43 protein-coding genes and 14 pseudogenes (2 of these 57 only partly in view) are annotated in these 57671 nt (G+C 58.3%); 16 read left to right on the top strand and 41 right to left on the bottom strand.

Going from position 1 to position 57671, the window contains the following annotated elements; genetic code table 11:
* A pseudogene (locus AC3EML_RS08975) lies at window positions 1–126 on the bottom strand (transposase) (its annotated part extends 174 nt beyond the left edge of the window); the annotation flags it as partial.
* On the opposite strand from AC3EML_RS08975, the gene AC3EML_RS08970 reads away from it, so the two are divergent.
* Together AC3EML_RS08970 and AC3EML_RS08965 are read left to right on the top strand one after the other, a co-directional pair.
* The gene (locus AC3EML_RS08970; RefSeq protein WP_488505416.1) at window positions 122–409 is read left to right on the top strand and encodes a hypothetical protein; all 288 of its coding nucleotides are present in this window, start codon (window positions 122–124) and stop codon (window positions 407–409) included. The pseudogene AC3EML_RS08975 and the gene AC3EML_RS08970 sit on opposite strands and share 5 nt — an antisense overlap.
* Window positions 410–993: 584 nt before the next feature.
* Window positions 994–1338, top strand: a complete 345-nt coding sequence (locus AC3EML_RS08965; protein WP_352522318.1) for a RidA family protein — start codon at window positions 994–996, stop codon at window positions 1336–1338.
* Between the two features lie 64 nt (window positions 1339–1402).
* Here AC3EML_RS08965 and AC3EML_RS08960 read toward each other — a convergent pair.
* Window positions 1403–1737: pseudogene (locus AC3EML_RS08960) on the bottom strand (transposase); the annotation flags it as partial.
* 307 nt (window positions 1738–2044) lie between these two features.
* A pseudogene (locus AC3EML_RS08955) lies at window positions 2045–3057 on the bottom strand (IS110 family RNA-guided transposase).
* 195 nt (window positions 3058–3252) lie between these two features.
* Between AC3EML_RS08955 and AC3EML_RS08950 the strand changes: the two are divergent.
* The 7 genes from AC3EML_RS08950 (at window position 3253) to tnpC (ending at window position 11411) form a co-directional block, all read left to right on the top strand.
* Complete coding sequence (locus tag AC3EML_RS08950) at window positions 3253–3399, top strand: hypothetical protein (RefSeq protein WP_352593690.1); 147 nt, start codon at window positions 3253–3255, stop codon at window positions 3397–3399.
* Window positions 3400–3741: 342 nt separating this feature from the next.
* On the top strand, window positions 3742–4203 hold the full coding sequence (locus AC3EML_RS08945; RefSeq protein WP_352557373.1) for a transposase: 462 nt from the start codon (window positions 3742–3744) through the stop codon (window positions 4201–4203).
* Between the two features lie 948 nt (window positions 4204–5151).
* The gene (locus tag AC3EML_RS08940; RefSeq protein WP_352522336.1) at window positions 5152–6558 is read left to right on the top strand and encodes a CapA family protein; all 1407 of its coding nucleotides are present in this window, start codon (window positions 5152–5154) and stop codon (window positions 6556–6558) included.
* Between the two features lie 753 nt (window positions 6559–7311).
* The gene (locus AC3EML_RS08935) at window positions 7312–8547 is read left to right on the top strand and encodes an ATP-grasp domain-containing protein (RefSeq protein WP_488505394.1); all 1236 of its coding nucleotides are present in this window, start codon (window positions 7312–7314) and stop codon (window positions 8545–8547) included.
* A 401-nt stretch (window positions 8548–8948) separates the two neighbouring features.
* A complete protein-coding gene (tnpA, locus tag AC3EML_RS08930) occupies window positions 8949–9395 on the top strand; it encodes an IS66-like element accessory protein TnpA (protein ID WP_352593672.1) in 447 nt (148 codons plus the stop codon).
* Window positions 9396–9409: 14 nt separating this feature from the next.
* Window positions 9410–9748, top strand: coding sequence for an IS66 family insertion sequence element accessory protein TnpB (gene tnpB / locus AC3EML_RS08925; RefSeq protein ID WP_435053502.1), 339 nt, complete (start codon window positions 9410–9412; stop codon window positions 9746–9748).
* Window positions 9749–9806: 58 nt separating this feature from the next.
* Window positions 9807–11411 (top strand): IS66 family transposase, encoded by a 1605-nt coding sequence (gene tnpC / locus AC3EML_RS08920; protein ID WP_488376746.1) that lies wholly within the window; start codon window positions 9807–9809, stop codon window positions 11409–11411.
* Between the two features lie 37 nt (window positions 11412–11448).
* On the opposite strand, the gene AC3EML_RS08915 is transcribed toward tnpC, so the two are convergent.
* The 6 genes and pseudogenes from AC3EML_RS08915 to AC3EML_RS08890 form a co-directional block, all read right to left on the bottom strand.
* Window positions 11449–12192: a GntR family transcriptional regulator gene (locus AC3EML_RS08915; RefSeq protein WP_352522230.1), complete on the bottom strand. Its 744-nt coding sequence runs from the start codon at window positions 12190–12192 to the stop codon at window positions 11449–11451.
* Window positions 12193–12715: 523 nt separating this feature from the next.
* Window positions 12716–13505: pseudogene (locus AC3EML_RS08910) on the bottom strand (amino acid ABC transporter ATP-binding protein).
* Window positions 13468–14181 (bottom strand): amino acid ABC transporter permease, encoded by a 714-nt coding sequence (locus AC3EML_RS08905; RefSeq protein ID WP_352522231.1) that lies wholly within the window; start codon window positions 14179–14181, stop codon window positions 13468–13470. Before AC3EML_RS08905 ends, AC3EML_RS08910 begins: the two are co-directional and overlap by 38 nt.
* A complete protein-coding gene (locus AC3EML_RS08900; RefSeq protein WP_352522232.1) occupies window positions 14171–14830 on the bottom strand; it encodes an amino acid ABC transporter permease in 660 nt (219 codons plus the stop codon). Before AC3EML_RS08900 ends, AC3EML_RS08905 begins: the two co-directional genes overlap by 11 nt.
* 47 nt (window positions 14831–14877) lie before the next feature.
* A complete protein-coding gene (locus tag AC3EML_RS08895; RefSeq protein ID WP_352522233.1) occupies window positions 14878–15204 on the bottom strand; it encodes a M24 family metallopeptidase in 327 nt (108 codons plus the stop codon).
* Window positions 15205–15238: 34 nt separating this feature from the next.
* The gene (locus AC3EML_RS08890; RefSeq protein ID WP_352522234.1) at window positions 15239–15505 is read right to left on the bottom strand and encodes a hypothetical protein; all 267 of its coding nucleotides are present in this window, start codon (window positions 15503–15505) and stop codon (window positions 15239–15241) included.
* A 319-nt stretch (window positions 15506–15824) separates the two neighbouring features.
* On the opposite strand from AC3EML_RS08890, the gene AC3EML_RS08885 reads away from it, so the two are divergent.
* On the top strand, window positions 15825–16640 hold the full coding sequence (locus tag AC3EML_RS08885; RefSeq protein WP_352522235.1) for a maleate cis-trans isomerase family protein: 816 nt from the start codon (window positions 15825–15827) through the stop codon (window positions 16638–16640).
* 586 nt (window positions 16641–17226) lie between these two features.
* Here AC3EML_RS08885 and AC3EML_RS08880 read toward each other — a convergent pair.
* From AC3EML_RS08880 to AC3EML_RS08840, 9 genes and pseudogenes are all read right to left on the bottom strand, one after another.
* Window positions 17227–18045, bottom strand: coding sequence for a maleate cis-trans isomerase family protein (locus tag AC3EML_RS08880; RefSeq protein WP_352522236.1), 819 nt, complete (start codon window positions 18043–18045; stop codon window positions 17227–17229).
* A 393-nt stretch (window positions 18046–18438) separates the two neighbouring features.
* Window positions 18439–21156 carry a lyase family protein gene (locus AC3EML_RS08875; protein ID WP_352522237.1) on the bottom strand — a complete coding sequence of 906 codons (2718 nt, stop codon included), beginning with the start codon at window positions 21154–21156 and terminating at the stop codon, window positions 18439–18441.
* Complete coding sequence (locus tag AC3EML_RS08870; RefSeq protein ID WP_352522238.1) at window positions 21125–22192, bottom strand: cysteine synthase family protein; 1068 nt, start codon at window positions 22190–22192, stop codon at window positions 21125–21127. Before AC3EML_RS08870 ends, AC3EML_RS08875 begins: the two co-directional genes overlap by 32 nt.
* 13 nt (window positions 22193–22205) lie before the next feature.
* A complete protein-coding gene (locus AC3EML_RS08865; protein WP_352522239.1) occupies window positions 22206–23258 on the bottom strand; it encodes a GHMP family kinase ATP-binding protein in 1053 nt (350 codons plus the stop codon).
* A gap of 539 nt (window positions 23259–23797) precedes the next feature.
* Window positions 23798–23929, bottom strand: coding sequence for a hypothetical protein (locus AC3EML_RS08860; protein WP_352557354.1), 132 nt, complete (start codon window positions 23927–23929; stop codon window positions 23798–23800).
* A 186-nt stretch (window positions 23930–24115) separates the two neighbouring features.
* Window positions 24116–24989: pseudogene (istB, locus tag AC3EML_RS08855) on the bottom strand (IS21-like element helper ATPase IstB).
* Window positions 24986–26177 (bottom strand): annotated as a pseudogene (gene istA, locus AC3EML_RS08850) (IS21 family transposase). The pseudogenes istB and istA overlap by 4 nt, the downstream one beginning before the upstream one ends.
* A 104-nt stretch (window positions 26178–26281) precedes the next feature.
* On the bottom strand, window positions 26282–26797 hold the full coding sequence (locus AC3EML_RS08845; protein WP_352522241.1) for an IS3 family transposase: 516 nt from the start codon (window positions 26795–26797) through the stop codon (window positions 26282–26284).
* The gene (locus AC3EML_RS08840; protein ID WP_352522242.1) at window positions 26797–27147 is read right to left on the bottom strand and encodes a transposase; all 351 of its coding nucleotides are present in this window, start codon (window positions 27145–27147) and stop codon (window positions 26797–26799) included. Before AC3EML_RS08840 ends, AC3EML_RS08845 begins: the two co-directional genes overlap by 1 nt.
* Before the next feature lie 161 nt (window positions 27148–27308).
* Here AC3EML_RS08840 and AC3EML_RS08835 point away from each other — a divergent pair.
* A pseudogene (locus AC3EML_RS08835) lies at window positions 27309–28544 on the top strand (transposase family protein).
* Window positions 28545–29191: 647 nt separating this feature from the next.
* On the top strand, window positions 29192–29509 hold the full coding sequence (locus AC3EML_RS08830; RefSeq protein WP_435053491.1) for a hypothetical protein: 318 nt from the start codon (window positions 29192–29194) through the stop codon (window positions 29507–29509).
* A 108-nt stretch (window positions 29510–29617) separates the two neighbouring features.
* Here AC3EML_RS08830 and AC3EML_RS08825 read toward each other — a convergent pair whose 3' ends face one another.
* The 9 genes and pseudogenes from AC3EML_RS08825 to AC3EML_RS08785 all read right to left on the bottom strand — a co-directional run bounded on the left by AC3EML_RS08825 (window position 29618) and on the right by AC3EML_RS08785 (window position 40077).
* Window positions 29618–30910, bottom strand: a complete 1293-nt coding sequence (locus AC3EML_RS08825) for an NAD(P)/FAD-dependent oxidoreductase (RefSeq protein WP_352522245.1) — start codon at window positions 30908–30910, stop codon at window positions 29618–29620.
* A gap of 463 nt (window positions 30911–31373) precedes the next feature.
* A pseudogene (locus AC3EML_RS08820) lies at window positions 31374–31993 on the bottom strand (CapA family protein); the annotation flags it as partial.
* A 12-nt stretch (window positions 31994–32005) separates the two neighbouring features.
* Entirely contained in the window at window positions 32006–33088 is a 1083-nt protein-coding gene (locus tag AC3EML_RS08815) for an ABC transporter ATP-binding protein (RefSeq protein ID WP_352522246.1), read from the bottom strand.
* Window positions 33085–34113: an ABC transporter ATP-binding protein gene (locus tag AC3EML_RS08810; protein WP_352522247.1), complete on the bottom strand. Its 1029-nt coding sequence runs from the start codon at window positions 34111–34113 to the stop codon at window positions 33085–33087. Before AC3EML_RS08810 ends, AC3EML_RS08815 begins: the two co-directional genes overlap by 4 nt.
* A gap of 1 nt (window position 34114) precedes the next feature.
* Complete coding sequence (locus AC3EML_RS08805; RefSeq protein ID WP_352522248.1) at window positions 34115–34996, bottom strand: ABC transporter permease; 882 nt, start codon at window positions 34994–34996, stop codon at window positions 34115–34117.
* Window position 34997: 1 nt separating this feature from the next.
* A complete protein-coding gene (locus AC3EML_RS08800; protein ID WP_488376747.1) occupies window positions 34998–35939 on the bottom strand; it encodes an ABC transporter permease in 942 nt (313 codons plus the stop codon).
* Complete coding sequence (locus tag AC3EML_RS08795) at window positions 35939–37546, bottom strand: ABC transporter substrate-binding protein (protein WP_488376748.1); 1608 nt, start codon at window positions 37544–37546, stop codon at window positions 35939–35941. The genes AC3EML_RS08800 and AC3EML_RS08795 overlap by 1 nt, the downstream gene beginning before the upstream one ends.
* 861 nt (window positions 37547–38407) lie before the next feature.
* Window positions 38408–38716, bottom strand: a complete 309-nt coding sequence (locus AC3EML_RS08790) for a hypothetical protein (protein WP_488376756.1) — start codon at window positions 38714–38716, stop codon at window positions 38408–38410.
* A 98-nt stretch (window positions 38717–38814) separates the two neighbouring features.
* The gene (locus AC3EML_RS08785; RefSeq protein WP_488376749.1) at window positions 38815–40077 is read right to left on the bottom strand and encodes an ATP-grasp domain-containing protein; all 1263 of its coding nucleotides are present in this window, start codon (window positions 40075–40077) and stop codon (window positions 38815–38817) included.
* Window positions 40078–40531: 454 nt separating this feature from the next.
* Here AC3EML_RS08785 and AC3EML_RS08780 point away from each other — a divergent pair.
* Window positions 40532–41112, top strand: a pseudogene (locus tag AC3EML_RS08780) (malate synthase G); the annotation flags it as partial.
* A gap of 387 nt (window positions 41113–41499) precedes the next feature.
* The gene (locus AC3EML_RS08775; RefSeq protein ID WP_352756489.1) at window positions 41500–42669 is read left to right on the top strand and encodes a M20 aminoacylase family protein; all 1170 of its coding nucleotides are present in this window, start codon (window positions 41500–41502) and stop codon (window positions 42667–42669) included.
* Window positions 42670–42823: 154 nt separating this feature from the next.
* On the opposite strand, the pseudogene AC3EML_RS08770 reads toward AC3EML_RS08775, so the two are convergent.
* A pseudogene (locus AC3EML_RS08770) lies at window positions 42824–43345 on the bottom strand (transposase family protein); the annotation flags it as partial.
* A 99-nt stretch (window positions 43346–43444) separates the two neighbouring features.
* Between AC3EML_RS08770 and AC3EML_RS08765 the strand changes: the two are divergent.
* A pseudogene (locus AC3EML_RS08765) lies at window positions 43445–43632 on the top strand (integrase); the annotation flags it as partial.
* Here the strand turns inward: AC3EML_RS08765 and AC3EML_RS08760 are convergent.
* From AC3EML_RS08760 to AC3EML_RS08735, 6 genes and pseudogenes are all read right to left on the bottom strand, one after another.
* A pseudogene (locus AC3EML_RS08760) lies at window positions 43561–43711 on the bottom strand (ABC transporter permease); the annotation flags it as partial. The pseudogenes AC3EML_RS08765 and AC3EML_RS08760 sit on opposite strands and share 72 nt — an antisense overlap.
* A pseudogene (locus tag AC3EML_RS08755) lies at window positions 43688–44226 on the bottom strand (ABC transporter permease); the annotation flags it as partial. The pseudogenes AC3EML_RS08755 and AC3EML_RS08760, both read right to left, overlap by 24 nt.
* On the bottom strand, window positions 44226–45833 hold the full coding sequence (locus AC3EML_RS08750) for an ABC transporter substrate-binding protein (protein ID WP_488376750.1): 1608 nt from the start codon (window positions 45831–45833) through the stop codon (window positions 44226–44228). The pseudogene AC3EML_RS08755 and the gene AC3EML_RS08750, both read right to left, overlap by 1 nt.
* Before the next feature lie 651 nt (window positions 45834–46484).
* Window positions 46485–47672: a glycine C-acetyltransferase gene (locus AC3EML_RS08745; protein WP_352522330.1), complete on the bottom strand. Its 1188-nt coding sequence runs from the start codon at window positions 47670–47672 to the stop codon at window positions 46485–46487.
* A 281-nt stretch (window positions 47673–47953) separates the two neighbouring features.
* A complete protein-coding gene (locus AC3EML_RS08740) occupies window positions 47954–48820 on the bottom strand; it encodes an aminotransferase class IV (RefSeq protein WP_435053501.1) in 867 nt (288 codons plus the stop codon).
* 287 nt (window positions 48821–49107) lie between these two features.
* Window positions 49108–49560: an Lrp/AsnC family transcriptional regulator gene (locus AC3EML_RS08735; RefSeq protein ID WP_352522332.1), complete on the bottom strand. Its 453-nt coding sequence runs from the start codon at window positions 49558–49560 to the stop codon at window positions 49108–49110.
* A gap of 594 nt (window positions 49561–50154) precedes the next feature.
* Between AC3EML_RS08735 and AC3EML_RS08730 the strand changes: the two genes are divergently transcribed.
* Window positions 50155–50301 (top strand): hypothetical protein, encoded by a 147-nt coding sequence (locus tag AC3EML_RS08730; RefSeq protein WP_352593690.1) that lies wholly within the window; start codon window positions 50155–50157, stop codon window positions 50299–50301.
* 659 nt (window positions 50302–50960) lie between these two features.
* On the opposite strand, the gene AC3EML_RS08725 is transcribed toward AC3EML_RS08730, so the two are convergent.
* From AC3EML_RS08725 to AC3EML_RS08695, 7 genes and pseudogenes are all read right to left on the bottom strand, one after another.
* Window positions 50961–51998: an IS110 family RNA-guided transposase gene (locus tag AC3EML_RS08725; RefSeq protein WP_352522270.1), complete on the bottom strand. Its 1038-nt coding sequence runs from the start codon at window positions 51996–51998 to the stop codon at window positions 50961–50963.
* A 563-nt stretch (window positions 51999–52561) separates the two neighbouring features.
* Window positions 52562–52953 (bottom strand): annotated as a pseudogene (locus AC3EML_RS08720) (pyridoxal-phosphate dependent enzyme); the annotation flags it as partial.
* A 336-nt stretch (window positions 52954–53289) separates the two neighbouring features.
* Window positions 53290–53610, bottom strand: coding sequence for an exopolysaccharide production repressor protein (locus AC3EML_RS08715; protein ID WP_352522271.1), 321 nt, complete (start codon window positions 53608–53610; stop codon window positions 53290–53292).
* 29 nt (window positions 53611–53639) lie between these two features.
* Window positions 53640–53957 (bottom strand): ferredoxin III, nif-specific, encoded by a 318-nt coding sequence (gene fdxB / locus AC3EML_RS08710; protein WP_352522272.1) that lies wholly within the window; start codon window positions 53955–53957, stop codon window positions 53640–53642.
* Window positions 53954–55006, bottom strand: coding sequence for a CCE_0567 family metalloprotein (locus AC3EML_RS08705; RefSeq protein ID WP_352522273.1), 1053 nt, complete (start codon window positions 55004–55006; stop codon window positions 53954–53956). Before AC3EML_RS08705 ends, fdxB begins: the two co-directional genes overlap by 4 nt.
* A 1290-nt stretch (window positions 55007–56296) precedes the next feature.
* Window positions 56297–56941: a universal stress protein gene (locus tag AC3EML_RS08700; RefSeq protein WP_352522274.1), complete on the bottom strand. Its 645-nt coding sequence runs from the start codon at window positions 56939–56941 to the stop codon at window positions 56297–56299.
* Window positions 56942–57331: 390 nt separating this feature from the next.
* Window positions 57332–57671 carry the final stretch of a response regulator transcription factor gene (locus AC3EML_RS08695; protein WP_352522275.1) on the bottom strand. The gene runs 467 nt beyond the window's last position, so only the last 340 of its 807 coding nucleotides appear in the window; its start codon lies off the right edge, out of view; the stop codon is at window positions 57332–57334.

Raw genomic sequence — 57671 nt, 5'->3', positions numbered from 1 at the left:
GCGGCAGGACCTAGAGCCCTTGGCCGCGTCGGAGCGCTTGATGATTTCGATGATCCATGTGCCCACGTCGGCGAGAGCCTGCGACGGTATTTCTCCGGCATAGCGGCCGTCGGCGAATAGATTGCGTGTTTCAGATGATATGGGCGAGCGGCTAGGTGTGACATCGCGCTTAAAGATCACCCGTCAGAAGGAGCGCCCCCATGTCACATCTTTGACGCAAGCCAGTCTCTTACCGCTCGAACAGGACAAAACGATCATGGCCGTCATCGAAATGAGCAAGGCGAAGTGGCTGCTCGCCGCCTTGGTTCCGGGCTTCAAGCGTCAGCCGCTCAAGAAGCTTGATGCCGATGCGCCAGCCCTGTTGAACTGCTGCAGCGCTGGCGCGATTCGGGCCGCGTCACCGAGTTGACGAGCGAGGGCTTCGGAAATGCGCATTCTGGTGACGGCAAGCAAGCCGAAGAAGGTGTCGTACATCAGCGGCCTGATCGAGGTTGATGGCTTGAGGCAGCCGCCGCACGCGTCCGACGGCTCGAAATGAGAACGGCGCCAAAGTATCGTGGGTCATGACGGGTGTGGCTCGCGAGATTTGGTGGAAGGGTTAGCCTCGCAACCGAATCCTACGCCAAATCAATCGCTTAAGCTACATCTGCCAGCCTCTCCAGCACGCTGTATCTTAAGGCGGGCTAGGCAGACCATCCTGGAGGACGAAGACGGATCACCTCATAGGCCGGCGGGTCAAATCGTCGATACGGTCAAGCTAAACAAGAATCGCAGCAAGCATTTCAGCGTGAGTTGATTTATGCGGCCCGCATTTCAGTAGCAGCCGCATTTTGGTGCGGGACTTCATCCCCGACGTACTAACTTCTCACATTAAAGAGCTAGGTGATCGGAGCGTGCTCCGCCGCAGATAGGTCGTGGTCGAGCTAAACCGAACAACGATTCACAAACAAAGTTATTGACGTGATTCTCTAATATCATCAAGCAGGAGTATATATGATACATCGTCATATCAAAACGGAAATCATGCACCGGGTAGTAGAATACAACGGGGTCCTTTACTTTGGAGGCCTCGTCGCCGGGGACTGCTCGCAGGACATGAAGGGGCAGACCGAGCAAATCTGTAAAAACATCGACAACATTCTCGCGCATTTCGGGTCTTCCAAGGATAAACTTATCACTGCCATGATCTACATCTCCGACTTTTCGCAGAAAAGTGCCATGAACGATGGCTGGCTCAGATGGCTGCACGCAGAGCATCTGCCCACCCGGGCGACTATTGGGGTCGCGAATCTAGGTGAGAATGTATTGGTTGAAGTCGTCATTTCCGCCGCGAAATGACAACTTACGCTGGCGCACCCGCCTAGTCCCTTCACCGTCTGGCCCGTCGGTGTGCTTCTCGTAAATCGCGCACGAGGCGTCGCCAGCGGGTCATACATACAAAGTTGCGCTCGGCCCCCCGCGGGCAGGACCTGGAAGCCTTTCTGGTCCTCGCTGCGGCGGAGGACATCGGTTACGAAGTCAAGGTATGCGGCGTAGAGCTTCGTAGCTCATAGTCGCCGTCGGCGAATCGGTGCGTTACCCAGGCCGAGCGCTTACGAATCGCGTCCAGGATCGCCTGCGCGCCTGCTCTCGGAGTGTGCGCCGGCGTGAGGTTGACCCTTGAGCAGCTGCCCGTCGGTATCGAGGGCGTTATGGCGCTTGCGGCCGACGGGCCTTCTTGCCGGCGTCGTGCCCCTTAATTCAACGCGCTTCTCTATTCGGCGCTTTGAAGTCAAGCGCCTTCTAGCTCTTTTCGCTTCGCCGACATTGGACGTCTTTCGCGGGGCCTTGCTTCTCTCCGGGATCGGCGCTCTGGTCCTGCGCTCTATGGGATTCAGAAGAATGGGGGGGGAACAATCTGTCGAGCGTCTTGATTGCCGATGATGGGCAATCCAGCCAAGCCAATCTACGAACTCACCTCATCCTCGTCCCGCGAAGAACAGCTTTTCCACCCGTAGGTGGAACTGGTCGTCCCCGTCTGTCGGAGAGCGATGTTATCAATTTTTCAGCCGGCGACCGGCATGATTTCCGTCCTGGTCCAACGGAACTGTGTGCCGCCGCTCCAGATGAGATGCATGATCACCGCCAGCCGGCGGGCGAGCGCAAGGATAGGTTTCCGCTAGCCGCGCCGCCTGGCGACGTCCATCGCCCTGGCATTTCAGCCAGGACCATTTCGTCAGCAGGGTCTGCGCGGCCTCGTAGAGTAACATTCGGATCATGCCGTCGCTGCATAACGAGATCCCGCCCATCCGGCGGCTTTCGCCCGATTCATGGAGCTCCGGCGTCAGGCCCAAAATCGGACCGACCGCCTTGGAGTTGCGGAAGCGGGCTGGGATAGCGATCGCGCGGTCTAGGCCAACGACGCGACGGCGCCTATACCGGGGGTCGACATAAGCCGGCGGCAAACCTCATCATCCCGGACGATCGCCAGAAGCTTGCGGTGTACGGCGGCAAAATTCTGGCGCTGCTTGCGGCGCGCGTCGTGCAGCTGTTCGACGATCTCGGCCTGATCGGGCATTGACTTCGGTGAGCTCGCGAATCCGCTCCTCAAACTTGACCGCACCGACCTTGCCCACCTTGAGCCCGAAGTCGCGCAACAGCCCGCGGATGTCGTTCTCGACGGCAATCGCCTTTCCTTTAAGAGCTGGCGCCCGGCGCTTCTGGCTCGTCAGGGTCTTGACATGCACCCGGCGGAACAGTTGACCCGCATCATCTGCGCGATCCGCGCGCATCATTGCGATCGGTCTTGTTCGGCTGGCCTTCAGGAAGGCGTTGACGTGGCGCGTCTCAATGCAAACCACTGGCAAGCCGGCTTTGGCAAGCCCCTCGAACGGCCATTGCGACAAAGGTCGGGCTTCAAGCCCGACGTATTCCAACCGCCGGGCGGGATCCTTGAGCACCGGCGCAAGATCCTCGGGATGGGTCGGCACCTTCACGTCGCGGCACATCGTGCCTATCGTCGAGGATGCAAATTGTGGTCTCTTTCACCGAGACGTCCAATCCTACATAATGTTTTATGCTGCGCCTCTCTGTCCTGATGACTTGTGGCTGTTCCAGGGAACCGACCACGTTTTATCATCAGCTCGAAGCGCAGCAACTTGATGGCATCTCCGCCAAAAGATGAGGCTCAAGCCCATTACATGGCGTGATCGCGGAGCATCCAGCACTCAGCTAAACTGCTGACGTTTGATCTCGCCATGTGGAGAAATTGGAATGATGAAGCACTTTGTTGGTCTGGATGTTTCCCTCGACCTGACATCGGTGTGCGTCTTTGACGAAGAGGGCGCCGTGGTGTGGCGTGGCAAGGTTGCCTCAACACCTGAAGCCTTGACTGAACTCATTCGCAAGCATGCACCATGAGTTGTGAAGATTGGCCTGGAAACAGGGACCGTTGTGCACGTGGCATTGGCACGCCCTCCGGGAGAACGGCCTTCCTGTCGTCTGCCTTGATGCCAGGCATGCGAAGGCGGCATTGTCGGTTCAACTGAACAAGACTGATGACAATGCGCCTATGGCTTAGCTCAGATTATTCGGAGCGGCTGGTATAAAGAAGTGGCGGTCAAGAGCCTCGACAGCCATCGCGTGCGGACCTTGCTTTCCTCCCGTGCCCAGATGGTCAACATAGCCGCGATCTCGGTACAAAGATACGTGGGCTTTTGAAGACATTCGGCAGGATTGTAGGGAAAGTCAGTGGAAGGAAATATGAGGAGTTCTGCGCGGGTGCCTGGACTTGAAGAGGCTGTTTCAGCGTTGCTGGCTGTCCGCGCACGCATTGAGCAAGAAATCAGAACGTTGGAGGAGCACCTTCTCGGGTTCGCCAAACATAGCGATCCTTGCCGCAGGTTGATGACGGTGCCTGGCATTGGTGTCTTGACGGCCGTCAGCTTCGTCACGGCGGTGGATGATCCTGCGCGCTTTGTCCGCTCATTTGGTGTTGGTGCCGACTTCGATTTGACGCCGAGATGGTATCAATCGGGAGAAGTCGATCTTGACGGGTCTGTGTCAAATGCGGTGATGCCCTCCCACCCAGCTACCTCTTCGAGGCTGGAGGCACTCCCTTGGCTCGGTCGGCAGATGGTCTGCGCTCAAACGTGGGGTGCGCGCCTGGCGCGGCGGATAGGCAGCAAGAAGCCCGTGTGGCCGTCGCCCGCAAACTGGCAGTGATAATGCATCGGATCTGGATCGACGGCAGTGAATTCCACTGGTCGAAGGAGGGGCGACCGCGTGATCACCAGCTAAGCCCATAGCAACATCCGCCCTTTTTGGCGGTGTTATGTCCCTGCCGGGACGATGGCGTTGGTGACCTCGCAGCCCTGATAAGGTACTGCGTCGATTACATCGAGGCACCCACGTCCCGAACGCTGACATGCGGCGACCCAGTGTTAACCGGGAAGAGAACCACAGAGCCGGCAGGGAACATGGATACGCCGAGAAGGAGCTTGCAATCAGCTCCACAGAGAACCCCATCTGTTGATCACCACCGCAGAGGGGCCGCGCCCAAGGGTCCAGCATCAGCGGCACGTAGTGGAATACATAAACCGCCGCGCCATCTCCGGTCCAGCCGTAGACCATATGGCTATTCGTGCGGCTCAACTGCGGTTGGCGGGTGCTGCCAGCCACTCAGGCGCCTGGCACACCGCATTAACCTGTGCGGTGGCGGAGTTGGCGATGCATTTCAAACCAACCCACTTTTTGCTGCTCGCATTTCAGCACTTCGGCATTTTGAGGCAGGCTCTCCTCTGACCGGTGCTAGCCTTCCTGGACTGCCTACCAGCCTTATGAGAAACAGTAGGCGAATCTTTGGGATAGACAAGGCCGAACGCGCGCGGGTAACTGTGCCAGGGCTCACAAAAAGGGAAGTTGACGACTACTCGACGCAATCTACTCAATGCGTGCATCGCCGCCGGAACGATAGCGAATCTGGTGGGGTATGTGCCCGAGGTTCTGGTGGGCAACAATTTCTGCCGCCGGCAGCCGCAAGGCGCTCACAGGTCTCATGGGGGGTGCCGTCTGCGGCGGGCGGCGTGGCAGAGCAACATGGTTCGGTCCTCAGGCATCGGAAAACGCAAGCACGATGAAGTTGAATTTGGCGCCATGCAACTGAGGGATCATATGGAAAGAGATCTACGTGAAAATAGCACTCATATGGCTATTCAGGACGATGGTTTTGATGAAGTTGGATCCATCGCTACGAATATCGCTGATGGATTCACAGTGGCGGCAGTTGGCGATCTTCTTTACGGACGGCCTGTAACAAAAGGCTATTACCCAGGTCTGGAAGAAGTCCTCAAGATTTTACATGGCAACGACGTGGTTTTCGGAAACCTTGAGACCAATATCTTGGCCGTTCACTCTAAAGGTTGCCCTCAGGCAGAGTATGGCGGAGCATATCTGATCAGTGTAGCGGAAGTGGGGCCTGATCTGAGCGCGATGGGCTTCAACATCGTCAGCCGCGCGAATAATCACACACTGGACTGGGGAGTTGAAGGTTTGCGCGAGACAAGTCGCGCGTTAGATGAAAGCAGGATCGTCCATGCGGGCGCTGGTGAAAACCTGGCTCAAGCCGGCGCCGCCCGATACTTGGAAACTCCACGTGGTAGAGCGGCGTTGGTCTCCTTTGCGGCCACGTTCGAGCCTATGGCTCGCGCGTGTAATCCTGCCGGCGAGGCACCAGGCAGACCAGGTCTTAATGCCCTTCGTTTGGCGAAAAGTGTCGTGGTCTCGAAAGATATGCTGGAGAACCTAAGGCAGGTGCGAGAAGCGCTCCCCTGGTATGCACCTCCCCCGAAAGACGCGTCGCGTGTGGCCATTGAAGGGGTAATATTCAAAGCTGGCGAAAAGCCGGGATATAGCTTTGAACCAAATCCACGAGACGTCGACAATATTCTGCGCAACGTGCGTCAGGGAAAGCAGTTCGGGGATTTTTGCATAGCAACAAACCACGGACACGAGCCTGGGGGGTTTAGCCGTGAACCGGCTGACTACGAACAAGCATTTGCACGCAAACTGATCGATGCTGGAGCAGACGTATACATAAACCACGGACCGCATCATGTCAGGGGCATCGAAATCTACAAAGCCCGACCAATCTTTTACGCTTTGGGGAATTTCTTCAATCAGGACCTAAGGTCCCCGGTCGGTGCTGACATGTTCGACGCACACGGTAAGGACCCTCGGACTGATACCGATGCCGAAGTAAGCGTGCATGAGATGGCAGTAGGATATCCAACGGCAGAGGGGTTTATACCGCTGCGCGACGCAGAGTTTTATGAAAGCGTCGTCAGCGTGAGCTGTTTCGAGGATAACCAGTTGGCCGAAATAAGGCTCTATCCGATTGAGCTCGGTCGTTTGAATAGGTTTGCCAACCGCGGGGTGCCACGCTTAGCTCCTGCGGCGCAAGGGCACGCCATTTTGAACAGAATTCAGGAACTCTCCGAGACGTTTGGCACTAAAATCGAGATCGATAACGGCGTCGGGGTAATCCGACTGCGTTCCCAGCGGCTCGGAGCAGACGACTAAGCGGACTTTAAACAGATTGTCTTCAATTAGCCTGTCAATCGGTGACTGTGGCGACGGCTCACGGTGCAAGGGTTCCGCGGCAGCGTTCGGGTCGTCACCGAGTGAACCACGCGCCGTCGGAAGGCGGCAAACAGCGAGGAGAAATGCCAACTGGCGACTTCAGGCACCGGACTGTGGTACCGCCCCGGCAGCAAAATCGTGCCGTTGAGACGGGTTCTCGTCCGTGATCCGAGTGGCCAGCGTCCGGTGCAGGCCTTCTTCAGCAGGGGTTGCGATCTCTTGCTGTAGGACATCCTTGCCTTCTTTGTCCGACGCTAGCAGGTCGAGGTCACCTTTGCCGAAGTGCGCGCCATCGCGGGGTGAAGACCAGCCTCAATGGTCCGACTTGGCATCGAGCCACCCCTGCATCGCTCAGCCTCAATTCCCTCGTCACGACTTGGGCCGACAACCTGCTCAGCTATGACGCTGTACCCAATGCCGCGGCATAGGGTACACCAAACCGCTTCACATTCAGCGACGCCATCGCAGCCGTCCGCCTGCAATTGTGGACCGCAGACATTTATCCGGGCAATGTCTGACGATGTCGGACATGCGACATAGTGGTATGAGCGCCATCAGGTTGTTTCAACACGTCTTCTCCTTTGGCACGGCGCATGCAAGCAACGCCGTATCACGGACCGAGAATCTAGTCGGAGGTCAGTGATGCCTATTTACCTCGGCCCGCCGCACAGCACGCAACGGAGGTCAACGCCAATGACAAAAAGGGCGCTCATCCTGGTTGAAGGCCACAGTGGTATTGGTTTGCTATACGTGAAAGCGGCCCGGCGTCTTGGTCTGCATCCAATTACTCTGTCGGCTAATCCAACTCAGTACGACTATCTTATGGCGGAAGGAATTGAGGCAATCCGTGTCGATACAGACAATCTCGATGCGCTAATCCACGAATGTGCCCGGGTACGTGCGACCTTTGATATTTCGGGCATTACCGGCTTTTCGGGCGCCGACGAGTTGGCCTGTGTGATGGCTTCCGAACTCTGCCGGCGTTTCGATCTACCGGGACCGAACCCCGCATCGATTGAACGATGCTGCAACAAATTCACTCAACGTCAGCTTCTCGCCAAGGCCGGGGTTCCAGTACCTGCTTATCGCTTGGCGAGGAATGCGACGGATGTAGAACGCGCCGCCGAGGAGATCGGCTTGCCAGTAGTTCTTAAGCCAGTCGTGGGCAGCGGCAGCAGCGGTGTCCAATTGTGCCGCAACGCCGACGAGTTGGCTGAACATACGGCCTATCTCTTGGGCGGCGATCACATATGGCGGTCTTCGCCGAGCTTACTGGTCGAGGAATTCGCACAAGGCCCGCATTATGGCGCTCAGATGATGGGAAATGCGGTTATCGGAATTTCCGCCACAGGCTTTGGCCCCCCACCGCAGTTCGTCTATCGTGAGTCGATCTTCCCGGTCGCGCTTACTGATGAAGAGTATGAACGTCTCGCCGATGTTTCGCTGAGCTGTTTGCGAGCTCTGGACCTTGGCTGGGGACCCTCGAATGTTGAAATCCGGTGGACGAAGCTGGGCCCAATCGTCATTGAAGTCAATCCGCGTGTTGGCGGCGCGCCCACTCCTCGGTTGGTTCAGGTGGCTTACGGTGTCGATCTCGTCACCGAGCACATCAAGGCCGTGATAGGCGACGAATGGGATTTGCGCAGAAGGCATTCGTACACTGCGGCCGCGCGGCTTCTAATTGCTGATCGCGATGGCACCCTCGAGTGGATAAGTGGCGACAGTCAGGCGGCTGCTGTAGAAGGCATAATCGAGGCCAAATTCTATGTTGAACCCAAGATGCCGATCGTCAGAAAAGGCGACTACCGAGACTGGATCGGACATCTCATCGCCGTTTCACCCAGCTTTGCTCAGACCACGACGATACTTCAGGATGCCGTAGACTTAATCGATTGGTCCATCGCACCATTTCCGACTCCGTCCGAATAAGAACAATCCGGCCCCTACCTGGCAGGCCATTGAAGAGAAAGTGGTTCACGCAAGAGCAGATCATCGCAGCATTGCGCGGGCATAAGGCGGGATCAGGCGTCCGCATGGGTGACATAGCGACGACGAAATGAAGAAGTGGTCAGGTTTGCCTCAGATATCCGCGTTCCGAGCGGCGGTTGCATCCAGGGAGTTACCATTTCAGCTTTCAGCTTTCTTCAGACCGAGCCCCTTGGTGCGCCCGTATGAGGCGGATCAGACCGCACGGCGTTCAGAAGCGAACGCCCCCGAGTGCAGATCACGATCAGCTGCCATCGGCAGAAGAATGGTGAGCGCTGTCCCGGCGCCACCTTTCGCGCGTGGTCGTGAGCCACGATGCTCGGAGCCTTTGAGGGCTTCGACACATGACGATTTCAGAGCTTACGCTTAATTCCAGGGACGAGGAGCCGGTTCGACGGCTTGAGATATTCACGGGTTCTGGACGGCGGCGCGAATGGTTGCCGGAGGAGAAGGCGCGGATCGTGGCGGAAAGCTACGATGCTGGCGAGACCGTGAGCGCGGTGGCTCGGCGACATGCATTGTCCCGGCAGCAGCTGTTCGCCTGGCGCCGGTCCGCGCGGGTGCCGTTGGCGAATGCGCCGGCACCGGAGCCGTTGTTTGTTCCAGCAGTGGTCGCGGCACAGGAACCCGAACCGGCGGGGAAGCGCGCGAGATCGACACGGAAGCGGAAGGCCGCGCGAGAAGCCGGCGTGATCGAGCTGGAGATTGACGGCGTCGCCATGCGGGTCGGTCGTGGCGCCGACGCCAGGACGGTGGCGGCGGTGATCCGTGCGCTGAAGACGCCGTCGTGATCGGGCCGACGGGTATGGTCAAGGTGATGGTCGCGACGAAGCCGGTGGACTTCCGCAAGGGGGCCGAGGGCCTGGCGGCGCTGGTGCGTGAGACGATGGGCGCCGATCCGTTCTCCGGCGCGGTCTACGTCTTCAGGGCCAAGCGCGCCGACCGGGTCAAGCTGGTGTACTTCGACGGCACCGGCGTGTGCCTGCTGGCGAAGCGTCTGAAGGACGGGAAGTTCTGCTGGCCTGCCATCACCGATGGCGTGGTGAGGTTGTCGGCGGCGCAATTGCAGGCGCTCCTGGAAGGGTTGGATTGGCGGCGCGTGCATGACACCCGCGAGACGCGCGCGCCGGTCGCGGCAAGTTGATTCCATGGTAGGCCAGAGACGCTGGCAAAGCATTGGAATGCATGATTGAATCGGCCTTGTGAGCAATCCGGCCGAGCCTCAGACCAACGATCCGATCGCGCTTCAGGCGATGCTCGCGGCGGAGCGCGCCGAGAACGAGCGGCTGCGCCAGATCATCAAGGAACTGCAGCGCCACCGCTTCGGCCGCAGGGCAGAGAGCCTGCCAGTCGACCAGCTGCTGCTGGGCCTGGAAGAGGCCGAGCAGGTCGAGGCGGAGGGCTTCGCCGCAGAGGACACCGCCGACCCTGCCAAGCGCGAGGCTCGCGCCAGCAAGCGCCGCACCAACCGCGGTGCACTGCCCGCGCACCTGCTGCGTATCGAGCAGGTCATCGACATTCCCGACAAGATCTGCCCGTGCTGCAAGGGAATGCTGCACGTCATGGGCGAGGATCGCTCCGAGCGCCTCGACATCGTGCCGGCCCAATTCCGTGTCATCGTCACGCGCCGACCGAAGTATGCCTGCCGGAGCTGCGAGGAGGTCGTGGTGCAGGCGCCCGCAGCGGAGCGCCTCGTCGAGGGGGGCATCCCGACCGAAGCGACCGTCGCCCACGTGCTGGTGTCGAAGTATGCCGACCATCTTCCCCTGTATCGCCAGGCGCAGATCTATGCCCGGCAGGGCGTGAACCTGGATCGGTCCACGCTCGCCGACTGGGTCGGCAAGGCAGCCTTCCTGCTACGGCCGATCCACGAGCGGCTGTTCGAGCGGCTGAAGGCGTCCGGCAAGCTCTTCGCCGACGAGACCACGGCGCCGGTGCTCGATCCCGGGCGCGGCCGCACCAAGACGGGCCAGCTGTTCGCCTATGCGCGCGACGATCGCCCCTGGGGCGGGATCGATCCGCCCGGTGTCGCCTATCTCTATGCGCCCGACCGCAAGGCCGAACAGCCACTCCGGCACCTTCAGGGCTTCGTCGGAATCCTGCAAGTCGGCGGCTACGCCGGATACCGGGCGTTGGCCGAGCGCAATGCCGTGAGCCTAGCGTTCTGCTGGGCGCATGTCCGTCGCCGGTTCTACGAACTGGCCCAGTCCGGACCCGCGCCGAGGCGCTCCAGCGCATCGCCGAGCTCTACAGGATTGAGAGCGAGATACGGGGACGCTCGCCCGAAGAGCGGCGAACCGCCCGCCAGGAGAGAGCCGCCCCGTCATCGATACCCTCCAGCCATGGCTGCGCGAGAAGCTCACCTTGGTCAGCCAGAAGAGCAAGCTCGCAGAAGCAATCCGCTACCCGCTCTCGCGCTGGGCCGGACTTGGTCGCTTCCTCGACGACGGCCGCGTCGAGATCGACTCCAACGTCGTCGAACGCTCGATCAGGCCAATCGCCCTCAATCGGAAGAATGCGCTCTTCGCCGGTTCCGACGGCGGTGGCGAGCACTGGGCGACCATCGCCTCGCTCGTAGAAACCGCGAAACTCAACGGCGTCGACCCGTACGCCTAGCTCGCCGACGTCATCGCCCGCATCGTCGCAGGCCATCCGCAAAGCCAGCTCGACGACCTGCTGCCCTGGGCCTATGCCCCCGCGCCGCTCAAGGCCGTGGCCTGAGAACAGCGGTTACGAAGAATGGACGTGACGCGATACTGCTCGGTGTCGGGTTCCTGACCGCAACAATCGCGACGGCGAAAGTCTGAACGTGGAGAATCTTGCGTAGCTAAGCCCTTCCGGCCCTCACTTCACAAACTCGGACAGTTGGGCCTTTCGCGGCACGGAAGGGAAATTGAACACGCAACCCAGCCTGTCGAACGGGGATTCCGTGATGCCATATAGGGTCATTTCTGGCTTATCCGTGGTGATGTGATAAAGCCGCCGAAGCATGGGGTATCCGCTGGGGATCCCAAAAACCTCGGCGGGTTCTCCCGAAGCCGGCGCCGCATCAATAATTATTCTGATATTTGTAATATTGATATTATGCCGATTAAGCACGCTTGTTACGAAACCGGCGCCGAACTCATCAACAATATGGCCATCGACATCTGACGACAGGTAAGCCGCATCGTACATGATGGGAGAATTATCCCCAGAGAAGACAATCTTGCGGACGCACAGCATCGCAGCTTCCGGCGGCTCGAATGTCTGCATCGCAGGTTCCGCAATCTTCTCTCGGGCGACCGACAAGAGGCGCAGTTTGGCATTCACAAGCCAGGACATCGAGGCATCTAGCTCAAGAAGAAAGCGCTTGTTGTGCTTTACGAACGTCCCCTTTCCGGTAATAGACGTCAGCATACCCAAGGACTGCAAATCACGCAGCGCCCGCTTTACGGTAATGGCGCTGACGCCGAATTCTTTGCTCAACATTGTCGTGGACGGGATGAGCGAACCAGCCCGATAGGCCCCACCCTTTATTCGCTCCAGAAGTTTTTCCCGGATCGCCTCGTGAAGTGACGTCGCGCTTCCCAACAGAGAAATGCTCACAGGCCCCACATACCGTTGTTCCGACTTCCCACCAAACCGAACATTGCCAAGATTCGTGCGGACCTCAAGATAGACGCTCCGAGCGGTATACCTAGTATAAACCAGAAGTCAACCGGGTGCGCGCAACTCGCGGCGGGTTGACCACCAAACCATGGCGCTCCTCGATGCCCTCGGCCAACTCGTCCGCTTCCTCCTTCCGCCTGCCAGCGTCATGACGGCATCGGGGTCGAGCCGCTCATCACGGGTCCCAATTTTGAGGCCCTCATCGGCAACAAAGCCTTCGACGACAAATGGCTGCGCGCCAATCTGAACGAGCACGGCGGCGTCGCAGTTGTCCCCTCCAAAGCCGACCGCGCCGGACGCATCCCTCACGAAGCCGAAATGTACAAGTGGCGCCATTTCGTCGAGAAGCTCAAGGCGTTCCGACGCATCGCAACGGGCCTACGAAAAGACGGACGCCTGCTTGCAGGTCGCATCAACCTCGTTTCAGCATTGCTATGGACGTTCTGATTGTAAACGGCCCTTAATGCAATATCTGCTCAAGGAACACCCGGATGCGTTCATTGGAGGGATTGCTGAAGAATTCCTCTGGCTCGCTTTGCTCGACGATTTTTGCCTGCATCCATGAAGACCACTCGATCCGCGATGTTGCGCGCAAAACCCAATTCATGGGTCACACAAACTATCGTCATCCCGTCATTCGCCAATAGCTTCAGGACATCGAGAACTTCCTTGATCATCTCAGGATCAAGTGCGGAGGTCGGTTCATCAAAAAGCAGCACCTTAGGCTTCATGCAAAGCGCGCGGGCAATCGCCACGCGCTGTTGCTGCCCGCCCGACAATTGGCTTGGATACTTGTGTGCCTGTTCCGCGATACGCACGCGCGCGAGATTTTCGAGTGCTGTGGCTTCTGCCTCTGCCTTGGTGATTTTTGGTACACGGCGCAAGGCAAGCGTACAGTTCTTGAGCACGGTCAGATGCGGAAACAGATTGAACTGTTGAAACACCATTCCGACATTGCTCCGCACCTCGGCTAGCCCTTTCACTCCGGGGCGGAGCTCTTCTCCATTCACGACTACACGGCCCTTCTGATGCACCTCCAACTGATTGATGCACCGGATGAGTGTCGATTTGCCGGAACCCGAGGGGCCGCAAATGACTATGCGTTCGCCATGTGCGACCTCGAGATAGATGTCAGTCAACACTGGGAAATCGCTGTACCATTTGGACAGGTTCTCGATCCGAATGGCCACATCCGCTTGGGCTGCTTGACCGCTACGAATCAGCATGTCTTGACGATTGATCGCGATCATGATGCACCTCGTTACCTGTGCTGTTGTAGGTCAACCCGAGTCGACGTTCCAACTGACTGACCAGCGCAACGGCGATCAGAGCCAGAGCGAGAAACAGTACCCCGGCGACAGCCATTGGCTCGGCGTAGCGATAAGTTGCTGAGGACACATCGAATGCACTTCCCAACATTTCAGGGACCGCAATGACCGCAAGGTACGGCGTCGCCTTTAGAACCGACACGGAGTACGCGCCTAGGGGCGCCGCCACATTTCGCAGCATCTGCGGTGCAATGACGAAAATTAACCCGTCGAACCAACTCAATCCGAGACTGAAAGCGGCTTCGCTCTGCCCCGCCGGAACGGCGTCGATCCCCGCCTTGAACACCTCGGACAGATATCCGGAGTAGTAGATGCTCAGCCCCAGAACCCCGGTAAAGAAAGCAGGCAGGGTGATCCCGTAATAGGGCAGAACGAAATAGATAAAATAGAGCTGGACCAGAACAGGTGTGGAGCGGATTGCATCAATTAGCAGCTGCGCCAAAGGACGGACTATCCAGTGAGACCGGCGAAGCGTCTCCAGGATGATTCCCCCAAACGACGCGCCGATGAAGCTCAGTATCGCCACAAGGATCGTGTTGCCGATTCCCTTCAGTACCAGCGGAATGATCTCGATCGCAAAATCTAGGTCAAAACTCATTGATACGCGTCCGACCTTTGCTGAGTTTTTTCTCTAGATAACGGCCGAGGATCGTCACCGGGTAGCAGACGATGAAATAAGCCAAAAGCAATCCAGAGTAGATGCGCACCGGATTGTAGCTGAGTTGCGAGATTTCCTTCGCGCGAAACGTCATGTCGGTGAGCGACAGCAGCGAAACTAGAGCAGTGCCCTTGATAAGCTGGATTGCCAAATTGATGAATGTCGGCATCATTGCGGCGATCGCCTGTGGCAGCTCGATGAGCCGCAACACATCGAACCGACTTAGCCCGAGAGCCAGTCCCGCCTCTTTCTGCCCCCGATCGAGCGCCTGTAGCGCCGCACGGACTGATTGGCTGCCATACCCGCCAATGTTGAGCCCCAAAACCAGTGCCCCCACGGCGATTCCCGACAGGTAGATCTCGAAAGCCGGCAACGAGTAATAGAAGGCATACAGCAGCACGATAACGGGCGAACTGCGCCAGAATTCGATAATAGCAGTAATTCCGAGGTATGCCCAACCACGCAGAAAATGCTGCAGAACTCCGGCAACCAAGGCAAAGGGGATCGCATAGCACAAACCCAGTCCGGTGATGACTGCGGTGATATTGAAGCCCTCGAATATCCCTCGCATGATGCTGATGAAACTCATTGGCTCTCGCTATTTTCGCGTCATGGCTTCGGGCGGATTGTTCTGCACTAGATCCCATTTTCCGGAAACTTTTCTTCGGAGAGCCCGCTGATCGGGTCGGCGCCATCCTTCGTCACGACGGCGACCTCCTCGATCTGAAACACCCCACCATCCAGTTCGTATTTCGGTTTGACGTGAATAATCATTGCTTTCTGAAGCACCTCCTTCGAGGTGGCCGCGATCGACGGCGGGTCCGTCAGGTTACGACCGGAGCCATGGCCGATTCGGGATGCAGTTACACTTGAACCCGAACTCCCACTCCGTCGCGAAAGCCCTCGAACACCCCATACACATCGACCCCGGCATACCGGGCTTGATTGCGGACAAGGTCGCAATCGTCATGTCTCGAACCTGGCGATGTCTTGCTCTTCATTGGTGACGCGGCCCGCCTTGGCGATCGGGTTGACTTGGGCAATCAAGGCCGAAAAACGGCACCAATATCAACGCCGATGAAATCGTCCTCTGCCAGCGCGGATCGGTCGGCGGTAGACTGTAAGTCATATCCTTGCGTCCGAACCGCACTGTAAGCCGGGGAACCGATTCAGCGCCGCGCTCAATGAGGTTCAGCGTAAGCGCCTTGGCGAACTGCCTCTCCGTCATTCCCAGGATCAGACAGCCAATGGTGAAATGCGTCATGCGCGATCTCAAGCGCAAGTCGTTCTGGGCGATCTCTGCCGGCGTTTTGATCATCGATAGGCCAAATGAAATCTGCACTCTGTAGGCTGCGCAGCAGGAAACCGGCTCTCAAGCTTGTCTATCAGGCTGAAGGAGCCGATGCCGAACACTCGAACCCGTACGCATTCCACGAACGTCGGTCGGCTCTAGAACGTCGACCACCTGCTCAATCGGCGACTGCATAGTAAGGCCGACCGGACATCTGGCGACTTGCCGCCGTTTGACGAAACGAGTATACCTATTATACGTTGCGGGCAAGCGAATTCCCCAGGTGACTTGTATGGCACAGCTCAAGACCTTCCCGACCAAACGCAGATGGACAGATCTAGATTTTGAGCTGGACGCGGGCTTTGGTTCGCGTGCTCATATCGGAATGGTGGTCATTTCAAATGATCAGACATTGTCCCGCGAGGCGCGCGCCATGCTCGATCTGCCCGGCGTCGCCCTCTATGAAAGCCGTGTGCTAGCGGCCCGGCAGAAAAATAAGGCGGTCACTATGGAGGTTCTTCGCAAACAAGCCGATGATATCGATCTAGCAGTGCGACAGATCAACAACCTGCGGCCTTCCGACGTGGTTGCCCTCGGATGCACCTCTGCCGCAATGATCATCGGCCCCGACGAGCTGCGCCGCCACATCCAGAACGTTCATCCAAACGCATTGGTGACTGACCCATTCACCGGCATTGTGGCCGCTCTTCGCGCACTTGGCTCGCAACGCATCGCATATGTCTCGCCCTACCCGCGTGATATCGCCGAGAGGATGATCACGGGCATTGAAGCAACCGGTGGTGAGGTCGTGGTGGCAGGAGCCTTTCACAACGCCAACGGCAATATCGGAGACGAAGCTCCTTTCATCTCACCCGCAAGTATCGAACTTGCGGCTACGCGCGTGATCAACGGAGCGGACGTCGACACCCTGGTAATCGCCTGTACGCAAATGCGCGCCGCCTCGGTGATCGACAGTATCGAGAAACAGACGGCCAAGCACCTCATCACGTCTAATCAGGCGCTGTGCTGGCACGCCCTGCGTCTTGCGGGATGCAGCGATGCCGTGCCCGGCTGGGGACAGCTGTTCCAAACCGGCCTCGCGCCATAGGTTGGCGAACAATGCGGGGTCTATCGGCAATATATTCAAGATGACCACTTTGCGAACCCAGCGTTTTGCCAAGCGTTCTTGCCGCCAGGGATCGGCGTGCGTCCTGCAGCTTCTGCCGGAAAGCTAATGCCAATCAGGCACGGCGGCAAGGATGCAAGAATATGGGCAAGGGACACTCAGCACTCAGCGAGGGTCTTGGTCCCAGGTCTTGAAAGTTTGCGACGAGGGAATGTCGACGCGGCAGGCGACGGCGCGGTCCGGGGGTCGGAGTATCGAGTGCGATTCGCTGCTTCGCGCGCGCAGATCGGCGAGCGAACGCCTCGACCGCAGGGTTGGCGGCTGGGTTTAAAACTGTTCGTGCGTCGGACTGGTCGCGCCCCTACTCTGGGTAGCGACCACACACGTTGGGCAGAAAAGTCTCATTCTCCCCCGGTCGAGCAGTCAAAGTACCGCAGCTAATGAAGAGCGTTCATTCACAGACAAATAGGAACTGCAACTCGTGCAAATCTGGTCCGGCTTCGAGCATTGATGACTGCCGGACGCCATTTTTCTCATGGAAGAACACAGCCTTCGGTTGTACTCACTCTCAATTCTCCAGCGGTGAACGGAATGCTCCATTGCCTGTCTGCGCGCATGATCTAAGGAACGAGCCCGCATCTAAGATGCTGGGTGTCAGCCCGGCGAGCACGAGTGCATGCCAAACGGTGACTTGATTGGCGGTGATGACCGGCCGTCCCGAAATCTTCTCAAAAGCTTCCACGCGTTTCAAGGAGCTGATTGCAGTACAGGGAATTAGAATTGGATCCGTGGAAAATGGCCTTGACGACACAAACTTCGCCAGTTCAGCTTCGCAGTCTATTTCAAAAAAACCTCCGCTCGTGGGAGCCTCCATGTGCCACACGCGTCCAACGCCGATATCGACCTCAGAGAGGAATGAGACCATCATTTTCGCAATTTCAGGTGAATAGGGCAACACGACATCAACCCTCTTTGCTCTGAGAGCGTCGAGCGCTGCCAAAAACGCCATTGACGTATTGGTAGCCGGCGCCGCGGCACTTTCTGAGAGCAGTTGTATCTGTCGGCGTGCATACTGCACTCCTCTAAAGAAACTAGCAGATGTGCAAGCCCACACGACTGAATCGCACCCCTTCTTCCTCGCCTCGAATGCAGCCGCCGACAGTACGTCTTCATTCGCCAGCCGCTCGCAATAGTCAAAGCCACCAGTTGCCGCTTCATGCTCGTCGGGCGTGTGAAATGAAATATAATCCACACCCGCCAACTTTTGCTCAGCCAGCCAATTAGAGATAAACCTGTCATCAATTATCTCAAACGGGATTTTTTTATTTCTGGCGATCGGCACAATCGTGCCGATCATTTTTGTTTTCTTGCGAGCGCGTGGCGCCATTATCTTACTTCCTATTTTTGCTTCAGCCGCTCACAAAGAGAGGGATTTTAGCGTCGTGAGCGAAACAGTAGCTTGGTTAGACTCATTTTCCCGCCCTTAGTCGAGGAGTCCCCATGAAACTTGATACATTGTCCTCAAACTGTTGTTGGTGCAGGCTGGCTGCATATTGTTGATCAAGTATCCCGATTTGCGACTATTGGAGGGAGCAAACCCGGGGAACCCGGCTCGATACGACTTGTTCCGCTCGACAATCAGATCCGGGTTAAAGCTCATCCGCGTCGCGGCGTGCGACGCGAACTTTCGCGTGATGCGTTGCGGCAACGAAGGAACCGATAGCCTTGAACGGGATGGCGTCGCCTTCGTTGGAATGGAGGTCATCATATATGTACTTCGTCAGGTGGCTTGATGCTTGTCAATGAGTTCTTTAATCCTCTGTTTGCGGTGCATCTCGGCGCGCGCCCAGTGTTCCCGTATGCCCGTGCATTTCAGCTGCGCGTCCCGAAAGAGCATCTTTGCCATAGAAAGCTGGGCATCGGTCGATGCTTTGCCGGGCCCGCCACCGAAGCGCAGAGCATCTCTGCACTCCTCAAGGCTTGCCGGCAATACATCACCCAGCTCGCTGGCCAGCTCGCTCCGGCGCTTGTCGGCGCAGCTCACCTGCGAGAGGCGCGTCGCGATCTCGCCAATTTGTGTGTGGGCGTTCCTGAAAGGAATGCCTCGCGACGCCATTCGTTCGGCGGCAACGGTCGTCATGGCCAAGCCGTCTTCCAGATGTTCCCGCATCGATGTCGCGTTGAACGACATGAACTTAACGATGATCGATGTAAGCGTTATGGCCCGAGTAAGTGCGTCTACCGCAAGCCGCAGGGGAGAGCAGCCGTAGTTGCTCGATTCGATCGAGTTGCTGAACGGCGATTTGCAGGTTGCCGTGGCCGCAGACACATATGCGCCTATCACGGTGCTTGCCGCGCCCTTGATGTGTTCTAGAAGATATGGGTTCTTCTTTTGTGGCAGCATGGAAGAGCCCCCCGCAAGATTGCGAGGAACTTCGATGAGCGCGAACTCGCGCGTCGTCCAAACCTGCAGATCCTGGGCCACACGACTGAGCAAAATCGAGACACCGGTAAAGAGTGAAAGCCCATGTAGATGGAAGTCTCGGCTTGCGACTGCGTCAAGGGAGTTTAACGACGGCTGTTCAAATCCCAGGAGGCTCGCAGTTTTCGAGGGGTCTATCGGCATGCTGGTCCCGCCGCCGGCACCGGCCCCCATGGGACAACTCCTGACGTCTTCCAGCAGGGAATGAAGCCGCTGGCGCTCGCGTCCGAGGGCGAAGAAAACGCCGAGCAGGTAGTGTCCCGGCGACCCTGGAAGCGCGATTTGGTACTGACTGTAAAGTGGGGCTAGAAGGCTCGATGCCTGTTCCGCTCGTTCAAGAAGGGCATCTTGCGCAATTCCTATCTCTAGCGAGGTCGAGCACACGGCTTCGCGGAGAGCCAGAAGAGAAATCGTCGCGTTCAAGTCGTTGCGGGACCTTGCCAGGTGGAGCCAACCGGCCCTTTCCGGACCTGCTCTTGCGGCAAGCTCGGCCTCATAAGCCAAATAAATGCCACGCGGAGCATCACGACCGTTCAAAGATCGGAAGCCTTCGCCCTGGAGGTCCGAAATGTGCGTGAGCAGGTCTGCAGCTGTAGCTTGGCTGACTAAGGCTTGGTCGGCGAGCATCACCAGATGTGCTTCGTCTATAGCAGCTTGGAATTGCAGGAGGCGACCGTCCCGCGGGATGTCGATGGGCGGAGCGAGCAGCTTCATCGCTTCGGGATGCAAGGACCACCCGTCTTCCCCCGGCTCGGCAACGCGCTTGCTTTCCGACCTACCAGGCGTCGCCTCGATTTCAATGGAAATCGAATCGATCGTCCGTTCAGCTGCTTCGACAGCGGCGTCGAGTTCATCAGCGACGCCAACTGCATAGGCCACGCGATCCCTGAAGTCGCCCATGATCTGTATTTGCTGGCCCTCAAATTTCAGAAGACCCGCTTCGGGCACGGCTGGCTCAGGATTCCGAGAAAAGGCCAGGCTTTTGAGCTTCCCGGACTTGTCAGCAAGTCGGAAACGGATCGCTCCCGCCCGCTTGCTCGAATGTGGAGGTGCGAATTCTTCACCCGCATAGAGCTTGATCACCATGTCGAGGATCGACGTGCCCAAGACGTGCGAGAGCATGACCGGGATCATCCCGCCGGCCATCCGGGGATTGACCTCAATGACGACTGGGCCGGATTCCGCCATGACGAATTCCACATGAGCCGGCCCGAACTCCAGACCCAAAGCCGATACTGCGCCTGCTGCGAAGGAAGCCAGTTCCTCTAGCGATGGCTCCGGAAGCGGGGCTGGGAAGTCGTGTCCAACCTCGACGAAGCAGGGACGCGGCCCCTTGTGCTTGGCGATAATTCCGAGGCAATGCGGCACACCGTTGGATGCAATGATCTCAGCAGAGTATTCCTTACCCCGAATGTATTCCTGGACCAGAATCTCGGGACTGCGCAAGTCGACTTGGTCGAGCAGCGCGTCCTTTGCATCCTCAAAAGCCTTGACGGCCGCTGCGGCGTCTTCGCAAAGCCGTACTCCGCTACTGCCACTCCCAGAGACCGGCTTCACGACCACCGGGAAAATAGATTGGGCAAGAACTCTCTTTAGCTCTTCGACGGAAGCGACCAGCCGAGTCTCAGGCACCGAGACCGATTGTCGCTGCAATTGGCCCACCTGCATCCATTTGTTCCGGCACGTCGCGATGGCTTCCGGACTGGCCGCTGGTAGCCCGATCCCCTTCGCGGCCCTTGACGCTGCTTCGACAAAATAATCCGACGACGAATATATTCCCGCCAGCCTTGGTAACTTGGCGGCGGTCACTATGAGTTCATCCGGATTACGCGTTTCAGCTTCGATCACTTGAGCGACGGACGCCCTAAGAAACGGATAGCGGGCAGGATTACGGGTAACGAGGTAAGGCTCAAAGCCTAGGACTCGGGCCCGCTTCAGCAGTACCTCGCCAGTACCTGTCGTGTTGCTTTCCACGAAAAGAAAACTACCGCGGTTCATCAAAGTCCTCCAACGCATTTAGGACTGCTTCCCGGCTTTTCCGCTTCCAACGATATCGGTTCCACGGCGGAAGAGCAGTCGAGGGATGCTCTTCGCTAACCGGAGCGTCCAGAAGGACACCTTCATGTAGACATCCGTTTTGCTTGAGCCAATCGTGGTCGTAAACAGCTTCGACGTAGCGGTGGCCTTCATCAGGACCTATGACGACTACGGTCTCTCTTGGATACTGACGAGCGCGCCAACGCCCAACGATGTAGCTCGCTCCGGAGGTTGGACCAGCGAAAATGGCGTGCCACTCGTGGAGGGCACGCGTTGCAGCAAACGCAAGCGGAGCCGATGTGAAATGCACTTCGTCATACAGTTCGTGCTTCACGTTCTTCGGGACAAGACTGTTCCCCAGTCCCCGCAGTTTCCGCTCGCCGTCCGGTTGACCAAAAATGACGCTATTGAAAGTGTCCACTCCAATCAGGCGGGCACTAGGGGACTTTTGGCGGAGGCGCTCTGTTGTTCCGCAGGTAGAGCCGCCTGATCCAACCGAGCCCACCAATGTGACGTCGGGACCAAGAATCTCCGAGATCTGGTCGGCGAAACACTTATAGGCTGCAGGGTTGTCGGGTGTTTCATATTGTCGGGGCCAGAAACAGGATTGGTCCAATTGTCTCATTCTAGCGTGCAACGCGTCCAGGCGGCTTCTTTGATAGCCGCCCTGCTTCGCGCTTTCAGTTACTACGAAAACTTTCGCACCTAGTGACCTCAACCTGTTTTCCAGTCCCTTATCCATCACTGGGTCTGTGAAAATTTCGAGAGGGAACCCAAATTCCCGGCAGACTACAGCCAATCCCAGCGCGAAGGTTCCGCTCGACGTCTCCAAAACTTTCATGTTACGCGTCAAAGTCCCTCGAGCCAAGGCTTTCTCGATGATGTACTTCGCCGGGAGAAGCTTCATGAATGCAAACTGTGCGAGAAAAAGATTTGTCCCGCATCTAATAATGCGCGGCAGCGCATACGCAGCGGAATAGCCGGAGAATGGCAGGTGTTCGTGAACGGTGTTCATATGACTATGAGTATCAGTTCATGGAAACATAGATTTTTGGTGAGTTGTCGAATGGCGATACATGGTCGACCACCGACCGAAGCTTCGGTAGGAAGTCAGGCGCCCTTCGATCAAGCAGAATTCCAGTCATCGTGCCGCTGTGCGCGATTATGATTCCGAGCGCGCCCGTCTCCTGGGATGCTTTCAACGTCGCGTTCAGATGTCCCTTCGGCGCCCGCTCCTGATGCAGGAGTGCACTGGCTGTGGTTATTTTGCCTATAGTGACCGTGTCGCCCTGCGGAATTGCTACTCGCGCGCGGTCGAGCAGTCTCTGATATTGTGCTCTGTCATTGGCCGAGATTTCACCTCGTTGCTGATCATAGTCAACGGTTTCGACCGTCCCTCCTTCATCGATACCGACAATAGCAAGGGGCGGCATTTGCCCGAGGAAAGAGAGCAGCCTACAGGATCGCTGTTGATATGCGACTACGCCGGGGTACATCACCCCGTCGGACGGCTCGATCCCCGCCATGAGATTCTCGATTAACGATGTCTGGACCCTACGATTGAAGCAGCACGCAATTGACCGTGCAGTCGCAACAAGATCCGCAGACGAACTAGCCAGCCCTTTGCCTTCGGGGAGTTCAGATTGCAAAAGGAGGGTTCCTCCTGAGACGCCGAGCGCATTAACGAGGTTCTCAGCCAGTCGTTTTGCTTTGACTTTATGTGGCGGATAAACGGTTACGTATCGGTCGCCTGCGGTCGGCATGAAGTGGGCCCGAGAAAAGAGCGCGATGGGCATCGTGATCAGGAAATGGGAGTCGCGAGAATGGGAATTGATTGGCAACTGGCCTTGTAGTAACTCGCCGAAGGTGCCGCAACAAAGAGCTTTACCGTCGCCAGAATGAATCCCAGGCTGCTGCCCACCCTCGGCGATAGCCTCAGCCTCAGCTTCGCCATCGAACGTCTGGTGCTGCATGTATGGCTTCCAGACTTCATCGGCGGCTGCTTTGACAATTTCTGCAGTCGTGATGCTCGACCTGCTTCCTACAGGGCCGATGGAATGGGTGCGATTCTGGATTGACATATCACTTCCCGTCAGGCTCTTTCACATGTGATTTGCTGTTGGGGAGGAGACCCATCCGCTCGCGATGGTGGTGGTGATAGAGTCCGCGCTCGCACCCTCCAGACGTGGGGAACCAAAGCCGCTGCTGGGTGAATGACAGCGGCAGCCGCGACGGATGCGTCAAAGCGTCAATTGGCGCGACGCACAGCGCGGCGTCTGTCGTATGGATGTGGATTGTTCGAGTAAGTTTCATGCAGACCTTCCTCGGCTGGGGACTGCGAGACCGCTATGGTCGTAACAGTTGCTTCGCCGTGTTCCATGCAAACGGCGTGCCACGAGAGGTTGTGCGAGCAAGAGGCGCGAAACCATGTGTTTCGCGCCGTTACGGCGGAATACTTGCGCTCAGTGTGTCGGGTTCCGAACATGGACGTCTTCAACGGAACAGTGTCAATCGGCGCCGAACTTTGATCCCACGTTGGAGTGCGCCCCTGAGGGTGGACAGATTCAGGCTGCTGATTTGCCAGTCTGCCGGATGTGTTGATCCTCGAACTGCTGCGGGCTCAGATATCCGAGCTTCGAATGGAGCCTGCGTTTATTGTAGACCTCCTCGATAAGCGGGGAAGGTGCTCGGCGATGTCGTCGAAGGTCTCGAAAGCCATCGGGTAGACTGCCTCGAGCTTCAGCGTTTTCATGAAGCTCTCCGCCTTTGCGTTGTCGTATGGGTTCCCTCTGCGGCCCATCGAGCCGATCAGGCAGCGCATCCCGTAGACCTGTGCTGCGTATTGAGAGCCTCGATCGGAAAGATGAACGCAGCCTGGTGTCAATGCCGCTCGAATTTTCCCCAAAAGTGCCGAAGTAAAATTCCCCAGTTTCGCCGCTCAGGCTGTTGCGGAAGGGTGTCCATTTTTCGGCGGCCGGCCGCGCGGTCGTGATGGTGCGTTGAGCGTCGGCGGCGTGATGGAGGCTTTTGATCGCAGGTGTCGGGCATGAGCTCGGCGTGTTGTCGGAGCCGATAGCTCGATCCTTCGATCTGGACGACGACCGCATATGATGAAGCAGGCGATCGAGAAGTGCGGTTGCGATGACAGGATCGCCGAAGACCTCGCCCCATTCGGCGAAGCCGCGGTTTGAGGTGAGAATCATGGCGCCCTTCTCATAGCGGGCGTTGACGAGTTGGAAGAACAGATTGCCGCCACCGTGGATGACGGGCAAGTAGCCGATCTCGTCGACAACGAGCAGAGCAGGCCGGCAGAAGAAGCGGATGCGTTCCTGCAGGCGGCCTTCGCGTTCGGCCCTTGCCAGTGCGGCGATGAGTTCGGCGAGCGTGCAGAAATAGACGCTCTTTCCAGCCTTCACAGCCTCGACGGCAAGTGCGATGGCCAGAAGGCTCTTGCCTGTGCCGGGTGGGCCGAGGAAGTGGACGACCTCGCAGCGGGCGACGAAGCCGAGTTGGGCGAGCGTGAAGATTCGATCTCGGTCGAGCGAGGGCTGGAAAGAGAAGTCGAAGCCGGCGAGCGTCTTGGTCGTGGCCAGACGCCCCATGCGCAGTGCCGTCTTGATCCGGCTGTTCTCGCGGAGGGTCAACTCTTCCGAAAGGAGGATGTCCATGGCTTCGAGGGCGGCGATCTCGCCTTGCTCGAGCCGGCGCACGATATCATCGAGCGCTTCGAGCGCTCGTGGCATCTTCAGGCCGACGAGATCGTGGCGGATCCGGTCGATTGTGGATGGCGTGGTATCGAGCGCATTCGTCATGGACGCTGCTCCTTCGCCATCACCCGGGCGACGGCATCGTAGAAGGCCAACGGGCGCTGAGCGACCCTGTCGCCTGAGCCATGAAGGATGACCTCGTCGTTCCTCAGTATTTGTCGGCGCTTGTGGACGTGGATGTTGCGATGCCCGGGCTCGACATGACGCTGGTGCCGACCTTCTAGAATGGGATGGATGGCAATCAGTGCGCCGTCCTCGAAGATGCGTACCTCTTCGGCCAGAGTGTGCACCTCGACGACACGGCGCCTGGTGGCGTCGGGCACGCTATAGAAATTGCCGCCAACGCTAACCATGCCCTCCCGGCTGATGCGTCGCTCGAGCTTCAGGACCGATCGGAACGGAGCCAACGGCAGCGGCCGGAGCGCTGCCCGCTCCTCGGCAAAAGCTTCGTTGACGACACGCCGTGTGGTTGCGTGAACTCTCGGGTTTGCGACCGTGTCCAGCCAGTGACGCAACTGCGCATTCAAGTCTTCGAGGTTGCGAAAGGACCGGGCCAGGAAGAAGTCCTCGCGAATGTAGCGGAACGGTCGCTCGACCTTGCCTTTTGTTTTGGCGCGGTAACTGGCGGGCAAGATCGACGAGGGCACGGTTGTAGACGATGCCGCCGGTATCGCCTTCGCCGATCACAGCCGTCTTCATACGGTCGTAAAGCACTTCGCGAGGAGCGCCGCTCAGCGCCTCGAAAGCCCCAGCATGGCAGCGCAAGACAGTCGGCAGATCCTGGTGGACGACGAAGCGTGCCCAGATAAGGCGACTGAAGCCAAGCACCATGGAGAATAGCCAGACGATTCTCGGCGTGGTCTGCGCCTGCTCGCCGGGCGGGGTCTCGAAGCGAACCTCGTATCCACGCTCCGCCGCGGCAGGACGGACGTCGCGCAGGAAGTCGGTAACGGCCGTGTAGCCGCCGCCATAGCCGAGGTTCTTCAGTTCGCGGAAAAGCCGGCTGCCGGTGAGCCCGGGATATCGCGTGACCCGTTCGCGAAGATAGGCCGTGAAGGGATCGATTACCGCCTGACGCGGCTTGCGTGGTCCGTAGGCCGGAGCCTCGAGCCCGCGCGCTATGTATTTGCGCACCGTCTTGCGGTCGATCCCGCTCTCCCTGGCGATCGCCGACACCGACAGGCCCTGCCGATGCAAATCCAGTATCATCATCATCTCCCCGATCTTGATCACCGAAATCCCTCTCCCGACCATCAGGAGAAGCATCAACGATTACGCGCCGCCGGTCTCCCGGAGCGCGCTCCGGAAGACCGGCGGCAGCGCTATACTGGGAAGATTCAAACGGCACTTCTGGGGAGTATTGAGCCGGCATCGAGACCTGGAGGCGGACTTCTCCGTTCGATAGCCGCTTTCAAGGCTGCTATCGTCAGGCGGGCATCGATGGACCGGCCGATGGCGTAGCCGACGATCAGGCGCGACCACGCGTCCAGAATGACCGCGATATAGATGAAGCGACTGGGCAGGGCGACATAGGTGATGTCGGAGACCCAGAGCTGGTTTGGGGCGATCGGATCGATACCCATGGCCAAGTTCGGGAAGATCGGACCCTCATGATTGCTGTCGGTCGTGGCAATGAAGCGCCGCCTGACCCTTGGCTGCAGATCGTGCTGCCGCATCAGGCGTCGGAGCTTTTTGTGGTTCACCACCATGCCCCGCTGTCGCAGGGCGGCGCCGACGCGGCGGTAGCCATAGGATGCGAACTCGTCGCAGATCGCGAACATGGCTTCGACGATCGCGGTGTTGACCGCTGCCATTTCCGGGCGGTTGTAATAGGTCGATCGAGCGATGCGCATCAGCCGGCATCCTTCAGCGACGGAGATGCCCGGGGGCCGGTGATGACGGACGTAGTCCCGCTTCTCGGCCGCGGTGCGTTTCTCAGAGCCCCATTTAGAAACTCCAGTTCCAGAGCCTGCTTGCCGACGAGGCGTTCCAGCGCTGCGATCCGGGCTTCGTATTCCTGAAGCAGGTCGGCGGCGTGCGCCTCGTCGTCGAATGCGCCTTCCTCGTATTTGCGGACCCAGATGCGGATCAGGTTGCGCGAGACGCCGTGACGTTTCGCCAGACCGTGCAAGGTCTCGCCGGAGACGAACTCCTGCGCGACCTGGCGTTTGAACTCGATGCTATGACTGCGATGCTTTGCCATGGGTTCTCTTTCCGAAAACCCGGAAGGCCGGTCAATTCGCCAATCCCGATCTGTCCACCCTCAGGGGCGCACTCCACATTGGGGGTAAAAATTGGGGTCTGACTCACATTTGATGATTTTGCATGGCGGCGTGGTGCTGTTTTCTGACGCGAATCAGCACCATGGTGAGAAATTTGCGTTTGTCGTCCTTGATCCCGGCGGGATTGTTGTCGAGGCCATCGCTGAGAACGAAGGAGTGATCGTCATTACCGCGCAATCAGGGACGCTGGCGCGGCCTTGCCTCTTTGCCGCAGAGTGTCGAGCCGCGTCCACAGCCGCTATGTTCGACGCGTGTCCGATCTTCCCTGTAGTGGGACGAAGGTAGAGCTCCGCCTCGTCGCGCGGCGCTTCGTCTGCGATGCAACATTGTGCCGTCGAAGAATCTTCGCCGAGCGCTTTGACGACAGTGTTGTCACCGAGCGATCGCGCCGGACCTCGCGATTGGAGTGTATCGTTCATCACCTTGGACTGGCGCTTGGCCGCAGGGCGGCGGCTAGTTTCGCAAAGCGGCTGATGGTTCCGGTCAGCAACGACACATTTGGCGGGTGGCGACGGGCCTGTTTACGAACAGACCCTATCAAGATTGTCGGCATCGACGACTGGGCCTATCGCCGTAACCATCGCTGTACGGCACGATCGTCTGCGATCTGGAGCGACGGCGGGTCGTGACGTTGTTGCTGAAGTTGCCGGGGTCGAGGCTTGGCTGGCCGATCACCCTGAGATCGAAACCGTCTTGCGCGACCGCGGGGGCGGTTACGGCGAAGCCACCGCCAGTCATCACCGAATGCGGTTCAGGTCGCCGACGCTCATGAAGAATGCGAGCGCGGCTTTCCTCGACGCCGTTCGCAAGTCGATGCGGATAATCCGAACTGCGATCGGCCCTACGACGATCAATCCCGACTTGCTCACCTACGTGGAGAAGCCATACGAAGGATACCTGCGGCGTGATGAGACAAACGCGGCGCTCCACAGGTGCCGTCAGCCAGAACGATCGCGCGGCTGATGACGACGGCCCGTGATTATCTGAGCAAAGCCGACACGGTCATGATCGCCGCCATCGAGGCGGGCGTGCCCCTGCTGGTGGAAGCACGCAACCTGATCGCCGGTTTCCATTCCATGATCAGCAAGAAGCTTGCCGATGATTTCGAGCCGTGGATCGCCGACGCCGGCAAAAGCCTCATCGCGTCTTTCGTCAATGGCACAATTCGCGACATGCCGCCGTCCGCGCCGCGATCACCGAACCATGATCCAACGGTCAAACAGAGGGACAGATCGCCAAGCTCAAGCTTGTGAAACGGCAGATGTATGGACGCGGAACGCTCGACCTCCTGGAAGCCAGGCTGATCGATGCCGTATGATCCCGAAGTTCATCGAGAGTGCGTCAGACCCAAAATTGCACGCCGAAACATACGGACAGGCTGACCTAGTAAGTGCGTCTGTTGCATCGACAGCACTGTGGTCATCGTTCTTTCCGGCAGGGTCTGTGGTTGCGGTTAGCTCATAGCGTATCCGGGCTGAAGTTCTACGGCATGAGCTGATCGATGCGGGAGATTGTCCAGCCCTTGGCGATACGCTGAGGGTTTCCTGGAGCCAGACGAGTGGAGTGACGCCTTTCATTTTTGCGTCTGCAGCGTGGTGCCTCAAGGCCGGGCCGTATGTGGGCAATGCGGCAAGCATTGCCGGGTTCGTTACGCTGCCCGGCGTGGGCGGCAGGAAGCACATCTATGATCGCGCCCATCCATACCTGTCGTGGGGACCCTTGTGCCAGTCGATCGCCGGGCCTCCTGTCGATGAAGCGATGGCGCAGCCACGATTATACGCGGCACGGCACCCTTTCGCTGTTTGCCGCACTCGATGCCGCTATCGGCACGATCATCGGCCGCTGCTTCAAACGCCACCGCGCGCAGGAACTTCTGAAGTTCCTGCGCGAGATCGAGGCCAATGTGCCGGCTGACCTCGATATCCACATCGTCATGGACAACTACGCCACCCACAGACCAGCACAGTGCCAGGCTTCTTTCTCAAGCGGCCTCGTTGGCACATCCACTTCACGCCGACGGCCGCGTCGTGGCTCAACCAGGTCGAACGCTTCTTCGCCAACCTCACCGAAAAGCAGATCGGGCGCGGCTTCCACAGGTCGACACAGGAGCTGGAGACGGCAATCACAGCCTATATCGAAACCGTCAATGCCGATCCCAGACCCTTCAGATGGACAAAGTCGGCCGACGATATCCTCAACGGCATCAAACGCTTCTGCCTCGCAACGATCCAGACCGCCGGAAATCAAACCAGAATGGCAGAAACTTCAGAATCAGGACACTAGACGTCGTGATCGCCACGAGCGAAGCCTGGGCCGTGCCGGTAAATCAAATGGTGGCCTGGTATTCTGCCGGCGATCGCCTAAGTCGTAAGGCTTTCGCAAAGTCAAGATTTAGCATTCAGTAAGAGGGTGCATAGCCGGAAACACTTGCGCGCGATTGAATCGGGAGAGCGAATAAGGCGATATATCGATTGAAGGCCTTTCGTCCATCATCAAGGCTGTTGCGAGACGCGCCATCATTGGTGCTTCCGTCAAACCATAGTGTCCATTGCCGAATGCGAAGATCACGTTGCGGTCACCAGTCGCACGATCCAGCACAGGTAAGCCATCCGGGAGTGAGGGCCGCATGCCTACCCATTGTTTTGCTCCAGAGCGCTCCAACCCCGGAAACGTCATCATCCCTAATTTGAGCATGCGGTCGGCGAAATGCCAGTTGGGTTTCGCCTCCAATCCGGAGAACTCGGCACCTCCGGTAATGCGTAACCCCATCTCCATCGACGTAGCAGATATACTCAAGTCACAGTTCGTCACAGGCAAGTTCAGGTGGACGCCCGACTGAGGCAGAGTAATATGATAGCCCCGTTCTGCCTCTAGAGGCACGCGAGCCCCAAACATACTAGCAAGCCGACGAGACCATACGCCGGCTGCAATTACCAGAGCATCATACCGCTGCCGCGCTCCGCCTTCCAGGATGGCAGTTCCACCACCTTCGGGACTGCGCTCGACAGCCACCAAGGCGGCACGCCGAACCGTCCCCCCACGCGCCACAAAAGCATGGGCAAGGACCTGAACCAGCCGGTACGGGTTGGCGCAAAAGCCATTGTCAGGAAAGAATATCCCGCTACCATAAGCTGCGGACAAAGCTGGCACAAGGTCTTGGACTTGCCCCCCCGAAAGGGCTTCAACGCGGACCCCGGCCTCAGCGCGCAAGACACGACTAAGTGTAGTGCCATCCGCGCCGTGGGAATGACGCGAAACATAAAGTTGACCTGCCTTCGTAATCAGATCTGTCTCTCCAAGCTCTTGCAACAGGGGAAGGTAAAGATTGAACGTCTCCTTATGTAACGCATGCATCGCCCTTGAAATATGCCTCACGTTTGCGGGATGGCTCGCCCTAAGCCACCGCAATAAAAACGGCGCGAGTCGTGGGAGGTGGCGCAAACTTATGGATAGAGGTCCGTAAGGCGAAAACACCCAAGAGGGAATCTTTAGGAGATTTCCTGGCATGGAAAAGGGCACCACCGCCCCTGCTACAACGTTGCCCGCGTTGCCGAAAGAGCAACCGTCGCCGGGTGATCGAGGGTCGATAAGTGTCACGCTGCAGCCACGACGCTGCAATTCGACGGCGCAGTTAATGCCAACGATACCGCCGCCTGCTACTAAGACCTCTTTGGGAAGGCTCATATGGCAACTACTCTTTGTTTGTGGGCCTGTTCTCTGCAGAGCGCCCGTACTTCATAGGCGCGGCAGAATGGCACATGACGATGCACAGTTTATTCCAAATCGAGTCACGCGGTGAAATAGAGAACTCATAAGATCGAGAGCTTTGGCTCGATAATAGTAATCGATGCCGACGCGAAGGGGCGCCCTTCCCTCGTTAGACGCGGGACTAATCGACTACCGTGAGAAACGTCAGATCGTTGCGCCCAATCAACGCTGCGCAGTCGTCACCTTGTCGTCGTTGCCAGCGCCTGGCCGGACGCCCGCTTGAGAAGCAGGAAGTTGGATATCCCGACTACCCACGACAGTCGAAACCATCCTCCTGCGCAGAACGTTTGATGACACATACGTGGGGCCCTCAGTCATTGCCGGTGGTAGCGATCACCCTGCGAGGTCAAGATCTCATAGGATATGGTGCCTGCGGCGTCATGTCGGGCGGGAGTATGATGCTCCTCGTCAAACGAAGGGGGTTCAGGCCCGGTCTGCCTGGGGCCTCGCCAGCTGGATCACATGCACGCGCCATGGACCCGAACGTCGAGGCAAACGACAACATCGCAACACGCCCGCGAGGCGTCTCCAGGAAGCGGGCGGCCCCCGCCTGTGCGAGGTTCTCGCCAGCGCCTGCATGGATGATCCTGTGGCTATCAAGCGCGCGGCTTGTCTCGCGCATCCCTTCGACGCCCCAGTCGAGCGTGTGGTTGTTCGCGCGACTGACCATATTGAAGCCCATCGCTTTCAAATCAACTCCCAGTTCCGGGTCGCTGATGCAATACGCTCCGCCGTACTCAGCCTGCGGGCATCCTTTGGCAGAACATCCAAGATATTGGTTTCCAAGTTGCCAAAAGTAACGTCGGCCCCATTAAAGATCTTGAGGACATCGTCCAAGCCGGGATAATGACTTTTTGTTACTGGCCGCGCATAGAGAAGGTCGCCAACTGCCGCCATTCTGAAACCTTTTTCAACATTTGTGGCAATGGAACCCACAGTGTCAAAGCCATCGTCATCATGGGCTGGATGACGACCACTTTCGTGTGAATCTCTTTCCATGATTCCTGCTTTTCACGAGTGCTGTTTTGAGTGCCTTGATGTTCCGGTGGACCAAACCGTGCGGCTATGCGACGGGAGCAAGTCGAGCGCTGCCCTCCCATCCGACTGTCCTGTAATGCCTTCAGCCGGAGCGCGCACATGACAGGCGACGACGCGCCCGTCAGCCATCGGTACTAAAGGCGGCACCTCGATTCGGCAGCGCTCGACCGCGAGCGGGCAGCGCGGATGGAACGCGCAGCCCTTGGGCGGATTGACAGGGCTCGGCACCTCCCCCTCGACGGGCGCCTCCAGCCGAACTCGCGTCGGATCGGGGATCGGGGCTGCCGCGATCAGCGCCTCGGTGTAAGGGTGGACGGGCTTGGCGAAGAGTGCCTCACATGGGGCGAGCTCCACGATCCGCCCCAGATACATGACCGCGACACGATGGCCGATATGCTCGATGACGCCAAGGTCATGGGAGATGAAGACGAAAGCGATGCCCATCTGCTGCTGGAGATCCAGAAGCAGGTTCAGGATCTGAGCCTGTACGGAAACGTCGAGGGCCGAAACTGCCTCATCGGCGATGATGAGCGAGGGCTGGAGAGCCAGAGCCCGTGCGATGCCGAGCCGCTGCCGCTGACCACCCGACAGTTCGGACGGGAGCCTGTCCATCATCTGAGCCGACATGCCAACTTTTCGCAGAAGCTCCGCGGCAAGCTCTTTGCGTTGCTTGCGGCTGAGGTGCTCAAAATTCTCGACGGGTTCAGTAATGATCTTTTCGGCGGTGATGCGCGGGTTTAGCGACGAATAGGGATCCTGGAAGACCATCTGCATCCGCCGCCGCCAGGCACGCAAAGCACCCTTTTTGAGACCGGCGATGTCGGTGCCCTCGATCAGCACGCGTCCGCTCGTCGGTTCCGCAAGCCGCATCAGCAGACGCGCGATAGTGGACTTGCCGCAGCCGGATTCGCCGACGATACAGAGCGTCTCGCCAGCCTCGACGGAGAAGGATACATCCTGGACCGCGCGCACCACCGGGATGGTCTTGTTCAGGAACCCCGCACCGAGCGGATAATGCTTGGTTAGGTTCTCGACTTTCAGCAGAGGTCCGCTCATGCGCTAACCACCTCTTCGGCGCGCCAGCAAGCAGCGGCGTGGCCCGGCCCGACGTTAATCACAACCGGCGTCTTTTCACGGCAAATGTCTATCGCGAACGGACAGCGAGGCGCGAAACTGCATCCGATAATTGGCTCGCGCAGGCTGGGTACGATACCAGGGATTTCTGGCAGACGATGCTGTCGGCCGCGCCGCCGATCAGGCACCGAGCGCATCAGTCCCTGAGTGTAGGGGTGCGCAGGGCGCGCGAACAGATCAATGACGCTCGCCTGCTCCACGATGCGGCCGGCATACATGACAATCACGCGTTGGCACGTCTCGGCGACGACGCCCAGATCGTGCGTGATGAACATCACCGCCGTTCCCATGCGCTCTTTCAATTCAACCACCAGCCGCAGGATTTGGGCCTGGATGGTGACGTCGAGCGCAGTTGTCGGTTCATCGGCAATCAGAAGTTCCGGTGAGCAGGCAAGCGCCATGGCGATCATGGCGCGCTGGCGCATGCCGCCCGACATTTCGTGGGGATAGTTGTCAACCCGACGGTCGGGATCCGCGATGCGGACCAGACGAAGCAGCTCTTGCGCCTTGGCCATCGCTTCTGGCCGGGAGGCCTTGGTGTGAATCTGCACCGCTTCGGCGATTTGGTGACCGATGGTATATACCGGGTTCAGGCTTGTCATCGGCTCCTGGAAAATCATGGCGATCTGGTTACCACGAATTCCTCGCATATCTCGTTCAGAGAGTTTTAGAAGGTCGCGCCCGCGAAATCGGATCTCGCCGCCAACGGTCCTGGCGCTCAGCTTCGGCAGCAGGCGGAGAATTGAAAGAGCGGTGACGCTCTTGCCGCATCCGGATTCGCCGACGATGCCGAGTGTTTCGCCACTCTTGACCTGGAAGCTGATGCCGCCCAGCGCGCGGGTGACGCTGTCTTCGCCGTAAAAGTGTGTCTCAAGGTCTCGGACATCGAGAAGCACGTCATCGCCTATCGTCGTATGCATTTGGCCTATTGTCGTATGCATTTGCATGTCAGCGCCTCCGCTTCGCACGGGGATCGAAAAAGTCGCGCAAGCCGTCCCCAAGAAGGTTAACGGCAAGGACCATGACCGCGAGGCAGATGCCGGGAGCAAAGACGGTCAACGGAGCGATAGCGAGATACAAGCGAGAGCTAGAGATCATGTTTCCCCAGCTGGGGATGTCGGGCGGGACTCCCACGCCGAGAAAGCTTAGCCCGGCCTCTGTCAGAATCGCATCTGCGCAGACAATGGCGCTTTGCACCATAAGCGCAGGAATGGTGCTCGGCAGGATATGCCGCCACAGCACCTTCGGCAGGCGCGCACCGCCGCAAATCGCGGCTTCGACATAGGGACGCTGCCGAACGCTCATAACCACCGAACGAACGATCCGGGTGACGCTTGGCAGCTGGACGATCGTGATGGCGAAGATGAGGATACCGACTCCGGGGCCGGTCAGGGAAATCAGCGCGATGGCTAGGAGAACCGTGGGGATCGACATCAGTCCGTCCATGACCCGCATCGCGATGCTGTCGAAGCCGCGGCTATAGCCGGCGAGGACACCGATGAGAAGGCCGCCGAGAGCTGCACCCGCCGCCGATATCAATCCCACCATGAGGGAGATCCGGGCGCCGAACATTGTTCGTGCAAACACGTCCCGCCCCAGATTGTCGCTTCCGAACCACATCTCAGCCGAAGCTGGCTGAAGACGTTTGAATGGATCCATGTTGAGAGGATCGCCGACGTAAAGCGGGGCAGCGAGTGCTAGAACGATCATTAGCGCCAGGAGGCCGCCGCCAAGCACGACCAGTGGCTGCCGCCTTGCGAGACGCGGCAGGTCAGATATTTGCAGGGGGCCCGTCGCGACGGCTTCAACTGGTGGGGAGAGGAGTGCCATATCAGTACCGGATGCGAGGATCGACCAGTGTGTAGGAAAGATCGACCGCCAGATTGATCAAGACGTAAAGGCCCGAAACAAGGATGAGCACGCCTTGAATGATCGGGTAATCGCGATTGTTGATCGCATCGACCACCAAGCGACCCACGCCAGGTACGTTGAAAACCGTTTCCGTGATGACGACACCCCCGATCAGACCAGCGAAACTCAAGCCGATTACTGTGAGGATCGGAGCACCTGCATTCTTAAGCGCATGGTGGAAAAGCATGGCATAGGACGACGCGCCCTTGGCGGCGGCCGTTCGCATATAGTCTTCCGACAGGACCTCCAGCATGCTCGCTCGCGCTATGCGCGCGATGAAAGCAATATAAGCGATACTCAAAGTGAGCGTCGGCAGGATGAGGTGCTCTAGCCAGGGCCAGAGGCCTTGGCCAATAGGCTGGTATCCCTGCACCGGCAGCGAATGCATGCTGATCGCGAACAAGTATATCAGAAAGAAGCCGATGACGAACACCGGGACCGAAAAACCAAGTGTCGCGAATGCCGTCAGGATGCGATCAACCAGGCCGCCAGTTCGCCATGCGGCAAGGATACCGAACGAAACCCCGACCGTCACCGAAAGGATCATCGTCAGGATCGACAGGCAAATGGTCGGTTCAAGGCGCTGTGAGATGAGTTCGAGAACCGGTCGCCCGGCAAAGATTGATGTGCCGAAATCACCGCTGAGCATGTCGCGCACCCAATGAAAGAACTGAACTGGCATGGGATCGTTCAGGCCAAGCTTTTCACGGATGCCGGCGATCATCTCCGCCGTGGCCGACTTGCCGGCGATAATCGCGGCCGGGTCACCGGGCGCCAGCCTCAAGAGCAGGAAGACGAAGACCCCGACCATTGCCATGACGGCAATGGTCGAAACTAGTCTGCGAATGATGTAGGCAACCATCAGGCTGAGGCCTTTTGCATGTTCCACATCGCGAAAAGGTGCGGCATCTCGATGAGTCCAGTGAGTGCCTTGCTACGTGCCAACGGCGAGATAGTTTGGCCGAGTCTAACGTCGCCGACGAACTCCCACCAAATCCGTTGCATTTTACGGGCCAGTTCCTTGCGTTCGTCGAGTGTTTCGACATCCGCCCATTTGGCCCGCAGGGCCTCATATTCATCGTTCTTCGGCCAGCCGTACCAGGCCTTGTCGCCGTTTGCGCCTAGGAAGGGCGCGGAGATTGGATCGCCTTGGACGTAGTCAGGGTCGTCCGTGATGAAGATGCTCCAGCCGCCGCTCTCGACGGGCTCCTTGTTGGCGCGCCGCGCAACAACCCCCCCCCAGTCGCTCGGTGCAAGCTCGGCATTGACCCCGATCTTCTGCAGCGTGGCCGCCAGAAGCTGCGAGGCGGCGTGGGCCGCCGCCCAGCTCGTTGGGTCGAGAATGACGACCTTTTCGCCCGCGTATCCCGCCTCTTTGAAGAGTTGCTTAGCCTTTTCGGGGTCGCCGCCCTTCTTGTACCACCCCGTATTTTCGTCATTCGAGTAAGGGGTGGTGTTTCCAAATATCGAAGTGACGGGTTGGCCATATTTTGGATCGGGGGCCGTGACGCTCAGAAACGCCTCTTGATCGATCAGGTGAAGCATCGCTTGGCGCGCCTTCACGTTGTCGAACGGCTTCTGCAGATGATTCATGCGCAGACACATGTCTGTGCCCGACTTGTTCAGAAGTTGTAGTACAAGGTTAGGATCGCTCTCGATCATGGGGTAAAGATCGGCGGAGGGCCACATCACCAGATCGACCTCACCCGCCTGTAAGGCTGCCAAAGCGGTCTGCTGATCGGCGATATTATCCCAGATGACGCGATCGATCTTGACGACTTTCCCGCCGGCGTATCCACTCGACGGCTCACTGCGGGGTACGTATTTTTCGTTGCGATCGTAGGTGAAGCTCGAACCTGGCTTTGCAAGAGCTTCATTGAACTTGAACGGCCCCGATCCGATATTCGCAGTCACCTGCTCGGTTGCGGGGCGGCTAGCGTCCTTCTCGCGCATGATGAATGGGACCGGCTGCGATACCTTCGCCAGTAGGTCGATCAAGAGCCCTAGCGGCTCTTTAAGCGCGATCGTGAATGTCTTATCATCCTTCTTCGAGATATCCTTGGCCCGCTCCATGAGAATTTGCCCTCCGGAATCCACTTGACCCCAGCGGCGGATCGAAGCGACACAGTCGGCCGCAGTGACGGGAGTGCCATCGTGCCAGCCTAAGCCATCCCGGAGCTCGAACGTATAGGTTTTCTTGTCCTCGGAAACGCCCCACTTCCCTACCATTTGCGGCTGCGGCTTCAACTCGGAGTCGAGTGCGAACAGCGTTTCGTATATGCCCAGGCCATGAATGGAGGTGCGATCATCCGTGTTGAAGATCGGATCGAAAACGGTAAGGTTACCCATCATCATCCGCACCGTTCGCGCGGCGGTTGGCTCCGTTTGCGCCCGCAGTACCGACGGCATCGATAAAGCAGTTCCAGCGGCCATGCCCATTTTGATGAGGTTGCGGCGAGAGATTCTCATATTTCCTTCCCCTTTCGAGTAGACGGCGCGATTAATTCGACGCTTCTAAAGTCTTGTCTTCACCTCGGTTATCGCTAATAAGCGACATGATCGGGCGACAGGTACGAACTGTAGCCCCTGGACCAGGAACGTTTGCGTCGAAATGAGTGCGCCGCTGAAATAGAGGCCCCACAAAGGGGCGTTGTTTGAAATGCGGGCGCCTCCGCAGGCCGGATCCGATAGCTCGCTCTAGGTCCGCAAACGCACCAGCCCCGCCGCTGGACCAGTTCCGAAAAAGTCAAGGCGTACGGGCGGGCTAAACTCTCCGATCCGCGCAACTCGGGCCAAGGCGTGAGGCGCCTTAATGAGGAGAGGTTGACGGACGTCGCAAGTGCAAATCCGGCGAGATCTGTAGATGTGAACGATGACGCGGCGTTCATGATGAAGTCGATCCTACCGCACTGGGCGCGCTTGACGTAGAGTTTTCTACGTAGCGTATCGCCTTGTAGTGCGACGGGCCGCGCTGCCGATCTTGGGCATCCGGACCTGGTCATTGCCAAGGGTTCGAAACAGCGTCGCATGTGGCTGGCGGCGGCTGGCCTCAGCTTTTTATCGGTTTGCCGTAATGATGTTGCTTCCGGAATGGCATGGCGAAGGATTGTGAGGTGAGATGCCGTAGAAACCGGTAAGCTGTTTCGGCGCTAGACGTCATGTTCCTGGGCCGAGATCGGTGGCCCGCCCTTTCGTGGGATTGAAAGACGAGGGTTGCTTCTCTATTCGACAGGTTGAAGTCAAGCGCTTGTCGAGCTTTCCGCTTCGCCGCGCATGACGTCCTTGCGGGGTCTTGCTTCCCTACGGGATCGGCGCTCGGGCCGCCGCCCTTTATGGGGGATCGGGGTCATATCCGGCTGCTGCGAAGTAGTTTGCGCATTCGTGCGGCTCGAACAGTTTGACGATTTGGCCAACGGTGTTCCAGAACGGAACGCTCTCGTCCAGCCACGGTTGCGCAACCAGGCATCGGAGAGCACTGCGACCGATGGGAACGGATTTGTCCTCGCGCAGGCGCAGGACCATTTCATCGACCGTGATGTCTTTCTCCGCCTCGATCCTGCCGACGATAAAGGCTTCATGCGCAACTCCACGCATGCAACCGCCGCTCGCAGTGCGGATAGCTGAGGCAACCCTGACCATTGCTTCCTTCCGTCGTCGTTACGTCACCCATGCCGGCCTGATCCCGCTCATGCTCGCGCAATGCGCCGATGATCTGCTCTTGCGTGAACCACGGTCTCTTAATGGCCTGCCAGGTAGGAGCTAGGTTGCCATTCGGAGGGAGTCGAAAATGGTGTGATCGACCAATCGACTAAGTCTACAGCATCCTGGAGTATCGTCTCGGTCTGGGCAAAGCTGGGTGAAACGGCGATGATATGTCCGATCGCGTCGCGGTAATCGCCTTTCCTGTGGATCGGTGTCTTGGGCTCAACATAGAACTTGACTTCGACTATACCTGGTATAGCAGCTGCCCTATTGCTATTGATTAAGTCGAGGATGCCATCGCCATCAGGAATTATAAACCGAGCGGCCGCAGGGTGCGAATGCCTTCTGCGCAAATCCCACTCCTGACCGATGACAAGCTTGATGTGCTCAGTGACGAGATCGATACCGTAAGCCAGCTGAACCAACTGAGGAGTAGGCGTGCCAGGGAGACGCGGATTGACTTCGATAACGACTGGGCCGCGCTTCGTCCACCGGATTTCAACGTTCGATGGTCCCCAGCCAAGGTCCAGAACTCGCAAACAGCTCAGCGAAACATCGACGATACGTTTCTGCTCCCCATCGGCTAGCGGAGCCGGAAAGCTCACACCATGAAAGACGAAATGCGGGTGGGGGCCGAAGTCGGCGGGCGCTATCCCAACGACTTCATTTCCCATTATCTCGGCCCCGTATTGTGGGCCTTGTGCGAATTCCTCGACCAGTAAGCTCGGCGAAGACCGCCATATGTGATCGCCGCCCAAGAGATAGGCCGTATGTTCAGCCAACTCGTCGGCGTTGCGGCACAATTGGACACCGCTGCTGCCGCTGCCCACGACTGGCTTAAGAACTACTGGCAAGCCGATCTCCTCGGCGGCGCGTTCTACATCCGTCGCATTCCTCGCCAAGCGATAAGCAGGTACTGGAACCCCGGCCTTGGCGAGAAGCTGACGTTGAGTGAATTTGTTGCAGCATCGTTCAATCGATGCGGGGTTCGGTCCCGGTAGATCGAAACGCCGGCAGAGTTCGGAAGCCATCACACAGGCCGACTCGTCGGCGCCCGAAAAGCCGGTAATGCCCGAAATATCAAAGGTCGCACGTACCCGGGCACATTCGTGGATTAGCGCATCGAGATTGTCTGTATCGACACGGATTGCCTCAATTCCTTCCGCCATAAGATAGTCGTACTGAGTTGGATTAGCCGACAGAGTAATTGGATGCAGACCAAGACGCCGGGCCGCTTTCACGTATAGCAAACCAATACCACTGTGGCCTTCAACCAGGATGAGCGCCCTTTTTGTCATTGGCGTTGACCTCCGTTGCGTGCTGTGCGGCGGGCCGAGGTAAATAGGCATCACTGACCTCCGACTAGATTCTCGGTCCGTGATACGGCGTTGCTTGCATGCGCCGTGCCAAAGGAGAAGACGTGTTGAAACAACCTGATGGCGCTCATACCACTATGTCGCATGTCCGACATCGTCAGACATTGCCCGGATAAATGTCTGCGGTCCACAATTGCAGGCGGACGGCTGCGATGGCGTCGCTGAATGTGAAGCGGTTTGGTGTACCCTATGCCGCGGCATTGGGTACAGCGTCATAGCTGAGCAGGTTGTCGGCCCAAGTCGTGACGAGGGAATTGAGGCTGAGCGATGCAGGGGTGGCTCGATGCCAAGTCGGACCATTGAGGCTGGTCTTCACCCCGCGATGGCGCGCACTTCGGCAAAGGTGACCTCGACCTGCTAGCGTCGGACAAAGAAGGCAAGCATGCCCTCGCCGAAGGTGGCGACGCTGCACGCAACGCACTACCACAAGGTCGATGTGCATGCTGTGCAGGCAGCGCTGAAGAACCGGCCCAAGGCGAAGCTCGACGACATCCTGTCGGTGCCGGTGGCCAGGCGGCCGAACTGGACGCCGGACGAGATCCAGCGCGAACTCGACAACAACGCGCAAGGCATTCTCGGCTATGTCGTGCGCCGGATCGACCAGGGTGTCGGCTGGTCGAAAGTGCCCGATCAACGATGTCGGCCTGATGGAGGACCGCGCCACCTTGCGCATCTCCTCGCAGCACATCGCCAACTGGCTGCGCCACAAGGTGTGCTCGGAAATCCAGGTCAGGGAGTCGCTACAGCGCATGGCGGCGATCGGCGACCGCCAGAACGTCGGCGATCCGCTCTACCGGCCGATGGCCGGATTTCGACAAGTCGATCGCCATTCAGGCCGCCTGCGACCTGGTGTTCAAGGGCACAGTCCTGCCCAACGGCTACAGCGAGCCGGTGCTGCATGCCAGGCGGCTGCAGCTGAAGAAGGACCGTTTGCGAACGTGCTGCGGGGCTACATGAGTGCATTCAATCTCGCGGCTGCAACATGATCATCGCGAGTGCGCTTTACGCAGCGCAGGAGAGGTGCCTCAAGCCATTAAGCCTTGCGGTCCTCCACGGCAGTTCTTGCTTTCAAGCCGACCACCTCCCATTGCCTCACTTGCGGAGCTAACTGAAAAGCTGGCGTTCATTTCAAAACGTAACGCTTTCTGGCGTATTGTTTCGGCAATCGGTGCAGTTTGGCACCAAACCGACGCGCTTTTGCTCCAATCTTCTCGGGCACATTCTCATCCTATTGAGCGGGATTGCCATACCGCGCTCAAGAAGGACAAATATCGGCCATCCATTTCCCGACAGGACGTTGCTGGCAAGTGGGTCGGCAGAATTCATTCAAAAGGCTAATGCGGCATGACAAGCATTGAAACTTTCCGGGAACTACAGCGCGAGGCGACCGAGTGGCGCCGCTATCTACATGAAAATCCGGAGTTGGATTATCGGTTGGAGTACACAGCGAAGTTTGTGGCGGAAAAACTGGCTTCGTTCGGCATCAATCACATCGAGATGGGTATTGCTGAAACTGGCATCGTCGCGTTGATTCAAGGCGAGGGTGGAGACGGGCCGACGATCGGATTGAGGGCGGATATGGATGCTCTTCCGATCATTGAAACTTCAAACAAACCCTGGTCGTCGAAAATACCGGGCATTATGCATGCGTGCGGCCACGACGGTCACACGGCCATGCTTTTGGGTGCAGCGAAACACCTGGCCAAAAGCCGCAACTTCAAAGGCACTGTCGCCTTAATCTTTCAACCGGCCGAAGAAGTGGAACTCCCGTCGGGCGCCCTGCGGATGGTTCAAGAAGGGATCATGGATCGCTTTGGCATATCTCAGGTTTATGGCATGCACATTATGCCGGGCATTGACATCGGCAAGTTCGGCATCCGCCCTGGTCCAATCATGGGCTCGCAGGATGACTTCGATATCCTCGTTAAGGGCACTGGCGGCCATGCGGCCAACCCACATCGAACCGTGGATCCCGTTGTTATCGCAGCTCAGATCATTCTGGGTCTGCAAGTTTTGGTTTCGCGCAGGACCGACCCTTTGGAGTCGCTGGTGATATCCGTCACCAAGCTGAGTGCCGCCCAGGCCTACAATGTCATTCCCGACCAAGTTGCCATCTCCGGAACGGTCAGGGCTCTGGCGTCCACCCTGCGAGACTTCGCCGAGCGAGAGATTCCGGCCGTCGCCCGGGGCATCGCTCAGGCGTTCGGCGGGGATATAGAATTCAAGTACATGCGTTCTGTGCCGGCTACATCCAACAACTCGGAGGAGACCACGCTGGCCATCAAGGCGGCACGAGATCTCGTCGGCGCGTCCTCCGTAGACGCTGCAACAAGAATAAACATGGGCGCGGAGGACTTCGCGTATATGCTCCAGGAGCGGCCAGGAGCCTACATCTTTGTTGGCAACGGACCGACCGCTGTATGTCACAACCCAGCTTTTGATTTTGACGACGAGGCATTGCCTTACGGCATCGGTTGGTGGGTGAAACTCGTCGAAACCATCTTGGCGCCGTGAGTGCTCCGGTTTGGTAATCTGCCCCTCGGTTTGGCTATTGGACCGGGGAGATATAATCGCTGCGCTCACGGCCGCTCGGTCTTTGACGAGGCCGTTGACGAAGAAACGACGAGGCTGGATCGACCTAGCTGTTTGGTCCCGGCATTCGAGTCGACAGTTGATCGTGCTGGTCATAGTGGAAACGTGACGGTGACGTCCTTGATGGTTCGTTTGATCCGCTCGACCTGGCTGTTGGTCCATGGATGGTTGATCTTGGTGAGCCGGTGCTCGATGCCATAGTCGGCGCAGACGTCGTCGAAGACATGCCTCGGGGTTTGGCGCTCGCAGCTGCGATTGGTGAACTGGATGCCGTTGTCGGTCAGAATGGTGTGGATCAGATCCCGAAGGAACTGGGCCATCGTCATCTTGTCCGCGGTCGCGTGCAGTTACGCAGCTTGTCGGCGCCCGCCTGCGGCAACCGCGAAATGCGTGGTGCTGAAGGCAGCGATGCAATGACGAACGCGGCTCTCTGGGACCGGTCGGAAGATCGGCGGTCGAGTTTGGTGCCGCCACTTCGCAACCGTCTTCTGATCGATGCATAGCGCTTGACGAGGTTCTTCAGGCTCTCTTGAGAGTGGACGGCGCCCGCAACGGCATCATCCTCGTGAGAGGCGTGCCAAGATGGCTGCTGTCGCAGCACTCATCTCAAAAGAAGCACCGTCTATGGACAAGAATATCACCGATCTCGGCGCAGTCGTCGCCGTTGGCCGGCCAAGCACGTCTCAGGTCCACGGGTCGACATCTTCTGGAGGCCGGCGCCGACGTGCGCACCTGCAGCTGCTGCTCGGTCGCCGCAGCCATGCGACCACCGCTCATTACCGCCGCATTGCCACCAACAAGGTCCGCGCCACGTCGTGCCTCGAACATTGTTCGTGCAAACACGTCGCGCCCAAGATTGTGGGTCCCAAACCACATTTCCGCTGAAGGCGGCTGAAGGCGTTTTGAAGGGGTCCATGTTCAGGGGATCACCGGCATAAAGCCAGGGCCAAAGGCCTTGGCCAATAGGCTGGTATCCCTGCACCGGCAGCGAATGCATGCTGATCGCGAACAAGCATATCAGAAAGAAGCCGATGACGAACACCGGGACGGAAAAACCAAGTGTCGCAGTGTCGCGAATGCCGTCAGGATGCGATCAACCAGGCCGCCAGCTCGCCATGCGGCAAGGATACCGAACGAAACCCCGACCGTCACCGAAAGGATCATCGTCAGGATCGACAGGCAAATGGTCGGTTCAAGGCGCTGTGAGATGAGTTCGAGAACCGGTCGCCCGGCAAAGATTGATGTGCCGAAATCACCGCTGAGCATGTCGCGCACCCAATGAAAGAACTGAACTGGCATGGGATCGTTCAGGCCAAGCTTTTCACGGATGCCGGCGATCATCTCCGCCGTGGCCGACTTGCCGGCGATAATCGCGGCCGGGTCACCGGGCGCCAGCCTCAAGAGCAGGAAGACGAAGACCCCGACCATTGCCATGACGGCAATGGTCGAAACTAGTCTGCGAATGATGTAGGCAACCATCAGGCTGAGGCCTTTTGCATGTTCCACATCGCGAAAAGGTGCGGCATCTCGATGAGTCCAGTGAGTGCCTTGCTACGTGCCAACGGCGAGATAGTTTGGCCGAGTCTAACGTCGCCGACGAACTCCCACCAAATCCGTTGCATTTTACGGGCCAGTTCCTTGCGTTCGTCGAGTGTTTCGACATCCGCCCATTTGGCCCGCAGGGCCTCATATTCATCGTTCTTCGGCCAGCCGTACCAGGCCTTGTCGCCGTTTGCGCCTAGGAAGGGCGCGGAGATTGGATCGCCTTGGACGTAGTCAGGGTCGTCCGTGATGAAGATGCTCCAGCCGCCGCTCTCGACGGGCTCCTTGTTGGCGCGCCGCGCAACAACCCCCCCCCAGTCGCTCGGTGCAAGCTCGGCATTGACCCCGATCTTCTGCAGCGTGGCCGCCAGAAGCTGCGAGGCGGCGTGGGCCGCCGCCCAGCTCGTTGGGTCGAGAATGACGACCTTTTCGCCCGCGTATCCCGCCTCTTTGAAGAGTTGCTTAGCCTTTTCGGGGTCGCCGCCCTTCTTGTACCACCCCGTATTTTCGTCATTCGAGTAAGGGGTGGTGTTTCCAAATATCGAAGTGACGGGTTGGCCATATTTTGGATCGGGGGCCGTGACGCTCAGAAACGCCTCTTGATCGATCAGGTGAAGCATCGCTTGGCGCGCCTTCACGTTGTCGAATGGCTTCTGCAGATGATTCATGCGCAGACACATGTCTGTGCCCGACTTGTTCAGAAGTTGTAGTACAAGGTTAGGATCGCTCTCGATCATGGGGTAAAGATCGGCGGAGGGCAATATCACCAGATCGACCTCACCCGCTTGTAAAGCTGCCAAAGCGGTCTGCTGATCGGCGATATTATCCCAGATGACGCGATCGATCTTGACGACTTTCCCGCCGGCGTATCCACTCGATGGCTCACTGCGGGGTACGTATTTTTCGTTCCGATCGTAGGCGAAGCTCGCGCCCGGTTTAGCAAGAGCATGATTGACTTTGAACGGCCCCGATCCGATATTCGCAGTCACCTGCTCGGTTGCGGGGCGGCTAGCGTCCTTCTCGCGCATGATGAATGGGACCGGCTGCGATACCTTCGCCAGTAGGTCGATCAATAGCCCTAGCGGCTCTTTAAGCGCGATCGTGAATGTCTTATCATCCTTCTTCGAGATATCCTTGGCCCGCTCCATGAGAATTTGCCCTCCGGAATCCACTTGACCCCAGCGGCGGATCGAAGCGACACAGTCGGCCGCGGTGACGGGAGTGCCATCGTGCCAGCCTAAGCCATCCCGGAGCTCGAACGTATAGGTCTTCTTGTCCTCGGAAACGCCCCACTTTCCCACCATTTGCGGCTGCGGCTTCAACTCTGAGTCGAGTGCGAACAGCGTTTCGTATATGCCCAGGCCATGGATGGAGGTGAGGTCACCAGTCGTGAAGATCGGATCGAAAACGGTAAGGTCACCCATCATCATCCGCACCGTCCGCGCCGCGGTCGGCTCCGTTTGCGCCCGCAGTACCGACGGCATCGATAAACTGGCTCCAGCGGCCATGCCCATTTTAATGAGCTTGCGGCGAGAGATTGTCATGTTCCAATTCCCCTTTCGAGTTGACGGCGCGATTATCGGCGCTTCTAGGGTCCTGTCGACTCACGGCCCCTCGGGTTTCTGAACAAAGGCCTAATCGGAGCGACAGGTACGAACTGTAGTCCCTGGCCCAGGAACGTTTGCGCCAAAATGAGTGAACCGCTGAAATAGAGGCCCCACAAACGCGCGTTGCTTGAAATACGTGTGCCTTCGCGCGCCGCATCCGATAGCTCGTCTTGGGTCTGCAAGCGCACGAGCCCCGTTTTGGTCCGGCAAAGTATCTGGCAGGCAGTGGAATTGAGAGGCACTGTAGCTCTCATCTTCCAGCTTGCCGAAGAGGTCAACTTCCTTCTGGAGGGTTCAAGATGGTTGAGGAACGCTTACTAGATCCCTTGGAATCTCGAATGTTTTTGGCATGCATAACTGGCTGGGGCATCGACATTGGAAAATTTGGCATATGCGTTTGGTCCGATGATGGCGTCCCAGGACAGTTTCGACATCACAGTGAATGGACGCGGCGGCCACGCTGCCGTTCCGCACTTGGCAATCGACCTCGTGGTCATCGCCGCCCAGTTCCCACTGTGGTCTGCGCCATGCGCCAGCAATCGCACAACGTCAAAGCGTATGCCTGAGTTGACCAATATCCTTTGGACATCAGATGACGCTCAGTTCCCTGCCCACCTCGACGAAGGCCTCAACGGCCTGATCGATATTCGTAGTCGAATGCGCCGCGGACATTTGCGTGCGGAGGCGGGCCTGACCTCTCGGCACCACTGGAAAGAAGAAACCGACCACATAGATGCCGCGCTGAAGCATTATCTCGGCCATCTCCTGTGCGAGGCTGGCGTCGCCCAAAATCACAGGCACGATTGGGTGGTCGGTGCCGGCCAGCGTAAACCCTGCCTTTGTCATCTTCGAGCGAAAGCGGTCCGCATTGGCATAGAGCTTCTTGCGCAGCACATCGCCTTGGTCGATCAGGTCGAAAACCTTCAGCGAAGCCCCTGCAATGGCAGGCATTAGCGTATTGGAGAAGAGGTACGGCCGCGAGCGTTGGCGAAGCCAGTCGACGACCTCGCGCCTGCCTGACGTGTATCCGCCCGACGCGCCTCCAAGCGCCTTGCCGAGCGTACCGGTGATCATGTCTATGCGTCCCTCGACACCACAATGTTCTGCCGAGCCGCGCCCGTGCCTGCCGACGAAGCCCACCGCATGGCTGTCATCGACCATAACCATCGCTCCGTATTTTTCGGCGAGATCGCAGACGCCGCCAAGATTGGCGATGATGCCATCCATGGAGAACACACCATCGGTCGCGATGAGCTTGAAGCGGCTGCCTTCCGCCTTCTTCAGCTCCTCTTCCAGCGCGGCCATGTCGTTGTTGGCATAGCGGAAGCGGTTCGCCTTGGAGAGCCGCACGCCGTCAATGATCGAGGCGTGGTTTAGCGCGTCGGAAATGATGGCGTCTTCCTCGCCGAGCAGAGCCTCGAACAGCCCCCCGTTGGCATCGAAGCAGGACGAGTAGAGAATCGTGTCTTCCATCTTGAGGAATGACGAGATGCGCGACTCGAGTTGCTTGTGCTCTTCCTGAGTGCCGCAGATGAAGCGCACCGAGGCCATGCCGTAACCGTAGCGGTCGAGCGCAGCCTTAGCCGCGTTCCGCAGATCTTCATTGTCTGCGAGGCCAAGATAATTATTGGCACAGAGATTCAGGACCTTGCCGCCATCGGCGAGTTCGATCTCGGATGACTGCGACGAGGCAATGACGCGCTCGGATTTGTAGAGCCCCGCGGATTTTAGCCCCGCCAGTTCGGCCGACAAATGGGCAATCAAAGTCTTCTTCATCGGCAACTCCACTGGATGATTTGTGTACGCGGCAAAACCCCCAACAAGAACAGCCCCCCATATTCAGCGGGGGTTATGACACGGGCGGTATTACCGTCTCGGTAAAAGCGACGAGTCGCCGATCGTCGCGGTAGGCGCCGCGGTGTAAGGTTCCCGCTTGGCGGCGAGGAACGTCTGCCGTACCATCAAGAAGTGCGCTCAACTTACAGCAGTTTGGTGATGAGCCCATCGAGACCGTCACCAAGCCGCTCGCCAACTCGCGGTCAGTTGGGTCATTCCGATCACGGATAGGCGACTACAGTCGACCATGCCGGATCATCGTGCTTTTGCCAGTAGAGATCCATTAGCTGACGTGTGATGGGTCCGACCTGCCCGTTACCAATTACGGCGTCGTCGATGCGCGTCACTGGCATGATGCCGCCTGCAGTCGAGGTGATGAACACCTCGTCGGCTCCTTTGATCTCAGCACGGCTAATATCGGTGGCCGAAGCGGACAACCCACTTTCGGCGCAAAGATCAAAGACAGTCCGGCGAGTAATGCCAGGCAACACCCCAAGAGCGGGCGTCTTCAGGGATCCGTTTTTTACAAGGAACACATTGAAGCCGGGCCCCTCCGCAATGTGCCCGTTCATATTAAGAACCAACGCTGTCTCGGCTCCCATATCGTAAGCATTGAAAAGGCCCCGCACGAGATCGAGCCAATGATAGTTCTTGATCGAAGGATCGACCGATTGGGGGGGGATACGGACTATGTCGCTGATCGCGACGTGCAAGCCTCTTTCCAGCTGTTCCTTGTCGGCGACCGACCCAAATGGTACAGCAAATGCGATGAAGCGATTTTCCGCTTGCCGGGGATCGCGGCTAAATGTCGGAGACGAACCGCGCGTGCAGATCATCTCTACGTACGCCGATTTGTGGCCCGACAATGCGACGCAATTTTTTAGGATCGATGTTATTTCCTCGCGATTGTAGGGCAAATTCATGTGCAGACGTTCAACGCCGCGTAAAAACCGGTCGAGGTGCAAGTTCAAGCGAAAAAACCTGCCGTTCCAGACGTGCACGGTATCGTAAGTCGCGTCGGAGTGCAGAAAACCCCAATCGAGCACAGAAATCTTGGCCTCGGAGATCGGCAGGTATTGCCCATCCATGAAAGCAACCCCGTGAGGATAGGGCCGTCTATCAACGTGGTGATCAGCGACAGTTCGAGGTCTAGGTAAGAGCTGTGTCATCGTATGCGCCATTCTTTTCACTAATCGGGTCAGTTGCTTTGTCTGCGCGGAACAATTTGGCAAACCGTACCGTCCCGACGCAGAATTGACTGCGCGCTATAAATCGCACGCTTCCCTAGAGGAAAAAGATCAATCCCCCGGTGGTCACGCAATGGATGCGTCAAAAAACGGCCCAGGGTGGCGGCTTCAGCGAAACCCGCCCGGCATTATAGTGTTACCCGCGGCTCGAACTTGACACGATCAAGCGCAATCATGCTGCGGAATTTTCGGACATTCGGGTTTGTGTAGAGCTTCGTTTTGACGAAGACATCAAACGCCTCGACGTCTTCAACCGTCACGATCAGGACGAAATCAGCGTCGCCGGTCACCATATAACACTGGCTGACTTCCTTGGTCGCCCGCATTGCGCGCTTGAAATCGTCGACGAGGTCGAGACGCTCACGGTCCAACTCCACCGTGACAACAATGGTGAGCGATTTGCCGACCGCTTTGGGATCTACGAGCGAGATATCCGCTACAATCACGCCATCAAACCGCAACTTATTCACCCGACGCATGCATGAGGCTGCGGAAGACCCGACAAGCTCCGCGAGCTCGGCAAAGGAAAGCCGGTTGTTCTTTTGTAGAACCGTGAGGATTCTTCGGTCTAAATCATCCATCGCACGTTGCCTCAATGGCCTTCATGATCGTCCAATCTAGCGAGGCATTTATTGCAATCAAATCCGAAGAGTGAAACAAAAAAGGCATTTTCGGCTCTTCTGGGTGGCTCAACAAGCCATGCGCGGGCTGGCTTCTCAGGACTAATGGTATTGCCAACCGCACTGCCTCGTGCGGATCGCCATCAGATGCATCATTTTGGCCCAGGGCGACGCACGGGCGCGTCATCAGTCGTTCTTGCGGCAAGCTCTGTATGAACAAGCTATTGGAGATGCCGGCGATGATGGCGCCTGTGCCCGTCGCTCAAACCGCCCACAGGGCAACATTGACCGCCGGAGCGAACTCAGGATGGGTAAAACTTGGGGGCAACGTCATCTCTCATTGATGCTTGGAGCGGGCCTGTCCCGACTCCGTTAACACCATCAGTGTGAGGGCCGACCACCTCATCGCCAAGCAAGCCGCGAGCGGAGCGCGCCACTCAAGCGCCGTAGCGAAGTGAGCGGCCGGCTTGGCGGCCCATTACATGGCGTGATCGCGGAGCATCCAGCACTCAGCTAAACTGCTGACGTTTGATCTCGCCATGTGGAGAAATTGGAATGATGAAGCACTTTGTTGGTCTGGATGTTTCCCTCGACCTGACATCGGTGTGCGTCTTTGACGAAGAGGGCGCCGTGGTGTGGCGTGGCAAGGTTGCCTCAACACCTGAAGCCTTGACTGAACTCATTCGCAAGCATGCACCATGAGTTGTGAAGATTGGCCTGGAAACAGGGACCGTTGTGCACGTGGCATTGGCACGCCCTCCGGGAGAACGGCCTTCCTGTCGTCTGCCTTGATGCCAGGCATGCGAAGGCGGCATTGTCGGTTCAACTGAACAAGACTGATGACAATGCGCCTATGGCTTAGCTCAGATTATTCGGAGCGGCTGGTATAAAGAAGTGGCGGTCAAGAGCCTCGACAGCCATCGCGTGCGGACCTTGCTTTCCTCCCGTGCCCAGATGGTCAACATGCGCCGCGATCTCGGTACAAAGATACGTGGGCTTTTGAAGACATTCGGCAGGATTGTAGGGAAAGTCAGTGGAAGGAAATATGAGGAGTTCTGCGCGGGTGCCTGGACTTGAAGAGGCTTCTCTGATTGGGGTGGTCGAGGTCAAGGTGCTCCTGTACTTTTTTCCTGGGCCGTTCCGCAGGTCACTCGCTTCTCTTCGCGGTCGGCGCCTTGGCCGCCGCATGATGGGGTCAGGAGAGCGAGGTGTCTCAATCTGTTTCACGACCTTGCCGGGTTTAGCGGCAGGTTCGGGTCTCTCAACGAGATCGCCTCGCCCATCGTCCCCACGGAACGATCTGGACATCGCCCGTTCGGGCGAAAGCTCCTTTCCTTACTCCTTCAATGTTTGCGGCGGGTTCACGCCGCCGGGGTGGCAATTTCCTTTCCAAAGCGGAATTCGGTCGCGTCGGCCCAAATCCGGTGCAGGATGACCGCCAGCTTACGGGCCACCGCCACACGCGCCCGCGCCATGCCACGGCGCTTGGCGACATTCATGCCCCATGCCCTCAGGCTCGACCATTTCTTCGAGCGTACGAGCGGCGAATGCGCTGCCTCGTAGAGGGCCGTGCGGGCGAGTTCGTCGCCGCAGCGACTGATCCTGCCCTGGATGTCGGTCTCACCCGATTGGTAGCGCGCGGGCGTCAGCCCCAGATGCGCCCCAACCGCTTGGTTGGAGCCGAACCGCTCCGGCCGGTCGATGGTGGCGCGGAAGGTGAGCGACGTGATCGGGCCGACGCCGGGCGCCGACATCAGCCGCCGGCAGACCTCCTCCTTGCGCACGATGTCGAGAACCTGCCTGGTCAGCCGGGCGAACTCCTTGAGCATGGCGCCGAGGATCGCAAGCAGCGGCTCGACCATCGCCATCACTTCGGCGTCGGCGCCGACCAGCTCGCGCACCCGCCCGGCAAAGGCGGACCGCGACGGCAGGCCCAGCTTGACGCCGGCTTCGCGCAGCATGGCACGCCCCACGTTCTCGATCGTGCGCATTTCGTTGAGAACCGTCCGGCGGGCGACCAGCAACGAGCGCCACAGCCGGCATTGTCTGCTCTTCACATGCACCTGCCGGTACCAGCCGGTGCGCATGATCTGCGCCAGCGCGCGGGCATCGTTCCTGTCGGTCTTGTTCGGCATCGTCTTCATGGCCGCATTGGCAGCCCGCGTCTCGATGCAGATCGCCGGCAGCCCTTCGGCGCGCAATCCGTCGTGAAGCCATGCCGTCAGCGAGCACGCTTCCAGCCCGACGCGCTCCAGCACTAGGTCGACTTTGCGCAATGCCTCGGCCAAAGCCTGCGGCTCGCTCGCCGCTCGAGCCTCCTTCATGATGCGACCGCTCTCATCGTCGACGCAGATCGCGGTCTCTTCCAAAGACACGTCTAGTCCGGCAAAGTACTTCATGGCTGCTCCTTCCCGATGTTTGTGGCGATTCCACATCGACCACGTTCTCACATCACGACAGGAGCAGCCGCCCTCTTCCGGCGTCGGCCGAGACCCCAATCACCCCATCTGTTTCAGCGTTGCTGCTGTCCGCGTACGCATTGAGCAAGAAATCAGAACGTTGGAGGAGCACCTTCTCGGGTTCGCCAAACATAGCGCTCCTTGCCGCCGGTTGATGACGTGCCCGGCATTGGTGCAACAACTTCATAATGCCCGCTATCAGTCGGGTGAGGCTATTGTCCGCTATCGATTTCATTGCGTTACGGGGAAGCGGTTATTGTTGCCGGTGCAATCGCCATGGTGACGAGGTCGCTCTGATCATCCGCCAGCCTGACGGCACCCTGGTGCAGTTGCCGATCTGGATGACGGAGGATCGTGCGGAGGCGATGATGGTGACGTAGAGTCCCCGTCTGCCACTCACGAATCTGCGCGAACTTCGTCTGAAGCTCGATGCCTGTCCAAGCTTGCTACACGACAATTCCCGTTGCCTTGACCTCGTAGAGCGCTCTTTTTCCCAACTACGGACCCTCGTCGCCCAGGCGCACCTCTGCTTCCATGATGCGGCTCAAAAGAATGTTGCCGACCCCGTCGTAGACGGCATCCTCATGGGGTACCCAGCCCTCCTAAACCAGGAGACATTTCATGCCGATCTTGGCGGCGACCGCGGCGACCATCCGCGTGTGGTTGGACTGCACGCCGCCGATGGAGACAAGCGTGTCGGCATTTGACGCGATCGCGTCGGGGATATGTATTCGAGTTTGCGGAGCTTGTTTCCGCCAAACGCGAGACCGGAGTTGCAGTCCTGGCGTTTGGCGTAGATTTCCACCTTTCCCCTTAGATGCTTGGCGAGGCGGTCGAGCTTCTCGATGGGCGTTGGTCCAAAGGTGAGCGGATAGCGTTCGAACTTTTCCAGCATGTTTTCTCCAGCAACACGTGATCGAGCTGAACCAGCCACGCACCAGTCATTCCAAGGGCTTGTTTGATTTGAAACCAGCTGCGTCCCGGACGTTCCAGAAAGCCCCCTCGTTAATTCCAGCGCCTCGCTCGTCACGGAGATCAAGCAACGCGCATGCCGGCGTGCTGGATAGGCTACCAATGCCTATCAAACGAAAACCGCATCTCCCGGGATTAGAACAACCGGATTGCAGTCGCCTGCGATCATATCAAGCATAGTATTCCTTGACCGATACGCTCAATGTTCATGGTTGGTCCAAAGTGGCGCGAAGCTGAGCTCTGATCTTGTCCCCGCGTCTCAACGGAGCAGCGATACGCCGTTCATCGGAAGGAGCTGTGGCACATCTGAAGATTCATTCCTCACCTCACCATCGTCTGGCGGCTGGGATCCACCTTCCTTGCAACTGCCGAAATGCTCAGCCATTTCGCCAGATCTGTTAGCCCAGCCAGACCGCCAGATCAGAAAGAGCACGCTTGCGAAATACGCCAGCTGAAGGAGCAGCGAACAAGCCAGCGTGGTGACGACTACTGTGCCGATGGAATGAGTAGCGAAGTAGACAGTCAATGCGGTGCTGCACAGCACCAGCCCCAGGACGCGACAAAAGATTCTAAAGGGCAACGCCGTTCTCCTGGTTTTGTCTCCTCAAATCATGCTGCGACCTGGTCGGCGGCAACATGGGTCTGGCAGTTCTTCGGGCAGACGCGGGCGCAGGCTCCACAGCCAATGCAGCGGCCGGCATGATCGACGACCATGATCATGCGATTGAGCTCGCCATCGAAATCGTCATCCTCGTCGTCGCAGGCGCCGAGGATTTCACCCGCGTCATCGACGCCGTACAGATGCATGACCTCGCGCGAGCAGACTTTGAAACAGCGGCCGCAGCCGATGCACTTCGTGCCGCCTATAGCGGTGAGATATTCCGGCACCCATCCGGAGCCGTCCCGAGTGGTGAATGTGCTCGTCATCGTAACTTCTTCATTGCAGCGAGCTCTCTCCTGGCACCATCCAACTCGGCAAAAACGGCCGACGCTTCCTCGGCAACTTCCACTATCTCAGTCCATTTTCCCGGGAGCTTCTCTGCAAGGTCGCTCAATTTCATCTTGGCAATTGCCGCGCGCAGCTGAAGCTTTCGGACTTTCTTCCTCATCTCATCTAGCTTTGACATAGATCCTTCTCGAAATCGGTTTCTCCACGCCCGCGCCACGCCGGGATAGACTTCAATGGCAGCAGTCGCATCGTCGACCAGTTTCGTACCGGCCTCCGCGAGCTTCCTGAACGTCGCGAAGCCGAACCGGTGGATGTCTCGACAGAGCGACCAACCGCCCGGCCGTGAAACGCAATCGTCCGAAGGCCCCATGGGTTTCATCTTTGTCATTGGCGATATCATCAGGCCGGAGCGCTCCGCAATCGCAAGCCCGACGGCGGTGTAAAACATATCGAGCCTCCACAGCACGTCCGGATCGGGATAGCCCATGCCACGGATCGCATGGCGCTCTTTTCTGGTGACGATGAAGTCGGCCAGCAGCGTGGCGTCCGATTTGCCTTCCCATAAGCAGTAGGACTCCTGAGCACGGATCAGCCGCACTTTCGGCAAAACCTGAGCAAGGTGCATCGGAGGACCGATAAAGGCGATGTGGCCGTCGACCACGAAACTGGTCGGAATCCAGAAAGAAAAGCTGGGCTCCATCCAGAGCTTCTTCATTTCGCCTGTGGAGTCGAACGCCATCCGAAAGTTCAGATTCGAGAACTTTTCGGTCAACCACGCGTCCAACATGGTTTGGGCCTCGGCGGGAGCCTTTTCACTGGCCGCGACACCGACGACCTCAAGTCCACTGTCCGTGTATTTCTCCTGGAGCTGCACCAGATGGGGCATTGCCGCCACGCATGGTCCGCACCAAGTTGCCCAAAATTCGAGGAGATACACTGTGCCGGGCTGGAGGTTCGTGAGGGGCTCGCCACGCAGCCAGTTTTCCACTTTGATCGAAGGAGCCGGTGACCCCATCTGCAATGTCATGGTATTCTCCAAAGCTATTGCCAAAGGCTGCGCGACTTTATGCGCGAGCTTGTTTCCCCTTTAGGGAGGAGCACGGGTTCAAGCGAAGGAGAGTCACGCGCGTCTGCGTGCAGCCAGCCCTCACTCAGTGTTGCCGCATCACAGTTTGCAAACGCCGTGCCAGCGCTCAGCGGGCAGTAAGCGCATTAATTGCTTAGAAAAGCTCCCAGCCAAGCTGGCCGTTTGTATTGAAGTCGACATGTTTTCCTGCCACTGTCCCGTTTTGGACATGCCTCTGGGGCTCCGGGCCGGCACAACCTGGCCACGGACGACTCCACATGTATTCGGGCCGAGGGACCGAGTTGATGGACATCATGACTGCGTTAGCTGCCGCCAGGCCCGTCATCATCGTCCGCTTCACGCCACCGGCTTGAGCGTCTTGCCGTTCCGGCCCTTAGGCGGTAGCGGATCTCGCCATTTGTGCAAAGGGCTGCTCCATCCGAGCGCGGCCCGGGCCCCCTCGCCAGCCTTGCGATTGAAGTCCTGGCTGGCTGGGAAATTTTTTACGAGGCTCGCCACGCCACGTCAGCTCGACGATTTTGATCGTGGCGAAAAGGCCAGAATGAGTGCCGGCATGTGCCGGCCCTCCCGGATTCCTGCTTTGTCGTTCTGTGTCCCTGTGCACAGGCCCTACAGGGACCGCCTGGTGCGAATGTGAGCGTTGTCGGAATTGACCGGCCAAAGACCACTCGGTCGCCATGCGGTTTGGGCCGGACCGACTGAAAACGCTGAAGATGCGGCCGTCCTCACCCCTAACCCGCCTGCCATTGCACACATGGCAACGTGATTTATGCGATCGATTCCGCCGACCGCGGCAGGAGCCCGACCGTTCCGACTCGAAGTTGAGGGCGTCGGCCACGGCAGGTCGTTGCGTTGTTGAGCTCCCGGCCAGTAATGAGGAGATCGTGACAGCGCGCATACGATGCCGCTACCGGTCCGAACTCGGCCTGCCGCGCTGAACGACTCTCTTTGACCTGACGCCGACCTGTGCCGTGATCTTGGCTGCAGCGAGGACTGCCCATACCTCTGCACGGCCGTTGGTCTCAGCATCACGGACCAACTCGGGCGAGCAGAACCACCCCCGCGCGCGCGTTAGAGGCGTGCGCGGACGTTCTCGGGCGGCGCGTGCAGATTGGCTCCGAGAAGCTTCGCGAAGCTTGAACGTTTGCCGCGATGTTCTGCGACTTGGCATCAGGATAGTGACCCGGTGAGTAGAGTTTCCGAACAGCGTCGGTGCCGCTTCGGAACTTGTCAGCGAGCCAAAAACAGCGGCAATGGTGGCTTGCCAACCATCCATCTTGTCACGCCACCGAAGAGCCGCTCGCGCAGCCCACGGCTGCCATAGGCACCCATGACAATCATGTCGGCGGACGTGTCGATTGCATGCTGCGCGAGCACCGTGGACGCCGGTTTGCCGGCGCTCGGCAGCCGGTCGACCAACACTCGAGCACCATGCCGAGTGAGATAGTCAGCGATGTCGAATCCCGGCTCGGCGCCGCTTCCGGTGCAGGTCGCCTCGGGATCGACGAGCGCAATACGAACTTCCTCGGCACCGGATAGCAGATCCCGCGCTTCCCGAACCGCACGGGATGCCTCGACCCGCGAATCCCAGCCGACCAGCACGCGCTTTGGAGGCAGAGACGCCTCAGCGGCTTCCGGCACGACAAGCAACGGCTTTCCCGTCTCGAACAAGCTGCCGTTGATAACAAGAGGCCCGAGACTAGTGTCGTTGAGAAGTCCGGGGCCGATGATTGTCAGGTCGGTGCAAAGCGCCCGCTGTCGTACCGCGTCACCGACGCTAGCGTTATCGCAGTGTTCGCGATCGACTTCATAGCGGCGCCACCTGCCTCTCAGCTGTTTGTGAATTTCCCTGGATGTCTTTTCCAGGTTCGCCATGTCCTATGAAAAACTTTCGATCTGCCTAAACCGTTTGTCCAGTCTGGCGATGGCCTGTGCGCGTTGTCCACGCCACTCGGGGAATGCCATCGCCGAGCAGCGGAGAAGGCATAATGAGCGGCGGAGGCGACATCACCAGTACGGAAAGATACGCGCCGACTTCGGCACACAGCCGGCAGCTGTCCTGACGTCCTGATCGGAGTGGTCAACTCCCGTCACACTGAGTACGCTTTTGAAGGCCATCTGACTGCTTCTTTCTAGTGTGTCGTATCTGTAGGCGCGTTTCGAAGCCGCTAGACTTGCCCTCAGCACGACGGAGATGGGGGTGGCACTACATCAGTTCGCTGTTCAGCCGTCCGGCCACTCGAGCGAGTGGCAGCGCACCGATGCCTATTCACCGTCAGCTTCAGGCTCAACGTCCGCCTCCTCCAGCGAGTAGCCGTCGGACCTGATGGTTCGAATGACGCTCCCGGCCGACGTCCTCTCCAGCTCCTTTCTGATCCGGCTGATATGGACATCGACGGTGCGTTCACCGACATGGATCTTTTCCCCCCAAGCTGCGTTCTTTAACTCGACTCGGCTGAACACCATGCCGGGAGTCTCGAGCAAATGCCGCAGCAGCTTGAACTGGATCGGTCCAAGGTGGATGTCGCGGCCGTTACCATGGACTCGGCGGGCATCGACGTTCATCTCTAGCCTGCCACAGCGGAGCCAGCTGCCGTTTTCAATC

The sequence above is a fragment of the Mesorhizobium sp. P170090 genome (assembly GCF_057786115.1).
The sequence above is the reverse complement of the archived record's forward strand: the minus strand, read 5'-3'. Positions and strand labels throughout refer to the sequence as shown.

Excerpts from the sequence above, each read along its gene's own strand:
- AC3EML_RS08700 (WP_352522274.1), bottom strand. The coding sequence starts at position 56,941 with ATGGCGAACCTGGAAAAGACATCCAGGGAAATTCACAAACAGCTGAGA.
- AC3EML_RS08730 (WP_352593690.1), top strand. The coding sequence starts at position 50,155 with ATGATGAAGCACTTTGTTGGTCTGGATGTTTCCCTCGACCTGACATCG.
- AC3EML_RS08785 (WP_488376749.1), bottom strand. The coding sequence starts at position 40,077 with ATGACAAAAAGGGCGCTCATCCTGGTTGAAGGCCACAGTGGTATTGGT.
- tnpB (WP_435053502.1), top strand. The coding sequence starts at position 9,410 with ATGGTCAAGGTGATGGTCGCGACGAAGCCGGTGGACTTCCGCAAGGGG.
- AC3EML_RS08900 (WP_352522232.1), bottom strand. The coding sequence starts at position 14,830 with ATGAGTTTCATCAGCATCATGCGAGGGATATTCGAGGGCTTCAATATC.
- AC3EML_RS08810 (WP_352522247.1), bottom strand. The coding sequence starts at position 34,113 with ATGCAAATGCATACGACAATAGGCCAAATGCATACGACGATAGGCGAT.
- AC3EML_RS08815 (WP_352522246.1), bottom strand. The coding sequence starts at position 33,088 with ATGAGCGGACCTCTGCTGAAAGTCGAGAACCTAACCAAGCATTATCCG.
- AC3EML_RS08870 (WP_352522238.1), bottom strand. The coding sequence starts at position 22,192 with ATGAACACCGTTCACGAACACCTGCCATTCTCCGGCTATTCCGCTGCG.
- AC3EML_RS08825 (WP_352522245.1), bottom strand. The coding sequence starts at position 30,910 with ATGAGCCTTCCCAAAGAGGTCTTAGTAGCAGGCGGCGGTATCGTTGGC.
- AC3EML_RS08940 (WP_352522336.1), top strand. The coding sequence starts at position 5,152 with ATGGAAAGAGATCTACGTGAAAATAGCACTCATATGGCTATTCAGGAC.
- AC3EML_RS08965 (WP_352522318.1), top strand. The coding sequence starts at position 994 with ATGATACATCGTCATATCAAAACGGAAATCATGCACCGGGTAGTAGAA.
- AC3EML_RS08935 (WP_488505394.1), top strand. The coding sequence starts at position 7,312 with ATGACAAAAAGGGCGCTCATCCTGGTTGAAGGCCACAGTGGTATTGGT.
- AC3EML_RS08865 (WP_352522239.1), bottom strand. The coding sequence starts at position 23,258 with ATGTCAATCCAGAATCGCACCCATTCCATCGGCCCTGTAGGAAGCAGG.
- AC3EML_RS08745 (WP_352522330.1), bottom strand. The coding sequence starts at position 47,672 with ATGAAGAAGACTTTGATTGCCCATTTGTCGGCCGAACTGGCGGGGCTA.
- AC3EML_RS08795 (WP_488376748.1), bottom strand. The coding sequence starts at position 37,546 with ATGAGAATCTCTCGCCGCAACCTCATCAAAATGGGCATGGCCGCTGGA.
- AC3EML_RS08740 (WP_435053501.1), bottom strand. The coding sequence starts at position 48,820 with ATGGATGGGCAATACCTGCCGATCTCCGAGGCCAAGATTTCTGTGCTC.
- AC3EML_RS08705 (WP_352522273.1), bottom strand. The coding sequence starts at position 55,006 with ATGACATTGCAGATGGGGTCACCGGCTCCTTCGATCAAAGTGGAAAAC.
- tnpA (WP_352593672.1), top strand. The coding sequence starts at position 8,949 with ATGACGATTTCAGAGCTTACGCTTAATTCCAGGGACGAGGAGCCGGTT.
- AC3EML_RS08775 (WP_352756489.1), top strand. The coding sequence starts at position 41,500 with ATGACAAGCATTGAAACTTTCCGGGAACTACAGCGCGAGGCGACCGAG.
- AC3EML_RS08875 (WP_352522237.1), bottom strand. The coding sequence starts at position 21,156 with ATGCGTTGGAGGACTTTGATGAACCGCGGTAGTTTTCTTTTCGTGGAA.
- AC3EML_RS08885 (WP_352522235.1), top strand. The coding sequence starts at position 15,825 with ATGGCACAGCTCAAGACCTTCCCGACCAAACGCAGATGGACAGATCTA.
- AC3EML_RS08945 (WP_352557373.1), top strand. The coding sequence starts at position 3,742 with ATGAGGAGTTCTGCGCGGGTGCCTGGACTTGAAGAGGCTGTTTCAGCG.
- AC3EML_RS08725 (WP_352522270.1), bottom strand. The coding sequence starts at position 51,998 with ATGAAGTACTTTGCCGGACTAGACGTGTCTTTGGAAGAGACCGCGATC.
- AC3EML_RS08735 (WP_352522332.1), bottom strand. The coding sequence starts at position 49,560 with ATGGATGATTTAGACCGAAGAATCCTCACGGTTCTACAAAAGAACAAC.
- AC3EML_RS08860 (WP_352557354.1), bottom strand. The coding sequence starts at position 23,929 with ATGAAAACGCTGAAGCTCGAGGCAGTCTACCCGATGGCTTTCGAGACC.
- AC3EML_RS08845 (WP_352522241.1), bottom strand. The coding sequence starts at position 26,797 with ATGCGCATCGCTCGATCGACCTATTACAACCGCCCGGAAATGGCAGCG.
- AC3EML_RS08880 (WP_352522236.1), bottom strand. The coding sequence starts at position 18,045 with ATGGCGCCACGCGCTCGCAAGAAAACAAAAATGATCGGCACGATTGTG.
- fdxB (WP_352522272.1), bottom strand. The coding sequence starts at position 53,957 with ATGACGAGCACATTCACCACTCGGGACGGCTCCGGATGGGTGCCGGAA.
- AC3EML_RS08950 (WP_352593690.1), top strand. The coding sequence starts at position 3,253 with ATGATGAAGCACTTTGTTGGTCTGGATGTTTCCCTCGACCTGACATCG.
- AC3EML_RS08805 (WP_352522248.1), bottom strand. The coding sequence starts at position 34,996 with ATGGCACTCCTCTCCCCACCAGTTGAAGCCGTCGCGACGGGCCCCCTG.
- AC3EML_RS08750 (WP_488376750.1), bottom strand. The coding sequence starts at position 45,833 with ATGACAATCTCTCGCCGCAAGCTCATTAAAATGGGCATGGCCGCTGGA.
- AC3EML_RS08800 (WP_488376747.1), bottom strand. The coding sequence starts at position 35,939 with ATGGTTGCCTACATCATTCGCAGACTAGTTTCGACCATTGCCGTCATG.
- AC3EML_RS08890 (WP_352522234.1), bottom strand. The coding sequence starts at position 15,505 with ATGACGCATTTCACCATTGGCTGTCTGATCCTGGGAATGACGGAGAGG.
- AC3EML_RS08905 (WP_352522231.1), bottom strand. The coding sequence starts at position 14,181 with ATGAGTTTTGACCTAGATTTTGCGATCGAGATCATTCCGCTGGTACTG.
- AC3EML_RS08840 (WP_352522242.1), bottom strand. The coding sequence starts at position 27,147 with ATGGCAAAGCATCGCAGTCATAGCATCGAGTTCAAACGCCAGGTCGCG.
- AC3EML_RS08790 (WP_488376756.1), bottom strand. The coding sequence starts at position 38,716 with ATGGTCAGGGTTGCCTCAGCTATCCGCACTGCGAGCGGCGGTTGCATG.